The following is a 47231-nucleotide window of genomic DNA, read 5'->3' on the forward strand; positions in this document are numbered from 1 at the left end:
GCGCCTAGACTGTCTGTTGTGCGGATCGCGTGAGCGCTGCACACGGACCCTTCGATTCTACAGGCAACACCCGCTCCCGGCATGGCAGTCCCGCTCTCCCGAACGCCGGGACGGCCCCGACGCCAGGAAGCCGCACGCATGCCCTCCGCCCCGTCCTCCCCCTCCCCGTCCCGCGTCCCCGCGGTCCTGCAGCGCCTCGGCGCGTGGCTTCCCACGCGAGTCGACCGCCGGGTGAAGGTGTTCGCGTGGTTGTCGTTCATCGCCGAGGTGCTCATCATCGGCACCGGCGGGGCCGTGCGTCTGACGGGATCGGGCCTGGGCTGCCCCACGTGGCCGCGCTGCACCCCCGACTCGCTCGTGAACACCCCCGAGATGGGCATCCACGGCATCATCGAGTTCGGCAATCGCACACTCACCGGCCTGGTCGGCATCCTCGCCCTCGCCGTGGTCGTGCTCGTGTGGCGCATGCGTCACGAGCGCCGCGTCCTGTTCGTGCTGTCGCTGATCGTCCTCGGCGGAATCATCGCGCAGGCGGTCGTGGGCGGTATCACGGTGCTCACGGGCCTGAACCCCTTCATCGTCGGCTTCCACTACGTCGCCTCGGTGGTGCTCGTGGCCGTGTGCGCCGCCTTCCTGGTGCGCATGTACCAGCCGGCCGGGCCCCGCACGCTGTCGGCGCCCCGCTGGTTCGCCGGGCTCGTGCACGCGACCACCGGCGTGCTGGCGCTGACCATCGTCTTCGGGGTGCTGACCACCGGTGCGGGTCCCCACTCCGGCGACGAGGCCTCGGTGCGCAACGGCTTCGACGCGCAGGTGCTGGAGCACGTGCACGCCTGGCCCGGATACGCCCTGTTCGCCCTCACGCTCGTCGTCGTCGTCGCCGCCTGGCGCCTCCGTCTGCCCGTCCGACGCTGGGCGACCGCGCTGCTGGCGGTCGAACTCGTGCAGATCGCGGTGGGCCTCTACCAGGCGCGCAACGGCCTCCCCGAGATCGCCGTCGGGACGCACATGGTGCTCGCGGCCCTCGCGGCGGCGACCATGACGGTCGTCGTGCTGCGGCTGAAGACCCCGGTCGTCGCCGCCTCGGCCGAGAGCGGTCGCGCCACCGCCGACGCCCGCGCCTGACGCCCCGCTCCCCCTTATACGCTCATAGGGCATTCATCGGCGACCCCTAGGCCCCGCCAGGACCGGTGAGAGAACCTTGACGTTCCGGGTTCAGCCCGGGCATTCCCGATGCCACCGCGTCGGGGAACGCCAGTCCGGTGCCCCCGCGCCGGAACGACAAGGAGTACTCCCCATGAAGACCCGCCCCCGCCTGGTGACCAGCATCCCGTTCTGGGTGCTCGTCGTCGCCTCCCTGGCCGCCATCGCCGGTGGACTCGCGATCGTCCTGAACGGGATCGATGCGATGGAGCAGGTGCTCAACGACCCGAACGCCACCGTCGTGCAGGTCTACGTCGGTCAGTCGTGGGTCGTCGTCGGCGCCGCCGTACTCGGCGCCGGTGCGATCGGCATCGCCCTCGTGCTGGCCCTGGGCGCCGCCGCCACGCTGACCCGTCGCCCCGACGTCGCGATCGAGACCATCGACTGGAACAGCGACGACGAGACCGCCGCCGAGAGCACCGCTCCCGCCGCCCCCTTCGCGCCGGCCACGACCGCTGCGCCCCTCGCGGTGGAGGATGCCGACGTCGAGACCCCGTCGACCGCCACGGCTCCTCCGGCGGCCGCGGCGGCCGCCCGCCACGACGAGCCCACGCTCGACACCGGAGACGACGCCACGCGTCGCTGACGCTGTCCCGGAAGCGCCCGCTCCCCTCGGGGGCGGGCGCTTCCGCGTCCAGGGGCGCCGACGAGCGTGCCTACGCTGAAGATATGTTCACCCTCAGAACGACGCGGGAAGAAGACTGGCCGCAGCTGCGGACGTTCCGTCTCGAGAACGCCACCGACAACCCGGTCTCCTGGACGGCGACGGTCGACGAGACGCTGCGCATCCCCGAAGACGGATGGCGGATGCGAGCCCGACGCGGCGGTCAGCCCGACACCACCAGCGTCGTGGCGACCGACGATGAGACGGGACGCTGGCTCGGGATGATGTGCGCGCAGATCGGCGACGCCCACGGCCTCGAGCCCGTCCTCACGGGCGTCTACGTGACACCCGACGCGCGAGGGAGGGCCGCCGGCGTCACCGACGCGCTCTTCGAGTCGATCCTGCGCTGGGCGGGCTCGCGCGGAACGGTCCTCCGCCTCTGGGTGGCCGAGCACGCCGTGCCCGCTCGCCTGTACTACGCGCGGAACGGGTTCGTCCCCACGGGGCGCGTCGAGGAGCTGCGGGTCCTCGGGCGGGAGCCGCAGCCCGACGACGGCGGGCTCCTCGAGATGAGCCGCCCGCTGACGGGCGCCACCACCCCGGTGGCCGCCGCTCTCTGACCTCGCGGCGCGCAGGTCGCACGTGGCGGATGACGCCGAGGACCCGGCATCCGCACGAGGAAGCGCGTGCTCAGAACGGGAGGAGCGGGTCGACCGCGATCGCCACGAACAGGAGCGTGAGATAGGTGATCGAGGCGTGGAAGACGCGCATCGGCCGCGGCTCGCCGCCGCGCACCGCACGGGCGTAGAGGCGGTGCGACTCGTAGATGAACCAGCCGCCGAACACGAGGGCCGACACGCTGTACACCAGGCCCATCGAAGCGACGGGGATGAGAAGGAGCGAACAGGCGACGGTCGCCCAGGCGTAGAGGATGACCTGCAGGCCGACCTGCGAACCGCTGCGGGTGGCGCCCAGCATGGGGACGTCGACCTCGTCGTACTGCGCGGCGTACTTCATCGACAGCGGCCAGTAGTGCGGCGGCGTCCACAGGAACACCAGCGCAAACAGGATGAACGGCGCCCAGGAGAGCGAGCCCGTCACCGCCGACCAACCGATGAGCACCGGGAAGCACCCCGCGATGCCGCCCCACACGATGTTCTGCTCGGTGCGGCGCTTGAGGATCATCGTGTAGATCACGACGTAGAAGAAGATCGCGACCGCCGACAGGCCCGCCGCCAGCGGGTTGGTGAACACCAGCAGCCACACGGTGGAGAAGACCGCGAGCGTCCAGGCGAACGTCAGAGCCCCCCGGGGCGAGACCTCGCCGGTGACCAGCGGTCGGTTCACCGTGCGCTGCATGTGCGCGTCGATGTCGCGGTCGAGGTACATGTTGAACGCGGCCGCCGAACCGGCGCTGAGCGAGCCGCCGATCACGGTGGCGAGGATCAGCCAGAGGTTCGGCAGCCCGCCCTGCGCGAGGATCATCACCGGAACGGTGGTCACCAGCAGCAACTCGAGGACGCGGGGCTTCGTCAGAGCGACGTAGGCCCGGAGGGTGCGTCCGACGGAGCGGCGATCGGTCGTCGCAATGACGTGCGACGTCGTCGAGATGTCCATCGTCCCCCGGGGTAGCGCGTATGTAATCACCACGATTCTATGCCATCCCCACCACACGCACGGCCGCCTGTCGACCCCCGTCACGAACGGCAACGGCGTCGGTCGTTCTCGCTATGCTGGCGAAGAACGCGCGCCCCGCGCCGACACCCCACCCCCCTCCCACTCCTACGGTGACGAGCGCGGACGTCGGTTTGTGAATCGGGCGCAGGATCGAGAAAGGCACCGTGTTGTCGGACTTCGAATGGGACGAGATCGATCGGCGCGCGGTGGACACCGCACGCATCCTGGCGGCTGACGCCGTCGAGAAGGTGGGCAACGGCCACCCGGGAACGGCCATGTCGCTGGCCCCCGCCGCCTACCTGCTGTACCAGCGTGTGCTGCGCCACGACCCGGCCGACACGCACTGGCCCGGTCGCGACCGCTTCATCCTCTCCGCCGGGCACTCGTCGCTCACCCAGTACGTGCAGCTCTACCTCGGCGGCTTCGGCCTCGAGCTGAAGGACCTCGAGGCGCTGCGCACCTGGGGCTCGCTGACCCCCGGCCACCCCGAGTACGGACACACCGACGGCGTCGAGATCACCACCGGCCCCCTCGGCCAGGGTCTGGCCTCCTCGGTGGGCTTCGCCTACGCCGCACGCTACGAGCGCGGTCTCTTCGACGCCGAGACCCCCGCCGGTGAGAGCCCCTTCGACCACTTCGTCTACGTGATCGCCGGCGACGGCGACCTCCAGGAGGGCGTGACCAGCGAGGCCTCCTCGCTCGCCGGCCACCAGGAGCTCGGCAACCTCATCGCGATCTACGACTCCAACCAGATCTCGATCGAGGACGACACCAACATCGCCTTCACCGAGGACGTCCAGAAGCGCTACGAGTCGTACGGCTGGCACGTGCAGACCGTGGACTGGAAGAAGACCGGTCAGTACGTCGAGGACGTCGCCGAGCTGCACGCCGCGATCGAGGCCGCCAAGGGCGAGACGAGCAAGCCCTCGCTCATCATCCTCAAGACGATCATCGGTTGGCCCTCGCCCGGCAAGCAGAACTCCGGCAAGATCCACGGCTCCGCCCTCGGCGCCGACGAGCTCAAGGCTACGAAGGAGGTGCTCGGCTTCGACCCCGAGCAGCACTTCGCCGTCGCCGACGACGTCCTCGAGCACACGCGCGAGCTCGTGAAGCGCGGCGAGGCCGAGAAGGCCGCCTGGCAGGACAAGTTCGACGCGTGGGCCGCCGCCCACCCCGAGCGCAAGCAGCTGTGGGACCGCCTGCAGGCCCGCGAGCTCCCGGCCGACATCGCCGAGGAGCTGCCCGCCTTCGAAGCCGGCAAGGACGTGTCCACCCGCGCCGCCTCGGGCACCGTCATCAACGCCCTCGCCGCCTCGCTCCCCGAGCTCTGGGGCGGTTCGGCCGACCTCGCCGAGTCCAACCTGACGACGATCAAGGATGCCAAGTCCTTCATCCCCGCCTCGTGGTCGACGCACGAGTGGTCGGGCGACCCCTACGGCCGCGTGCTGCACTTCGGCATCCGCGAGCACGCCATGGGCGCGATCCTCAACGGCATCGTCCTGCACGGACCCACCCGTCCGTTCGGCGGCACCTTCCTCATCTTCAGCGACTACATGCGCCCGCCGGTGCGTCTGGCCGCGCTGATGAACATCCCGACGATCTTCGTCTGGACGCACGACTCCGTCGCGCTCGGCGAGGACGGCCCCACGCACCAGCCGATCGAGCAGCTCGCGACGCTCCGCGCCATCCCGAACTTCGCCCTCGTGCGTCCCGCGGATGCCAACGAGACCTCCGTCGTGTGGCTCGAGATGCTGCGCCGCACCGCCGGTCCCGCCGGTATCGCCCTGACCCGTCAGAACATCCCGGTCTTCGCCCGCGGCGAGGGCGCGGCATCCGGCGATGAGTTCGCCTCCGCCGAAGGCGCCGTCAAGGGCGCCTACGTGCTGGCCGAGGCGAAGAACGGCGAGCCCGACGTGATCCTCATCGCCACCGGCTCCGAGGTGCAGCTGGCCGTCGAGGCGCGCGAGACGCTCGCCGCCGAGGGCGTGCACGCCCGCGTGGTGTCGGCTCCGTCGCTGGAGTGGTTCGCCGAGCAGGACGAGGCCTACCGCGAGTCGGTGCTGCCGTCGTCGGTGAAGGCGCGCGTCTCGGTCGAGGCGGGCTCCGCGCTCAGCTGGGCGGGCATCGTCGGCGACGCCGGCCGCTCCGTCGCGATCGACCACTTCGGTGCGTCGGCCGACTACAAGACCCTGTTCCAGAAGTTCGGCATCACGACCGAGCACGTCGTCGAGGCCGCACGCGAGTCGCTCGCCGCGGCGAAGAAGTAATCGAGAGGGACCGACACACATGAGCACTCCCACCGCAGACCTCGCCGCTCAGGGCGTCAGCATCTGGCTCGACGACCTGTCGCGTCAGCGCATCCAGTCCGGCAACCTCGCCGAGCTGATCGAGTCGCGCAACGTCTCGGGCGTCACGACCAACCCGACCATCTTCGCCGGAGCCCTCTCGAAGGGCGAGGCGTACGAGGGTCAGGTCAAGGAGCTCGCCGCAGCGGGCGCCGACGTCGACGAGGCGATCTTCTCGATCACCACCGACGACGTGCGCGACGCATGCGACATCTTCCTGCCCGTCTTCGAGGCCACGAACGGCGTCGACGGTCGCGTGTCGATCGAGGTCTCCCCCGACCTCGCCCACGACACCGAGGGCACCGTCGCGCAGGCGAAGGACCTCTCGGCGCGCGTCGACCGCAAGAACGTCCTCATCAAGATCCCCGCGACCAAGGCCGGCCTGCCGGCGATCACCGAGGTCATCGGTGCGGGCATCTCGGTCAACGTCACGCTCATCTTCAGCCTCGAGCGGTACGAAGAGGTCATCGACGCCTACCTCGCCGGAGTCGAGAAGGCGCAGGCCGCCGGCCACGACATCACGACCCTGCAGTCGGTGGCGTCGTTCTTCGTGTCGCGCGTCGACACCGAGATCGACAAGCGTCTCGCCGCGATCGGCACCGATGAGGCCGCCGAGCTGAAGGGCAAGGCCGGTATCGCCAACGCCCGCCTGGCCTACGAGCTGTTCGAGAAGAAGTTCTCCGACGACCGTGCCAAGAAGCTCCTGGATGCCGGTGCGACCGTGCAGCGTCCCCTCTGGGCCTCGACGGGTGTCAAGGACCCCGCCCTGCCCGACACGCTCTACGTGACCGAACTCGTCGCCCCCGGCACCGTGAACACGATGCCCGAGAAGACGCTCGAGGCCACGTTCGACCACGGCGTCATCACCGGAGACACCGTCATCGGTGCCTACGCCGAGGCGCACGAGGTGTTCGACCGCCTCGCCGCGGCGGGCGTCGACGTGGCCGACGCCACGCAGACGCTCGAGGACGAGGGCGTCGAGAAGTTCATCGCGTCGTGGCACGAGCTGCAGGACACGGTCAAGACCGCCCTCGACGCCGGAAGCGCCCAGGCCGCCAAGTGAGCTTCGCCGTCAAGGTCACCGGCCACGTCAAGTCGGTGGTCGACGCCGAGCTTCCCGGTCTGACCGGGTCGCTCATCGCGTCGGGCATCACGGCGGGCGATGCGAGCCTGTGGGGCGCGGCTGCCGAAGACGAGGCCTCTCGTCGGCTCGGGTGGGTGCGGGCGGTCTCCGTCTCGCGCCCGCTCGTGCCCGAGATCACCGCCCTGCGCGACGAGCTCGTCGCGCAGGGCGTGACCCGGGTGGTGCTGGCCGGCATGGGCGGATCGTCCCTCGCGCCCGAGGTCATCGCGCAGTCGTCCGGCGTACCCCTCGTCATCCTCGACTCCACGGCCCCCGGCCAGGTGCTCGCCGCGATCGACGGCGACGCCGAGTCGGGCGGACTCGAGCAGACGGTGCTCGTCGTATCGAGCAAGTCGGGGTCGACGATCGAGACCGACTCCGCCAAGCGCGCCTTCGAGGCCGCCTTCCGCGACGTCGGTATCGACCCCGCGGGGCGCATCGTGGTCGTGACCGACCCCGGCTCCCCGCTCGAGCAGTCGGCCCGCGCCGACGGCTACCGCGTGTTCCTCGCCGACCCCGAGGTCGGCGGACGATACTCCGCGCTCACCGCCTTCGGACTCGTGCCGGCGGGTCTCGCCGGCGTCGACATCGACGATCTGCTCGACGAAGCCGACGCGACCCTCCTCGAGGTCGCCATCGACTCCCCCGAGAACCCGGCCCTCGTGCTCGCGGCGGCCATCGCCGGAGGCGTCGCGCACCGACGCGACAAGCTCGGCCTCGTCACCGACGGCAGCCACATCATCGGCCTGCCCGACTGGATCGAACAGCTCGTCGCCGAGTCCACGGGCAAGGACGGCACCGGCATCCTGCCCGTCGTGCTGCTCCCCGTCTCGCCCGAACTCGAGGCGAAGCCCGACGACCTGCAGGTCGTGCGCTTCGTCGACGACGCCGATGCGTTCCACCTCTTCGAGCGCCACACCGGCGAGGTGCTGGTCAGCGGCTCGCTGGGCGCGCAGTTCGTCGTGTGGGAGTACGCGACGGCGATCGCCGGCCGCCTCCTGGGCATCGATCCGTTCGACCAGCCCGACGTGGAGTCGGCGAAGGAGGCGACGCGGGGCCTGCTCGAGTCGCAGCCCGCCCCCACCGCCGCGGCCTTCGTCGCCGACGGCGTCGAGGTGCGCGTGTCCGACCCGGCCCTCGCCGAGAGCGGCACCGTCGCCGGCGTGCTCGCGGCGCTCTGGGCCCGCGTCCCCGCAGACGGGTACGTCAGCGTGCAGGCGTACGTGAACCGTCTCGACCTCGCTCAGCTGTCGGGGCTCCGCGAGCTGGTGGCGGCCGACACGGGTCGTCCCACCACGTTCGGATGGGGTCCGCGGTTCCTGCACTCCACCGGGCAGTACCACAAGGGCGGACCCGCCAACGGGGTGTTCCTCCAGATCATCGAACGCACCGATGTCGACCTCGAGATCCCGGGGCGGCCGTTCACGTTCGGACAACTCATCCAGGCACAGGCCGCGGGAGACGCGAGCGTACTGGCGGAGGCTCATGGCCGTCCCGTCGTCACGCTGACGCTGACCGACCCGCAGGTCGAGGTGCTCTCACTCTTCGAGGCGGCACAGTAAGCATGGTCGTAGAGATCACACCGGGTCACAATCCTCTGCGCGATCCCGAGGATCGCCGACTCAACCGCATCGCGGGGCCCAGCGCGCTCGTCATCTTCGGCGTGACGGGAGACCTGTCACGCAAGAAGCTCATGCCGGCCGTCTACGACCTCGCGAACCGCGGACTCCTGCCCCCCGGATTCGCGCTCGTCGGCTTCGCCCGCCGCGACTGGGAGGACCAGGACTTCGCGAAGGTCGTCTACGAGTCGGTGAAGAAGTACGCGCGCACGGAGTTCCGCGAGGAGACGTGGAAGGAGCTCCTCGAGGGCATCCGCTTCGTGCAGGGCGAGTTCGACGACCCCGAGGCGTTCGTGCGCCTGCGCGACACCGTCGACAAGCTCGACACCGAGCGCGGGACCATGGGCAATCACGCGTACTACCTGTCGATCCCGCCGAAGGCCTTCCCGCTGGTCACCACCCAGCTGAAGGCGTCGGGTCTCGTGGGCGACAAGGCCGAGGACACCTCGGGCTGGCGCCGCGTGGTCATCGAGAAGCCCTTCGGCCACGACCTCGCCTCGGCCCGCGAGCTGAACGAGGTCGTCGAGAGCGCGTTCCCGGCCGACTCGATCTTCCGGATCGACCACTACCTCGGCAAAGAGACCGTGCAGAACATCCTCGCGCTGCGCTTCGCCAATGAGCTGTACGAGCCCATCTGGAACCGCAACTACGTCGACCACGTGCAGATCACCATGGCCGAGGACATCGGTGTGGGCGGTCGTGCGGGGTATTACGACGGCATCGGCGCGGCGCGCGACGTCATCCAGAACCACCTCCTGCAGCTGCTCGCCCTCACCGCGATGGAGGAGCCGATCAGCTTCAACGCCGCGGACCTGCGCGCCGAGAAGGAGAAGGTGCTCGCCGCCGTCCGCCTGCCGGAGAATCTGGCCGAGGCCACCGCGCGCGGTCAGTACGCCGGCGGATGGCAGGGCGGCGAGAAGGTGCTCGGCTTCCTCCAGGAAGACGGGATGAACCCCGAGTCGGTCACCGAGACGTACGCGGCGATCAAGCTCGAGATCAACACGCGCCGCTGGTCGGGCGTGCCGTTCTACGTGCGCAGCGGAAAGCGCCTGGGACGCCGCGTGACCGAGGTCGCCGTGGTGTTCAAGCGGGCGCCGCAGCAGCTGTTCTCCCGCAGCCAGACGCAGGAGCTCGGACAGAACGCGCTCGTCATCCGCGTCCAGCCCGATGAGGGCGTCACGATCCGGTTCGGATCCAAGGTCCCCGGCGACGGCACCCAGGTGCGCGACGTCACGATGGACTTCGGCTACGGCCACGCCTTCACCGAGGCCAGCCCGGAGGCCTACGAGCGTCTGATCCTCGACGTGCTCCTCGGCGACCCGCCGCTGTTCCCGCGGCACGAAGAGGTCGAGCTCAGCTGGAAGATCCTCGACCCGATCGAGGAGTTCTGGGCCGCCGAGGGCGGTCCCCTCGAACAGTATTCGCCCGGGTCGTGGGGGCCGGCATCCGCCGACGAGCTCCTCGCCCGCGACGGCCGCACCTGGAGGCGCCCGTGATCATCGATCTGCCCGACACCACCGTCAGCGCGATCTCGAAGAGCCTCGTGAGCGTGCGCGAAGAGGGCGGCGCCGTCGCCCTCGGGCGCGTGCTGACGCTCATCATCGTCACCCACCACGGTGCCGAGGAAGAAGTCATCGAGGCCGCGAACGACGCCTCGCGCGAGCACCCGATGCGCGTGATCGCCGTGTTGTTCGGCGACGAGGACGAGGAGCCGCGCCTCGACGCGCAGATCCGCGTCGGCGGCGACGCCGGTGCGAGCGAGGTGGTCGTGCTCCGCGCCCACGGCGCGGCCGGCTCCAACGCCGAGAGCCTCGTGACGGGCCTGCTCCTGCCTGACGCGCCCGTCGTGGCGTGGTGGCCGGCCGAAGCCCCCGAGAACCCCTCGCGCTCGGCCATCGGCCGCATCGCCCAGCGTCGCATCACCGATGCCTCGTCGCAGGCGGATCCCGCTGCCTGGGTCGCGCAGCTCGGCGAGCACTACGCGCCCGGCGACACCGATTTCGCCTGGACGCGGGTCACCCGGTGGCGCGAGCAGCTGGCCGCCGTGCTCGACCAGCCGCCGTTCGAACCGGTCACCGCCGTCGAGGTGCGCGGTGCGGCCGACTCCCCCTCCACCGCCCTGCTGGCGGCGTGGCTGGGCATGAAGCTCGAAGCTCCGGTGGATTACGCCTACCTGCCCGCCGACGAGTGGGCGAGCGGCATCAAGTCGGTGCGCCTCACGCGCCCGAGTGGCGACACGCTCCTCGAGCGTCCCGAGGCGGGCATCGCGGTACTCACGCAGCCCGGGCAGCCCACGCACGACCTCGCCTTCCCCCGCCGCACCCTGCGGGAGTGCCTGGCGGAGGAGCTGCGACGTCTCGACCCCGACCTGCTCTACGGGCGGGTCATCACCGAGGGGCACGACCTGCTGCTCGCGGCGAGCGAGCAGGACGCGTCATGACCGACAACGGCTCGGCCAAGCGCGTCATCATCAAGCGCGACGCCGACACGCTCGCCGAGTACGTCGCGACCCGCTTCATGAACCGGATCGTCAAGCGCGTCGCCGAGGGCAAGCGCATGCACGTCTGTCTGACCGGCGGGACCATGGGCGCAGCGGTGCTGCGCACCGCGGCAAGCGATGCGCGCGTCGCCGACGTCGACTGGTCGCTCGTGCACTTCTGGTTCGGCGACGAGCGCTTCGTTCCGCGCGATTCCGACGACCGCAACGAGAAGCAAGCGCGCGAAGCGTTCCTCGACCACCTCGACATCCCGGCCGAGAACATCCACGTGGTCGCCTCGAGCGACGACGGACTCGACCTGGATGCCGCGGCGATCGCATACGCCGACGAACTGGCGCAGTTCGCCCCCTCCGACCGCAGCGAGACCGGCCCCTGGCCGTCCTTCGACATCTGCTTCCTCGGAGTGGGCCCCGACGCGCACATCGCCTCGCTGTTCCCCGACCGGCCCGAGATCTCGGTCACCGATCGCGCCACCGTGCCGGTGCGCGATTCACCGAAGCCGCCGAGCGACCGCGTCTCGCTGACGCGACCGGTCATCAACTCCTCGAAGCGCGTGTGGATGGTCATCGCCGGCGCCGACAAGGCCGCAGCCCTCGGGCTGGCCCTCGCCGGGGCCAGCTATCAGAGCGTCCCCGCGGCGGGCGCGAAGGGCCGTCGTCGCACGGCCTTCTTCGTCGACGAGGTCGCCGCCGATCAGGTTCCGCCGCAGCTCATCGATCGCGAGTACTGACCTCCGGTACCCCCGCCCGCGCACTCCGACCACGCGAGTTGTCACGCCGCGGCTGCGGCGAGAAGACTTCGTCGGCGGAACCCTGACGGCACGAGGGGCTCGGATGCCCGGCATCCGGGCCCCTTCCGTGCGAACGGGGAGAAATCCTCCGGCTCTTGTCTTCGACGGTGCGGCGGCTTACCCTTCCTGCAGGGGGGGCATCCTGAACCGGCGCGACGATCGTGATCGTCGCCCGCCGGTTCGCGCGAGAGGGAGCGTGGGATGCCATTGTTCGGTCGCGGGCGCGAGCTCGATATCGCACGGACGACCGTCGGACTGCGCACGGGAGCCGCGTGCGTGTTCGTCGGCGAGGCGGGAATGGGCAAATCGGCCCTGGCGGCCGAACTCGCCCGGGAGCACCGGGCGAACCTGGTCGCCGTCAGTCCGAGCGAGCGGATGTGGCCGTACTCGGGCCTGTCGGCCGTCGCCGCCGGACTCGGCGGCGCGCGCGGCGCCGCGATCGACGGCATCCTGGACCGCGGTCGCGATTGGCCGGAGCACCTGATGGCCGAGGAGGTGAGCCGGACACTGCACCTCATCCGCGACGACGCGGGCGTGCTCGTCATCGACGACCTCGATGAGATGGACGGTGCGAGCCTCACGGTGCTGTCGTACGTGTTCGGGCGTCTCCGTGGCACGGGGGTCACGATCCTGGCCACCGTGGGGCCCCCCGGGCACCGCCACGAAGTCGCCGCGCTGCCGCACGTGCGCCTCGAGCCCCTCGCCTTCGAGGCCGCGTCCGACCTCGCACGCGAGATCGTCGGTCCCGCGAGCGCGGCCGCCGTACGCCACCTCGTCGTGATGTTCACCGGCGGCGACCCCGGCGTGCTGTCTCGCGTGCGGCTGACGGCGGCGGAGGCGGCGGGTGAGGACGCGCTGCCCCTCCCGCTGCGCCTGTCGGACGACCGGAGCGGTCGCCCACGGCGCGAGGCATTCTCCCCGCGCGGCGCACGGGCGGACGCGGTGCTCGACCTGCTGTCGATCGGTCCCGTCTACGACTACGCGCGACTGCGCCTCACCGCCCTCGCCGAGGGCGCCGACGTCGACCAGCTCATCGACGACGGCACGGTCCGCGTGCACGACGACCTGGCCCGCATGAGCGATCCCGCGCTCCGTCTGCGGCGACACGCGGCGATGGCGCCGGAGGACCGGCGCCGGCTGCACGCCCAAGCGGCCGACGATCATCGCGACCGCGACCGTGCCACCCAGCTGTGGCACGAGAGCTATCTCGAGCCCGACGGCGACCGCGGTTCGCTCCTCGCCGCGGCGGTGGGCTTCGCGCGCGCCGGGGAGACGGCATCCGCTGTGGAGTTCGCCGAACGCGCCCTGTCGGGTCGACTCGACCCCGAGGGCCGCACCCGAGGACTCGTCGATCTCGGCGGCGCGCTGGTGCTCCAGGGGCTCGACCTGCTCGGACAGCACTATCTGCGGCGCGCGGGACGCAGCGACGATGCCGCCGTCCGTGTGCGCGCGGCGATCGCCCGCCTGCGCGCAGGGGCGAACGTCGACCACGTGATCGACGACGTCCTCGTCCGCGTCGACGCCGAGGGATGGACCGCCGGTGTGGAGCGCCTGCTCTGCGAGAGCGCCCGACTGCATCTGGGGCGCGGGGAGCTCGCCGCGGCGCTCGAGGCTCTGGACGCGATCGCCGCGGCAGGTGCCGCGTCGACCGAGACCGCGATGCTGCGCCTGCTCGTCGCCGAACTGGGCTGCGGCGCCCCGGCGCCGGGTCGCGACGTGCCGCCGCCCCTCGACCCGGCCGTACTTGCGGCGGATGCACCGGTCGAGATCGCCTCGCTCTCGGCGAGCGTGCGCATGCTGCGCGAGGAGTACGCCGCGGCGCGGCGTCAGGCGACCGAGCTGCTGGAGCGCGTTCCCCGGGTGGCCCCGTTGTGGCGCGAGCGCGTCCTGCGCCTGCTCGTGGTCTGCGAGGTGCGGGGCGGCGACGCGTCGGCGGTGCGCGAGGCCGTCGCGGCCTGGCGCCACGAGTGGGCCCCGGGCCGCGCGGAGGACGCCGCGACGACCCTGTTGTGCGCCGAGGCGGCCGCAGCCGACCCTCTCGACGCGCGCGCGGGCGACCTGATCGCACGGGGACGCCACCTGTGCCGGCGTGAGGGGACGACGGCCCTTCTGCCGTTCTTCGCGGCGCTGGAGGGGAGGCTCGCCCTCGCCGAGGGACGGTACGAGGATGCCGTGGACCTGCTCCGCGGGGCCGGCGACGCTGCTGCGACGCATGATCCGTCGCTGCTGCGCATCGACGCCGATCTGATCGAGGCGCTGTGGCTGACCGGGCACGAGGCCGAGGCCCGCCGCGAGCTCGCGCGGTTCGAAGCGGCCGCGGCCCGGCATCCGCGCCGATGGACGACCCTCGCCGTGGCGCGATCCCGCGCCGTCTGCCGCTCCGCGGAGGACGGCGCGCGGGCGTTCCGCGACGCCGACGCCGTCCTGCGCAGCACCGACGCCCCCTCGGAGCATTCGGCCCTGCACGCGACGCGCGAGCGGTGCCTGCCGACGGCGGACCGCTCCCCCGCGGCGCGCACGAGCACGATTCCGGCGCGCGGTCGCGCGCTGTCGCCGCAGGAGCAGGAGGTCGTGGCCCTGGTGGAGCAGGGTCTGCGCAACCGCGAGATCGCGTCGGCGCTGTTCGTCTCGCTGCGCACGGTCGAACTGCGCCTGACGCGCGTCTACCGCAAGCTCGGCGTCACCTCGCGCGTCCACCTCGTCTCGCTGCTGCGCGGAGCGGCGACGCCCTGATCGCGCCGGGCGACGGCGTCGCGGAGGTCCGGCGCCGGAACTCGCGACGAGGGGCCGACACGGATGCCGAGGTCACGGCATCCGCTCCCCCCGCTGCCGGCGCGACAGCGGCCGGCCGGCGGTCCGGGCTGCGCCAGCGCCCGTCGGAGGGACGCCCCCACGCCGACATCAGCGCCCGCAGGCACAGCAGCGCGTCCCACACCCGCAGCAGCGGGAACAGCAGCATCCACACGCGCGGCCGGGTGCGCGAGAGGGCGCAGGCGAAGACCGTCATCAGCGCGTCCACGAGCAGGAAGGCCAGCGCGAGCGGACCGACCGGCAGAGCGGCCGACAGCGCCGCCGCGGTCTGCGCCGCCGGTCCGGTGAGGACGGCCGCTGCCACGGCCGCGAGACCGGCGAACAGCAGCACCGGAAGCGCCGCGGCGAGCACGAGACTGGAGACGACGGTCTCGATCGCGAAGACGCCCACCGAGGTCCAGAACAGCCCGTAGCGCACACCGTGCCGCCGCACCGTCTGCCAGAAGCCCAGGCTCCACCGGCGCACCTGTGCGGTGTAGTCGCGCAGGGTCGCCGGGTCCTGCGTTTCGGCCACCGCACAGCCGGGATGGAAGGCGATGCGCCCCAAGCGCTTCGCGTGCACCTCGAACGTCATGTTGAAGTCCTCGATCGAGAGCCCCGGGGCATCGATGTCGATGCGGTCCAGCACGTCGGTGCGGTAGAGGCTCGCGAAGCCCGGCACGATCGCCACCGCGTCGGCGCCCCGCGCAGCCTGGCCGAACTTGTGCAGGTACTGGGTGCAGACGTAGGTGCGCTCGCGATACGCCGTGAGCACGCGGCCGACGACGGTGCGCGGGGTGTCGGCCGCGGTCGTGGCGCGGCCCGCGACAGCGACCACCCCGTCGTCGGTGAACAAGGGGAGGGCGGTGCGCAGGTAGTCCGGGCGGGGGCGGGAGTCGGCGTCGAGCAGGAGCAGGAGGGGGAAGCGGGCGGCGATGCCGAAGCGCTCGAGCCCGGCCCGGATGGCGCCGGCCTTGCCGCGGTTCGGAACGAGGTCGACGGCCGTCGCTCCGGCGCGTCGCGCCCGCCCGACGGTGTCGTCGCTCGACCCGTCCGAGACCACGAAGACGTTGCCGGGCGGAACGAGGCGTCGCGCGGCGCCGACCGCCTCCGCGATGACCAGCTCCTCGTTGTGCGCCGCGATCAGCACGGCCACCTCGTCGGACCGGTAGAACATCGACGGTGCGCCCCACGGCGACGCGATGCGGGACTCGGCGAGCAGGCGCAGGATGCCGACGGTCCCCCACGCCAGCGTCGACACGCCCACCGTCGCGACGGCGATGACGACGGCGAACGTCACGGTCACGGCATCCGCCCCTCGTCGGCGGCGCGCGAGGGGGACACGGCAGGGGGGCGTGCGAGGTCGTGCGCGGGCAGGGCGGGGCTCACGGGGTCCTCCTCTTCGGGTCGAGGCTGCGCCCGACGGTACGCGCAGAACGGGCCCGCGGCGCCGCAGCCGGCCCGCACTCGTCGATGCGGTTTCCCGCACGGCACGGTGCGGTCGGCGGTATCCCGCACGATCCGCCCGGCGTCCTTGACCATCCCACCGGTCCGCATCAGTGTGGGCCCCGGATCAGCGCCGACCCACCCGATCGGCCGCCTCCCACCCGCACCACCCGAATCGTCCGAGGGGGCCTGGCCCCCCATCGCCCCCTCGGACCCCGCTGTTGGAGGATGACGATGTCCACACTCGATGTGCGCGCCGAAGCGACCCCCGTGTCGCCGCCCCCGGTCGCCGCCGCGCCGCCCCGATTCGACTTCGACGTCGCGATCGTCGGCCTGGGGTACGTGGGGCTGCCGACGGCGCTGGCCTATCACGCCAGCGGCTCTCGCGTCCTGGCGCTCGACGTCTCATCGCGCCGGCTGCGCACGATCGCCGCCCGCGGCGCCGACCTCATTGACACCGATCGAGAACGGTTGGATGCCGCGCTGCGGCGTCCCGGCGCGTTCCGCCTGACCGGTGACGTGACCGAGCTGTCGCGGGCGGCCGCCATCGTGGTGTGCGTCCCCACGCCGGTGGACCACCAGCAGGTCCCCGACCTCGCTCCCCTGCGGGCCGCGTGCGCCACCGTCGTCGCCGCGGCCCGCCCGGGGCAGCTCGTCATGCTGACCTCCACCACCTACGTCGGCTGCACGCACGACCTGGTCGAGCAGCCCTTGCGCGAGCGGGGGTTCGAGATCGGCCACGACGTCTTCGTCGCCTTCAGCGCCGAGCGCATCGACCCCGGCAACGTCGGCTTCGCGCAGGAGGTCGTCCCGCGTGTCGTGGGCGGGGCCACCGCCCGCTGCGAGGAGCAGGGCGCGCAGCTGCTCGCACGCTACGCCGCCCGCGTCCACCGGGTCTCCTCCCTCGCGACCGCCGAGATGACGAAGCTGCTCGAGAACACCTTCCGCGCGGTCAACATCGCGCTCGCGAACGAGTTCGCCGACATCTGCGGCGCGCTCGACGTGCCCGTCACCGAGGTGATCGAGGCGGCGAGCACGAAGCCCTACGGCTTCATGGCGTTCTATCCCGGCCCCGGGGTGGGCGGGCACTGCATCCCGTGCGATCCGCACTACCTGCTCTGGCAGCTGAAGGCGCTGCACGTCGACGCCGGCGTCATCACCGAGGCGATGACGCGCATCGCCGCCCGTCCGCGCCGCGTCGTCGAACGCATCCGCGACGTGCTGGGCCGCGCCGGCAAGGGCACGCTCGGGGCCCGCGTCCTGGTGGTCGGGGTGACGTACAAGCCCGACGTCGCCGATCTGCGCGAGTCGCCCGCCCTCGAGATCATCGACCACCTGATCGATGTGGGTGCCGAGGTGCAGTACGTCGACACCCACGCCCCGCACATCCACCTCGACTCGGGGCGCGAGCGCGATTCCCTCGCCGACCCGGGCGGGTTCCATCCCGACGTCGTGCTCGTGCACACGCGGCATCACGACTGCGACCTGGCGTGGCTCGACGGCGACGCCCTCGTGGTCGACGGCACCTACCGCAGCACCGACATCGCAGGGCGGGTGCTGCTGTGAGCGGCGTCCCGGTCTTCCCCGCGTCGGCGGGCGGACGCACGCGCACGCTGGTCACCGGCGGCGCCGGCTTCGTCGGCAGCCACCTCGTCGAGCACCTCCTCGCGGCCGGCGACGACGTCGTCGTCCTGGACGACCTCTCCACCGGGTCGGCGCGCAACCTGGCCGGTGTCGCCGACAACCCCCGGCTGGAGATGATCCACGGATCCATCCTCAACAGCAGGACCGTCGCCCAGGCGATGCACTCCTGCGATCGGGTGTTCCACCTCGCCGCCGCCGTCGGCGTCAAGCTCATCGTCGAGCAGCCGCTGCGGGGCCTGCGCATCAACATCCACGGAACCGAGAACGTGCTCACCGCGGCGATCGAGCACAAGGCGTCGGTGCTCCTGGTGTCCACGAGCGAGGTCTACGGCAAGAACACCGCCGACCGCCTGCGCGAGGATTCCGACCGCGTGCTGGGCGATCCCCTGCTCTCGCGGTGGACCTACGCCGGCGCCAAGGGGATCGACGAAGCCTTCGCCAAGGCCTATTGCGATCAGGAGGGGCTGGACGTCGCGATCGTCCGCCTGTTCAACACCGTGGGTCCGCGTCAGACCGGCCGCTACGGCATGGTGCTGCCCAACCTCGTCGGCCAGGCGCTGCGCGGGCACCCCCTCACGGTGTTCGGCGACGGCCTGCAGACGCGCTGCTTCTCCGCCGTCGAAGACGTCGTCCCCGCCATGGTGCGCATCGAACGCGATCCCCGTGCCCGCGGACAGGCCTACAACCTCGGCGGGTCGCGGGAGATCTCGATCCTCGACCTGGCGCGCGAGATCATCGCGACCCTCGACAGTCGCAGCGAGATCGAGCTCGTCCCCTACGAGCAGGCCTACGCCGCCGGTTTCGAGGACATGCGTCGCCGCGTCCCCGACAACACCAAGGCGCACGACCTCGTCGGCTACGAGCCCACCACCCCGCTCACCACGACCATCATGCGCGTGGCTGCCGATCTGCTCTCTCGGGAGCGTCTCGGGTCGGATGCCATGCCCCTCGCCGGCGCCGGCTCGTTCCGGGGCGTCGTCTGATGTGCGGGATCACCGCCTACCGCGGCCCCGCCGCCGCGGCATCCCGTGCGCGTTCCGCCCTCGAACGCCTCGAGTACCGCGGCTACGATTCCGCCGGGATCGCCGCGCGACGGCCCGACGGCACCACCCTGCACGCGCGTACTCTCAGCGGCGTGGCGGCCCTCGCCGTGGTCACCGGAGAACAGAGCACGGATGCCACGACCGCGGCCATCGGGCACACCCGGTGGGCCACGCACGGAGAGGTGAGCGAGGCGAACGCCCACCCGCTGGAAGACTGCAGCGGCCGGCTCTACGTGGTGCACAACGGCATCATCGACAACGCCGAGGTCCTCCGGGCGCAACTCGTCGCCGCCGGGCACCGCTTCGCCACGGGCGTCGACAGCGAGGTGATCGTGCACCTCATCGAGCAGGCTCAGCGCCCCGGGGTGGGACTCGGCGACGCGCTCGCCGACGCGGCCGGCCACCTCTCGGGCTCGTGGGCGGTCGTCGCCCTCGACGCGCGCACCGGGACCCTCGCGGCGACGGCGCACGGCTCCCCCCTCATCTCCGCCCAGGACGGCACGGGCACCTACCTCGCGAGCGATGTCGGGGCGGTGGCTCCCGAGGTCACCGAGTTCCGCGTGCTCGAAGACGACGACGTGGTCGAGATCGACGCCGCGGGCATCCGCTGGCACCGCGCCGGGGGCAGCTGCCGACCGCGCGGGCTGTGGCCGGTCCCCCGCACGGCGCTGCTGGCCAGCACCGGTCGCCACCGCGACCACATGGGCAACGAGATCGACGAACAGCCCGTGGTCGCCCGCCGGGTGCTCGAGGCCCTCGGCCCGGGCATCGTCGACGGGTCGCTGTGGCGCGGCCTGGGCCTGCCGTCGCTCGACGACATCGACCGGGTCACGGTGATCGGCTGCGGCACGTCGCTGCACGCCGGTCGCGCCGTCGCGGGGGTCTTCGGGCGTCTCGGCGGTCTGCCCACGCGCACCCTCGTGGCCAGCGAGGCCGCGCACGAGGTGTGGGAGCCGCGCACCCTCGTGATCGCGATGAGCCAGTCCGGCGAGACCGCCGACGTCTTGCGCGCCCTCGACGCCCTGCCGCCCCGGCACGGCACCCTGCTCGCCTTGACCAACAGCTCCTCCTCCACCCTGGCCCGCCGCTCCGACGCGGTCATCGACTGCCTCGCCGGCCCGGAGGTGGGGGTGGCCGCGACCAAGACGTTCGTCGCGCAGGTGCTGACCGGGGTCTGCGTGGCCCTGTCGGGACTGTCCGCCTTCGACCGCGCCGACTCGGCGTGCCTGGGCGCAGACCTCCGCGCCCTGGCCGCGACGCCCGATGCGCTCGCCGCCGCCCTCGACGCCTGGCGGGGACCCAGCGCGCAGCTGGCCGCCGAGTACGCCCGGGCGTCGGGGTTCCTCTTCCTCGGCCGCGGCGCGGGTCTGATCTACGCCGCCGAGGGTGCCCTCAAGCTCAAGGAGCTGTCGTACCGCTGGGCGGAGTCCCACCCCGCCGGCGAGCTCAAGCACGGTCCCCTCGCCCTGGTGGATGCCGGCACCCCCGTGTTCGTGGTCGACAACGGCGATCCGCGGCTCGATGTCGACATCGCCGAAGTCGCCGCACGCGGAGGTCGCGTCATCCGGATCGGCGAACGCGTGCTCACCGTGGGCGGAGTGCCGCTGCATCTGCCGCGCACCGGACCCTCGTGGGGACCGCTCGAGACCGTGGTTCCGCTGCAGATGTTCGCGCGCGAGCTCGCCGTGCGTCTGCATCGCGACGTCGACAAGCCCCGCAACCTCGCCAAGTCGGTGACGGTGTCGTGAACCCTCCGCACCCCCCACGAAAGGCAGAGCCCATGCTCCGACGAGACCTCCGGATCGAACGCCGACGCCCGCCCACGCTCGCGCCCCCGAGATGGCGGCGCGTCCTCGCCGTCGTCTCGGCCTTCGCGGTGGTGGCGGGAGCCTCGGTCGCGCTCGCGCCCCCGCCCGCCGAAGCGGCGACCCGCACCGTGGTCAGCCTCACCTTCGACGACGCCAACGCCGACCAGCTGAACGCGCTGCCCGCCCTGCAGGCCAACGCGGTGAAGGCGACCTTCTACGTCCCGTCCGGCTACATCGGCGCTGCCGGGCACATGACGCGCGCCGACCTCACGAAGCTCAAGAACGCCGGTCACGAGATCGGCGGGCACACCGTCAACCACCCCGACCTCGCCGACGTGAGCGTCGACGAGGCGACCCGGCAGATCTGCCTGGACCGCAAGAACCTCACCTCGTGGGGTTTCACGGTCAAGAGCTTCGCCTACCCCTTCGCCTCGAGCACGCCCGACGTCGAGAAGGCGGTCGCCACATGCGGATACAACAGCGGTCGCCTGCTCGGCGACATCAAGAGCCGCTTCGGCTGCCCCGACTGCGCCTACGCTGAGAAGACGCCTCCGCCCGATCCGTTCGCCCTCGCCGCGCTCGATCAGGTCGATGCCACCTGGACGCTCGCCGACCTGAAGCAGGGCGTGACCAACGCCGAGAAGAACGGCGGCGGGTGGGTGCAGTACACGTTCCACGACGTGTGCGACGACGCCTGCAGCGACCTCGCCGTGACGACGTCGACCTTCAGCCAGTTCCTGTCGTGGCTGAAGACCCGGCAGTCCGCCGGCACGGTCGTGAAGACCATCGGAAGCGTCATCGGCGGGACCACGAAGCCCGTCGTCGACGGTCCCGCCGTGCCGGCGGCCACCGGCTCGACGAACGGCATCGTCAACCCCGGCATGGAGACGGGCGCCCCCGACTGCTGGATGCGAGGGGGCTACGGCACCAACACGCCCTCCTTCAGCACGGGCTCCCCCGCGCACACCGGCAACATCGCCAGCGGCATCTCGATGACGGGGTACGTCGACGGCGACGCCAAGCTCCTGCCGCAGTTCGACCTCGGCCAGTGCTCGCCGACGGTGACCCCCGGACGGACGTACACGCTGCGTGAGTGGTATCAGGCGAGCGGGCCGACGCAGTTCGCCGTCTACCTCCGGTCGGCGAGCGGGTCCTGGTCGTACTGGACATCGAGCCCCTGGTTCGTCGCGGCCGATGCCTGGACCGAAGCCGACTGGACCACGGCTCCCATCCCGTCGGGATACACCGGCATCAGCTTCGCGCTGAACATCTTCGGCAACGGCACGCTGCGCACCGACGACCTCGGCCTCTACGACAGTTCCAGCGCCCCGCCGCTGACCGTCATGAGCGCCACGGCCCCGATCGACACGTCAGCACCGTCGACGCCACAGGGTCCGCTCGAGGTGTTCCGTCCGACGGAGAGCGACGTCACCGGATGACACCCCGCTCGCGCTCGACGGCGGCGATCGCCCTCGCGGTGGTCGCCGTCGTCGGCGCGACCGGCTGCGCGCCCACGCTCGCGCCGCTGCCCGACACCGGCTATCCCTGGCACACCGGGATCGTCTCGACGACCTTCTGGGTCGGCGAGGTCTTCGACCCCCAGGCCTCCGACGGCAGTCAGCGCATCTCGACGTACGATTCCGACTGGCTCACCTCGTACGGCGGGTGCGACGGCGTCGTCGACGGTGACGACTGCCGCACCGAGACCCGCACCGCCGACAACGGTTACTTCCCCACCCGCATGACGCCGCGGCAGAACCCGTTCTACCTCGATCTCCCCTTCGACGACGTCAACGACGACGAGGGGTTCGCGATGCGCGGTCAGGTCATCCCCTGGGCCGACCGATCGCCCTACGCCACGGTCGTCGACGACCGCCGAGCGAGCCTGATGAAGAACCGCTGGGTCGTCCTTCGCAAGGGCGACCGCCTCTGCTACGGGCAGATCCAGGATGCCGGACCCGGCGAATACCGCGACAGCGCCTACGTCTTCGGCTCCGACGACCGCCGACCCGCCAACGAGCGCTACAACGGAGCGGGCCTCGATGTCTCTCCCGCCCTCAACGGCTGTCTCGGCTACGCGGAGCTCGACGGCGACGGCGACCGCGTCGACTGGGCGTTCATCGATGACGCCGACGTCCCGCCCGGCCCGTGGACCACGATCGTCACGGACTCCCCCGTCCGCTGAGCGGACGCCGTGCGGCACGCGTACGCCCCGTGAGGCCTCGCCGAGAAAGGCGACCGGTCCGGGGACGGCGTGCGAAGACGACGTCCGTTCCCGGACGCCGTGAACGCGGAAGGGCCGGATGCCATGGCATCTGGCCCTTCCGTGGAAAGCGAGGCGAAGCGGGCTTACTGTCCGCGACGCTCGCGCAGCTGCTGCAGGGCGTCGTCGAGGAGCGAAGCGGCCTCTTCGTCGCTGCGGCGCTCCTTCACGTAGGCGAGGTGCGTCTTGTAGGGCTCCGCCTTGGCCAGTGCCGGGGGGTTCGCCTTGTCGCGACCCGCGGGGAGGCCCGAGTGAGGCGAGTCGATCGTCTCGGGGATCTCGTCGTCGGGGATGCCCGCCGCGAAGTAGCGAACGGTCTCGTTGCCGAGGGCGTCCCAGTACGACACGGCGACGCGGTCGGCGTGGAAGCCGTGGTCCTGTTCGCCCATGGGGCCCGCGCCGACGCGCGAGCCACGGATGGCATTGCCGCCAGTGGCCATGTCAGATCTCCGCGAATTTGGTCAGCAGACCGAGACCGACGATGGTGATGAACCACACCAGCGCAAGCACGATCGTGAAACGGTTGAGGTTGCGTTCAGCCAGGCCCGACGAACCGAGGGCGGAGCTCATGCCGCCGCCGAACATGTCGGACAGACCGCCGCCGCGACCCTTGTGGAGCAGGATGAGCAGGGTCAGCAGGAGGCTGGTGACGCCCAGGAGCACCTGCAGGACGAACTCGAGAATCTGCACTGTCGAAAGCCTTTCGCGAGCGGACGGGACGACCGCACAAGCGTCAAGTATACGGGGACGCGTCTCAGACGCACGGATGCCCGCGGCGTGCTGCCGCGGGCATCCGGAGGGGCGTCAGACGCCGACGTGCTTCTGGAAGCGGATGATCGCCGCGAACTCGTCGACGACGAGGCTCGCACCGCCCACCAGCGCGCCGTCCACGTCGGGCTCGCGCATGAACCCGGCGATGTTGCCGGACTTGACCGAGCCGCCGTAGAGCACGCGGGTGCGCGCGGCCGCATCGGCACCGAGCTTGTCGGCGACGACGGCACGCAGCTTGGCGCAGACCTCCTGGGCCTGGTCGGGCGTCGCCGCCTGGCCGGAGCCGATGGCCCAGACCGGCTCGTACGCCACGACGATGTCGGCGTCCGCCGACACACCCTCGAGTGCGACCTCGAGCTGCCCGACCGGAACGGCGCTGGCGCCGAACTTCTCGAGGTCCTCCGAGGTCTCGCCCACGCAGATCACGGGCACGAGACCGTGACGGAGTGCCGCCTGGGTCTTGGCCGCGACGACCTCATCGGTCTCGTGGTGGAACTGGCGTCGCTCGGAGTGACCGATGATCACATAGGTCGCGTCGAGCTTCGCCAGGAACTGGCCCGAGATCTCACCGGTGTAGGCACCGGAGTCGTGCGCGGACAAATCCTGACCGCCGAGCGCGAACTCGATCTTGTCGGCATCGAGGAGCGTCTGCACGGTGCGCAGGTCGGTGTACGGCGGGAACACCGCGACCTCGACGCTGCCGTTCTCGTGCTTGGCCTCTTTCAAGGTCCAGTGCAGCTTCTGGACGAACGCGACCGCCTGCAGGTGGTCGAGATTCATCTTCCAGTTGCCCGCGATGAGGGGGGTTCTGTTCACTGTTGCCATCCGAGGACCTCCAGTCCGGGGAGCTTCTTGCCTTCGAGGAACTCCAGGCTGGCGCCTCCGCCGGTGGAGATGTGACCGAATCGGTCGTCGGAGAAACCGAGCTGACGCACGGCCGCCGCGGAGTCGCCGCCGCCGACGACGCTGAGGCCGTCGACCTCGGTGAGCGCCTGGGCGACGGTCTTGGTGCCGGCTTCGAACGCCTTCATCTCGAACACGCCCATCGGGCCGTTCCAGAAGACGGTCCGCGAGCCCCGGATCGCGTCGGCGAAGATCTCCGCCGTGCGCGGCCCGATGTCGAGGCCGAGACCGGAGGCGCCGAAGGCGGTGTCCTCCAGGGCGTCGGCATCGGCGACCACGTGCTCGGCATCCGCCGAGAACGACGCCGCCACGACCGCGTCGACCGGCAGCACGATCTCGACGCCGCGCTCCTTCGCCGTGGCGAGATAGCCCTTCACGGTGTCGATCTGGTCCTGCTCGAGCAGGCTCGATCCGACCTTGTGCCCCTCGGCGACGAGGAACGTGAACATCATGCCGCCGCCGACGAGGAGTTTGTCCACGCGGGGCAGCAGGTGCTCGATGACGCCAAGCTTGTCGCTCACCTTCGATCCGCCGAGCACGACCGTGTACGGACGCTCGGGGTTCTCGGTGAGGCGGTCGAGGACCTCGAGCTCCTTCTGGATGAGCAGGCCCGCGGCCGAGGGCACCAACTGGGCGAGGTCGTAGACGCTCGCCTGCTTGCGGTGCACGACGCCGAAGCCGTCCGACACGAGGGCATCGCCGAGACCGGCGAGCTCGCGAGCGAAGGCCTGACGCTCGGACTCGTCCTTCGAGGTCTCCCCCGCGTTGAAGCGGAGGTTCTCGATGACCGCGACCTCTCCGTCCTCGAGCGAGGCGACGGCATCCTGAGCCGACTCGCCGACCGTGTCGCGCGCGAACGCGACCGGCTGGCCGAGCAGCTCGGACAGGCGCTGCGCGACCGGCTCGAGCGAGTACTTCGGGTCGGGCGCCCCGTCGGGGCGGCCCAGGTGCGAGCACACGACCACGCGCGCGCCGGCGTTGATCAGTGCATTGAGGGTCGGCAGCGACGCGCGCACGCGGCCATCGTCCGTGATGACGCCGTCCTTGAGGGGGACGTTCAGATCACAACGGACGATGACGCGCGTGCCGGCGAGCGACCCCAGCGAATCGAGGGTGCGCAGAGCCATGGAGGGTCAGAGACGCTCGGCGACGTACTCGGTCAGGTCGACGAGACGGTTCGAGTAGCCCCACTCGTTGTCGTACCACGACGACACCTTGACGAGGTTGCCGCTGACGTTGGTCAGCTCCGCGTCGAAGATCGACGAGTGCGGGTTGCCCTGGATGTCGCTCGAGACGATCGGGTCCTCGGTGTACTGCAGGATCCCGTTGAGGCGCCCCTCGGCGGCGGCCTTCTTGTAGACCTCGTTGACCTGGTCGACGGTCAGACCCTCGGTGGGGGTGACGATCGTGAGGTCGACGATGGAGCCGGTGGGAACCGGAACGCGGTACGACGAGCCGCTCAGCTTGCCGTTCAGCTCGGGCAGGACGAGGCCGATGGCCTTCGCGGCGCCGGTGGAGGCGGGGACGATGTTGATCGCCGCACCGCGGGCACGACGCAGGTCGCTGTGCGGGCCGTCCTGCAGGTTCTGGTCGGCCGTGTAGGCGTGAGCCGTCATCATGAAGCCGCGCTCGATGCCGAAGGCGTCGTTGAACACCTTCGCGAGGGGCGCGAGGCAGTTCGTGGTGCACGACGCGTTCGAGATGATGACGTCGGTCTCAGGGTTGTACGTCTCTTCGTTCACGCCCATGACGATGGTGGCGTCGTCACCCGTGGCGGGAGCCGAGATGAGCACCTTCTTGGCGCCACCGGCGACGTGCTTCTTGGCGTCTTCGGCCTTGGTGAAACGGCCGGTCGACTCGATGACGATGTCGACGCCCAGCTCGCCCCAGGGGAGGTTGGCGGGGTCGCGCTCTTCGAAGACCTTGATGGTCTTGTCGCCGACGGTGATGGAGTCTTCGGTGTACGAGACGTCCTCGGACAGCACGCCGCCCACGGAGTCGTACTTGAGGAGGTGCGCGAGGGTCTTGTTGTCGGTGAGGTCGTTCACCGCCACGATTTCGAGGTCGGCACCCTGCGCGAGAGCCGCGCGGAGGTAGTTGCGTCCGATACGGCCGAAGCCGTTGATTCCGATCTTGACGGTCACGGAATATCTCCTGAATCAGTTGTGCGCGATGAGCGCGTGATTGCGGTTTCGCTGGCGGACAACGGCGTCCCGGTGGGTGTCCCACCGGGACGCCGCACCGTTTACGACAGTACCAGCAGACCCGCGGTCTTCTCGCGGGCGGCGGCGAAGCGCTCCTGCGCATCGGCCCAGTTGGCGATGTTCCAGAAGGCCTTCACGTAGTCGGCGCGCACGTTCTTGTAGTCGAGGTAGTACGCGTGCTCCCAGACGTCGAGAAGCAGCAGCGGAACGGTACCGGCGACGATCTGACCCTGCTGGTCGAAGAACTGCTGGATGACGAGGTTCTCCCCGATCGAGTCCCAGAACAGGCCGGCCCAGCCCGAGCCCTGCACGCCGAGGGCGGCGGCGGTGAACTGCGCGCGGAAGGCGTCGAACGAGCCGAACTGGTCGTCGATGGCCGACTCGAGGTCGCCGGTGGGCTTGTCGCCACCGTTGGGCGAGAGGTTCGTCCAGAAGATCGAGTGGTTGGTGTGACCGCCGAGGTTGAACGCGAGGTCCTTCTGCAGGCGGTTGATGTTGGCGAACTCGCCCTTCTCGCGCGCTTCGGCGAGGAGGTCGAGGGTGGTGTTGGCGCCGTTGACGTAGGTCTGGTGGTGCTTGCTGTGGTGCAGCTCCATGATCGTCGCACTGATGTGCGGCTCCAGCGCCGAGTAGTCGTAGGGCAGTTCGGGCAGCGTGTACTTCGCCATGTTCTCTACTTCCGAATCGGGCGCCGCCGAAACCTCTCCGCCAAGACGACGAGCTGAGGGATCGCGCAGCGAGGGTGACGTCTTCATCCTATTGAGGGCCAACGCGCAACCCACAGGGTTGCTTCCCCGCGTGACGAAAGGTAGCGGCCCGGGCGCGTCGTCGGGCGTCGGGGACCCCCGGACCGGTGGCACGTCGGCGCACCCGAGCCGGCGCGGACTCGGTCCGAGCGGGCTCGGCCCGGGCGGGCTCCCCTCGCGCGGGCCGGATCGGGATGCCCGGGGGGTCGGGGCAGCCGGAGAGGCGAGGGGCTCGGCCGCACACCCTGCGCGATCGGATCACGGATGCCGGGAACGCGGCATCCGGAAGAGATCCGTCAGTCGTCGGCGCCGACGGGGACCGCGGCCTCGGTCCCGGGGATGCCCTCGGTCTCGGCCTTCTTGTCGGCCATCGCGAGCAGACGGCGGATACGCCCGGCGACGGCGTCCTTGGTCAGCGGCGGATCGGCGTGATGGCCGAGCTCGTCCAGGCTCGCGTCGCGGTGAGCCAGACGCAGCTCGCCCGCCTGCTGCAGGTGGTCGGGGACCTCGTCGCCGAGGATCTCGAGGGCGCGCTCGACGCGCGCGCACGCGGCGACGGCGGCCTGGGCCGAACGGCGGAGGTTCGCGTCGTCGAAGTTGACGAGACGGTTCACGCCGGCGCGCACCTCGCGGCGCTGGCGCATCTGATCCCACTCCCCCGCGGTGCGGCGGGCACCCATCTCGTAGAGGGCGCCGCGGATGGCCTCCCCGTCGCGCACGACGACACGGGGGACGCCGCGCACCTCACGGGCCTTGGCCGGGATGCCGATGCGGTGACCCGCGCCGACGAGGGCCATCGCCGCCTCGGACGAGGGGCAGGAGATCTCGAGTGCAGCCGACCGGCCGGGATCGCTCAGCGTGCCGCTCGCGAGGAACGCGCCGCGCCAGATGGCGCTGAGGTCGGGGCGCGAGCCGGTCGTGAGCTTGTTGGGCAGACCGCGAACGGGGCGACGTCGCTGGTCGAGCAGCCCCGTCTGACGCGCGAGCGTCTCACCCGCCTCGATCACGCGCACGGCGAAGAGACCGCCGCTGCGACCGCCGGAGCCCTGCACGTGGTGCAGTTCGGGGCGCACGCCGTACAGCTCCATCAGGTCGCGGGCGACGCGACGCGCGAGGATGTCGGAGTCCAACTCGGCCTCGACGGCGACGCGATTGGCGATGGAGTGCAGACCACCGGAGAAGCGCAGGAGGGCCGTGAGCTCGGCGACGCGCGCGGTCGGGCGCGGGTCGCGGACGGTGATGAGCTCGGCCTTCACGTCGGCGGTCAGGGGCACGATTCTCCTCGGGTGGGGGCGGCGGGGACGACGTTACAGCCTACTCGCGACCGAGGTCGCGGTGAGCCACGCGGACGGCCACCCCCGGAACATCGGCCAGACGTGCAGCGAGCTCGCGCGCCATCACCACCGATCTGTGCTTACCCCCCGTGCACCCCACGGCGACCACGGAATGCCGCTTGTTCTCGCGCTGATATCCCTCGAGGACGGGCCGCAGCGCGGCCGAATACGCGTCCAGGAACGCCGAGGCGCCCTCCTGCCCCAGCACGTATTCCCGCACGCGGGGGTCTTCACCGGTCAACGGACGCAGCTCGTCGTTCCAGAACGGGTTCGGCAGGAAGCGCATGTCGGCCACGAGGTCGACGTCGGGCGGCAGCCCGTACTTGAAGCCGAAACTCATCAGGGTGATCGTGTGACGGGCCGCCCCTTCCTCGCCGAACAGCGCGACCGTGCGCAACGACAGCTGGTGGACGTTCAGGCTCGACGTGTCGATGACCACGTCGGCGGCCTCGCGAACCGGAGCCAGGCGCTCGCGCTCCCGGCGGATGCCGTCGAGGATCGTGCCGTCGCCCTGCAGCGGGTGCGGCCGTCGCACCGCCTCGAAGCGGCGCACCAGCACCGCATCGGAGGCGTCGAGGAAGACCACGCGCACCTGGCGTCCGGCCTGCAGCGTCCGCATCGCCTCGGGAAGATCGCCGAACAACGAGCGTCCGCGCACGTCGACCACGACCGCCACGCGGGGGACGGCGCCACCGGCGAGTTCGGTGAGTTCGAGCAGAGGGCGCAGCATGCGCGGCGGCAGATTGTCGACCACGTACCAGTCGAGGTCTTCGAGCGCATTCGCCACCGTGGAGCGGCCGGCGCCCGACATGCCCGTGACGATCAGCACCTCACCTGGCTCGTCGCGTGCCGGTTCCATGGTGATCGCCTCCCGTCCTCGTCCTCAGCCTATCGAGCCAGATGCGTGTGGATCGCCTCTGCCAGGGTCGGCCCGATACCGGGCAGCACCGTCATCTCGTCCGGGCTGGCGTTCTTGAGCGCCGACACCGAGCCGAAGTGGCGCAGCAGAGCCTTGATGCGGGCATCACCGAGACCCGGCACCTCCGACAGCACGCTGGTGATGTCACGCTTCCGACGTTTGCGCTGGTGCACGATGGCGAAACGGTGGGCCTCGTCGCGCAGTCGCTGCAGCAGGTAGAGCGCCTCCGAGGTGCGGGGCAGGATGACGGGGTACTCCTCACCCGGCAGCCACACCTCCTCGAGGCGCTTGGCGATGCCGCAGAGGGCGATCTCCTCGTGACCCGCGTCGGCCAGCGCCCGCGCCGCGGCGGCCACCTGCGGCTGTCCGCCGTCGACCACGAGCAGCTGCGGGCGGTACGCGAAGCGCGGACGCTTGCGGGCGGTGACCACGTCGCCGTCGCTCGTGGCCTCCTCCGACTCGGGGGCGGCGACGATCGCGCCGTTCACCGTCTCGGGTTCGATCTCGTCGGGACGGTCGAGGTAGGCCAGACGACGCGTGAGCACCTGGTACATCGAGTCGGTGTCGTCGGTGGTCTCGGCGACGCCGAAGGAACGGTACTGGTCTTTTCGCGGGAGCCCGTCCTCGAACACGACCATGGATGCCACGACGTTGGTGCCCGCGAGGTGCGAGACGTCGAAGCACTCGATGCGCAGCGGCGCCTCGCTCATCCCGAGCGCCTCCTGCAGGTCGGTGAGGGCCTGCGACCGGGCGACGTAATCGCTCGTGCGGCGGGTCTTGTGCAGCATGAGCGCCTGCTGCGCGTTGAGGGTCGCGGTCTTGAGCAGATCGGCCTTGCGCCCGCGCTGCGCGATCTGCAGCGTCACCGGCCGGCCCCGTCGCTCGCGCAGCCAGTCCTCCAGCTGCTCGGCGTCATCGGGCAGCTCGGGCACGAGCACCTGGCGGGGGATGTCCGACGCATCCGCGTCGCCGTAGGTGCGCTGCAGCACCTGGTCGACGAGCTCCGCTCCGGAGATGTCGATCTCCTTCTCGATCGTCGTCGCGCGCACACCGCGCACGCGGCCTCCGCGCACGACGAAATGCTGCACGGTCGCGGCGAGTTCGTCCTCCGCGATGCCGAAGAGGTCGGCATCCGTGTCGGGAGCCAGAACGAGCGCGCTCTTGCCCAGCACCGCGTCGATCGCCTGCAGACGGTCGCGGTAGTGGGCGGCCGACTCGTAGTCCATCGCCGCCGACGCCTCTTTCATGCGCGCCGTCAGCTCGCGCGTGAAGCGCTGATCGCCGCCCGACATGAAGGAGATGAAGTCGTTCACGACGGCGCGATGCTCCTCGACGGTCACCTTCATCGAGCACGGTCCGCCGCAGCGGCCGATCTGCCCCGGGAAGCAGGGGCGACCCGAGGCCATCGCCTTCTTGTACGACGAGTCGCTGCACGTGCGGATCGGGAAGACCTTGATCATCAGGTCGATCGTGTCGTGCACCGCCCACACCTTCGGGTACGGCCCGAAGTATTTGGCCCCGCGGATCTTGTGATTGCGGGTGACGATGACGCGCGGCGCCTCATCCGCGAGGGTGATGGCCATGAACGGGTAGGACTTGTCGTCGCGGTAGCGCACGTTGAAGGGCGGATCGAACTCCTTGATCCACATGTACTCGAGCTGCAGCGAATCGACGTCGCTGGGCACGACCGTCCACTCCACACTGGCCGCCGTGGTGACCATGCGGCGGGTGCGCTCGTGCAGCGAGTACAGCGGCGCGAAGTAGTTCGACAGTCGCGCGCGGAGGTTCTTCGCCTTACCGACGTACAGCACGCGCCCGTCGGCGTCCCGGAACCGGTAGACCCCGGGATTGGTCGGGATCTCCCCCGCCTTCGGGCGATAGGGCAGCTGCGACATCCGCTCCCGGGATGCAGGTGCAGTGGCCATGACTCAGCCCGCCGCGCTCACGAGCTCCCGCTCGGCGCTGTCCGCATCCGATGCGGTGTTGCGCTGCGCGCCCGTGCGTCCGGTCTCGAGCAGTTCGGCCAGGAAAGCGCCGGTGTGGCTCTCCTCGACCTTCGCGACCTGCTCGGGCGTTCCGGTCGCGACGACCGTGCCGCCGCCGGCGCCGCCCTCGGGCCCGAGGTCGATGACCCAGTCGCTGCTCTTGATGACGTCGAGGTTGTGCTCGATGACGATGACGGTGTTCCCCTTGTCGACCAGGCCGTTCAGCACCTTCAGCAGGAGCGAGACGTCTTCGAAGTGCAGACCCGTGGTGGGCTCGTCGAGCACGTAGATCGAGCGGCCGTTGCTGCGACGCTGGAGCTCGGTGGCGAGCTTGACGCGCTGCGCCTCGCCGCCCGAGAGCGTCGTGGCCGACTGCCCGAGCCGCACGTAGCCGAGGCCCACGTCGACCAGCGTCTTGAGGTAGCGGTGGATGGCCTGGATGGGTTCGAAGAACTCCGCGGCCTCCGAGATCGGCATCTCGAGCACCTCGGCGATGTTCTTCCCCTTGTAGTGCACCGACAGCGTGTCGCGGTTGTACCGCTTGCCGTGGCACACCTCGCAGTCGACGTAGACGTCGGGGAGGAAGTTCATCTCGATCTTCAGCGTTCCGTCGCCGGAGCACGCCTCGCAGCGACCGCCCTTGACGTTGAAGCTGAAGCGCCCCGCCTGGTAACCGCGCACCTTCGCCTCGGGGGTCTCGCTGAAGAGGGTGCGGATCCGGTCGAACACACCCGTGTAGGTCGCGGGATTGGAGCGCGGGGTGCGGCCGATCGGCGCCTGGTCGACGTGCACGACCTTGTCGAGGTTGTCGAGACCGGTGACCCGCGTGTGCTTGCCCGGAACGCGGCGCGCGCCGTTCAGCTTCGAGGCGAGCACTTCGTACAGGATGCCGTTCACCAGCGTCGACTTGCCCGAACCGCTCACGCCGGTGACCGAGGTGAGCACGCCGAGGGGGAAGTCGACGGTGACGTTCTTGAGGTTGTTCTCCCGCGCCCCGACGACGGTGACCTGACGCTTCTTGTCGATCTTGCGACGGGTCTGGGGCGCCTCGATCGCGCGACGGCCCGACAGGTACGCCCCCGTCAGTGAGCGCTCGTCGGTCAGCAGTTCGGCGAGGGGCCCGGAGTGCACGACGTTGCCGCCGTCGACGCCGGCGCGGGGTCCGATGTCGACCACCCAGTCGGCCGCGTGGATGGTCTCCTCGTCGTGCTCGACGACGATGAGCGTGTTGCCGAGGTCGCGCAGGGTCTCGAGCGTCTGGATGAGGCGGCGGTTGTCGCGCTGGTGCAAACCGATCGACGGCTCGTCGAGCACGTACAGCACGCCCGTCAGGCCCGAGCCGATCTGGGTGGCCAGGCGGATGCGCTGCGCCTCGCCGCCGGACAGCGTGCCGGCCGCGCGGCCGAGGCTCAGGTAGTTCAGACCCACCTGGAGCAGGAAGTCGAGGCGTGCGCGGATCTCGCGCAGCACGGCCGCGGCGATGGTCGCCTCGCGATCGGTGAGGGTGAGCTGGGAGAAGAACTCGCGCGCGTCGGCCAGGCTCATGCGCGAGGCTGCGGCGATGGACGTGTCGTCGACGAGGACCGCCAGCACCTCGGGCTTGAGGCGGTCGCCGTCGCACACCGCGCAGGGCACCTCGCGCAGGTACTCCGCCCAGCGCTGCCGCTGGGTGTCGGACTCCGCCTGCAGGTACTGACGCTCGATGTACGGCACGACGCCCTCGAACCCGGACGAGTACCGCATCTCACGCCCGTAGCGGTTCTTCCACTTGACCGTGACCTTGTAGTTCTCGCCTCGCAGCACCGCCTGCTGCACGTCCTTCGACAGGTCTTTCCACGGGGTGTCGAGCGAGAACTTCAGGTCGCGCGCAAGACCTTCGAGCAGCCGCTCGTAGTACTGGAACAGGCCCTTGCCCTGCGTCGTCCAGGGAAGGATGGCGCCGTCGCGGATCGAGAGCTCTTCGTCGCCGAGCATGAGGTCGACGTCGACCGACATGCGGGTGCCCAGGCCCGAGCAGACGGGGCAGGCGCCGAAGGGGGCGTTGAACGAGAACGTCCGCGGCTCGATCTCGGTCAACTGCAGCGGGTGCCCGTTCGGGCACGCGAGCTTCTCGGAGAACGACTGCCAGGCGTCGTCGCCCTCTTCGTCGACGTAGTTGACCTGCATGATGCCGCCGGCCAGCCCCATCGCCGTCTCGACCGAGTCGGTGACGCGGCTGAGGATGTCTCCGGATGCCACGAGACGGTCGACCACGACGGCGATGTCGTGCTTGTAGCTCTTCTTGAGAGTCGGCGGCTCGGACAGCTGCACGAGGTCGCCGTCGACGACCGCGCGGGCGTATCCCTTCGCGCTGAGTTCCTTGAAGAGGTCGACGAACTCGCCCTTCTTCTGGGTCACCACGGGGGCGACGATCTGGTACCGCGTGCGCTCGGGCAGCTCCATGAGCTGGTCGGCGATCTGCTGCACGGTCTGCCGCTGGATGCGCGCGCCGCAGTCCGGGCAGTGGGGCACACCGATACGGGCCCACAGCAGACGCATGTAGTCGTGGATCTCGGTGATCGTGCCGACCGTCGAGCGGGGGTTGCGGTTCGTCGACTTCTGGTCGATCGACACCGCGGGGCTGAGGCCCTCGATGAAGTCGACGTCGGGGCGATCGACCTGCCCGAGGAACTGACGGGCGTAGGCGCTCAGCGACTCGACGTACCGCCGCTGACCCTCCGCGAAGATCGTGTCGAAGGCGAGGCTCGACTTGCCTGAGCCCGAGAGTCCCGTGAAGACGACCAGCGAGTCGCGGGGGATGTCGAGGTCGACGTCCTTGAGGTTGTGGACGCGCGCACCCCGGACGCTGAGCTTGCCGCTGGTGGCGGAATTCGCGGACGACGAGGGCGAAGAGACAGGAACGATCGGCACCTGTTAAGTCTAGGTCGACCCTCCGACATCGGCCCCGGGTTCGCCCCGAGCGCACGGATGTGCGAGGCTCGCGCACCGTCGCCGTGCTCGGAAGGCGAGGTCGCTCAGTCCCGCACGGGAGACGCGAACGGCGCGAGACCGTCGCGCAGGGCGATGAGCGAGCGCTCGTCGGCGCCGACACGCTCCATGATCTTGCCCGGCACCTCGAGCGCCGCAGCGCGGAGCGCCCGCCCCTCGTCGGTGAGGTCGATGTCGAGGACGCGCTCGTCGTCGACACGACGCCGACGCACGACCCGTCCCTGCGCTTCGAGGCGTTTCACCAGGGGTGAAAGGGTCGCCGGCTCCATGGCGAGTTCCGCGGCCAGCGTCCCGAGCGACCGCGGCGCGTTCTCCCACAGGGCGAGCATCACGAGATACTGCGGGTGCGTCAGCCCGAGCGGCTCCAGCACGGGCCGGTAGATCGACACGACGTTCCGTGCGGCCGTGACGAGGGCGAAGCACACCTGGTTTTCCAGCTTCAGCGGATCTTCCACGGCCTCCTCCTTCGAACAGTTAGTACACTAATAATCATGACACGAAAGGATGCCGACCGCCCATCCCTGCGCGCACGCGTACGCGAGGCCGGCGGCTGGTACCAGTACCTCAACACCCGCCTCATCCGCGTAGCGGGGCCGGCGTCGGTCGGCCCCTACGAGACCACGCCCGAGCCCGTGCGAACCGGACGCCCCTGCCCCCTGTGCGGCCACGCGATGGCCGAGCATTCGGTGGACCGGACGGGACCGAAGCCGTTGCTGCACTGCCCCTGACCACGGCGGGTTCCTCGCTCGCCTTCGTCACCCCAGTTGTGGACGGCCCAGGTCGTCCAACGGCCATCCGGGATTGACCGCCACTTCCCAGGGGTGGCCGTCCGGATCGACGAAGACCCCGGAGTAGCCGCCCCAGACGGTGGGGGCTCCGCCGCGCGCGAGCCGCGCCCCGGCCGATCGAGCCGCCTCCAGGATGCCGTCGACCTCGGCCGGGGTGCCGACATTGTGCGCGAGGGTGACGCCACCCCACCCGCCGCCGTCGGTGACCCCGGAGTCCGCGGCGAGGGCATCTCGAGCCCACAGCGCGACGACGAGCCCGCCGGTGTCGTAGAAAGCCACCTCGCCATCGACGGACGTCGGATGGGCCTGCCAACCGAGCGCCCCGTAGAAGGTGATCGCACGGGCGAGATCCTGCACTCCGAGGGTGATCAGGGTGACGCGCTGGTCCATCGGTCGCTCCCCCGGCTCAGGCGTGCCCGGCCCGCTCCATCGCGCGAAGCTCCTTCTTCATGTCCTGCACCTCGTCGCGCAGACGCCCGGCCAACTCGAACTTGAGTTCCGCCGCGGCGGCGAGCATCTGCTGGGTGAGGTCGGCGATGGTCGATTCGAGCTGGTCCGCGCCCTCGGCCGCGATCCCCGTGCGACGCAGCGAGGGCGTGGGCGACTTGCCCTTGCCCGCCTTGTCGTTTCGGGCGAGCAGCTTCTTGGTGTCCGTCGCTTCGCGGTTGAGAACCTCGGTGATGTCGGCGATCTTCTTCCGCAGCGGCTGCGGGTCGATGCCGTGCTCGGTGTTGTACGCGATCTGCTTCTCGCGACGTCGCTCCGTCTCGTCGATGGCGTTGCGCATCGAGTCGGTCACCTTGTCGGCGTACATGTGCACCTCGCCCGAGACGTTTCTCGCGGCACGGCCGATCGTCTGGATGAGGGAGGTGCCGCTGCGCAGGAAGCCCTCCTTGTCGGCGTCGAGGATCGCCACCAGCGAGACCTCGGGCAGGTCGAGACCCTCGCGCAACAGGTTGATGCCGACGAGCACGTCGTAGACGCCGGCGCGCAGCTCCGTGAGCAGTTCGACGCGGCGCAGGGTGTCGACGTCCGAGTGCAGATAGCGCACGCGCACTCCGTGCTCTCCCAGGAAGTCGGTGAGCTCCTCCGCCATCTTCTTGGTGAGGGTGGTGACCAGCACGCGCTCGTCACGCTCGACGCGCACCCGGATCTCCTCGAGCAGGTCGTCGATCTGCCCCTTCGACGGTTTGACGATGATCTCGGGGTCGACGAGTCCGGTCGGGCGGATGATCTGCTCGACGACTCCGTCTGCGATCCCCATCTCGTAGCGCCCCGGGGTGGCCGAGAGATAGACGGTCTGCCCCACGCGCTCCTTGAACTCGTCCCAGCGCAACGGACGGTTGTCCATCGCGCTCGGCAGACGGAAGCCGTGCTCCACCAGGGTGCGCTTGCGCGATGCGTCTCCCTCGTACATCGCGCCGATCTGCGGCACGGTCACGTGCGACTCGTCGATCACCAGCAGGAAGTCGTCGGGGAAGAAGTCGAGCAGCGTGTGGGGCGGATCACCGGCCATGCGGCCGTCCATGTGACGCGAGTAGTTCTCGATACCCGAGCAGAAGCCGAGCTGCTGCAGCATTTCGAGGTCGAAGGTCGTGCGCATGCGGAGACGCTGCGCCTCGAGAAGCTTGTTCTGCGACTCGAGCTCCTTGAGCCGCTCGTCGAGCTCGTGCTCGATGGTGCCGATGGCGCGCTGCACCGTCTCGGTCCCCGCGACGTAGTGCGACGCCGGGAAGATCGGCACGGAGTCCATCTTCTCGATGACGTCGCCCGTGAGCGGATGGAGCGTGTAGAGCGCCTCGATCTCGTCACCGAACATCTCGATGCGGATGGCGTACTCCTCGTAGACCGGGATGATCTCGATCGTGTCGCCCCGCACGCGGAAGTTGCCGCGCGAGAAGTCGACGTCGTTGCGGTTGTACTGCATCGAGATGAATTTGCGGATGAGCGCGTCTCGGTCGTACCGCTCCCCCACCTGCAGGGCGACCATGGCGCGCAGGTACTCCTCGGGCGCACCGAGGCCGTAGATGCACGAGACCGTCGAGACCACCACGACGTCGCGGCGAGACAGCAGCGAGTTCGTTGTCGAGTGACGCAGCCGTTCGACCTCGGCGTTGATCGAGCTGTCTTTCTCGATGAACGTATCGGTCTGCGGCACGTAGGCCTCGGGCTGGTAGTAGTCGTAGTACGACACGAAGTATTCGACGGCGTTGTTCGGCATGAGCGCGCGGAACTCGTTCGCAAGCTGCGCCGCGAGGGTCTTGTTGTGCGCGAGCACCAGGGTCGGACGCTGCACCTGCTCGACGAGCCAGGCGGTGGTCGCCGACTTGCCGGTTCCGGTGGCGCCGAGCAGCACCACGTCTGTCTCGCCCGCGTTGATGCGGCCCGCGAGATCGGCGATGGCCTGCGGCTGATCGCCGGACGGGGAGTATTCGCTGATGACCTCGAAGGGACGCACGGAGCGAGTGGGCTGCATGATTCCAGCGTAGGCGGGGCCTCCGACATCGGGGTCGGGTTGCGTTCGCCGTGGGCGAGCGCGAATGCTCTCGGCCGCTCGTCGGCCCGTCGACGGCGGGATGCGACCGCGGCGACGACGTGCCCCGTGACCGCGGTCAGTCCGCCGGGGAGATCCGCGCCCAGAGGTCGTCGACCTGGCTCCGCGTGGCATCCATCGTCGTCGAGGTGTCGATCACCACGTCGGCCAGCGCCAGGCGGTCCTCGTCGGACGCCTGCGAGCCCACGCGCGCACGGGCGTCCGCCTCGGAGAGTCCTCGGCCCTCGATGAGCCGCCGCACGCGCGTCTCGGCCGGCGCATGAGCGACGATCACGAGATCCCACGCGTCCCCGGCGCGCGCCTCGGCGAGCAACGGGACGTCGTAGACCACGACGGCCGCGGGGTCGCGGGCGAAGGCTTCGTCGAAGCGCCGCTGCGACTCCTCCCTGACTGCGGGGTGCACGAGGGCGTTGAGAACGGCCAATCGGTCGGGGTGACCGAACACCCGCGCTCCGAGAGCGGGCCGATCGAGTGCTCCCTCGGCCGTGAGCACGTCGTCTCCGAACTCGCGGGCGATCGCCGACAGAACCGGCGATCCGGGCGCCTGCACCTCGCGCACGATGGCGTCGGCGTCGACGACCACGGCGCCGCGTCCGGCCAGGAGGGCGGCGATGGTGGACTTCCCGGAGGCGATCCCACCCGTCAGCGCGAGAAGAGGCACCCGAAGAGGATGCCACAACACGACGTCCCGGGCACCCCCGAGCGTCACGGCGCTGCGTCGTCTACGATTCCCCCAGGTGGGATCGCTCCCGGACCCGCCCGACGAAAGCTCCGCCATGCCCGATGCCCGCACCACGGTGGTGATCGAGGACGACCTCGACATCCGCACGCTCGTGTCGACCGTGCTCGAGAGCGCGGGCTTCACGGTGCACGCCGCGAGCACCGGACTCGACGGCATCGAACTGGTCCGACTCCACGCGCCGGTGGTCACGACGCTCGACGTGAGCATGCCGGGAATCGACGGTTTCGAGACCGCACGGCGCATCAGGGCCTTCAGCGACACGCGCATCCTCATGGTGAGCGCCCGCGCCGACGAGGCGGAGCAGCGCACGGGGCGCGAGGCCGGAGCCGACGACTACCTGACGAAACCGTTCCGACCCCGCGAGCTGCGCCAGCGGGTGGAAGACCTGGCCGCGGCCGCCGGGGCCTGACGGCCGCTCTCAGCCGATCCGGAAGGACTGCTCGCCCGTGACGGCGGCCCGCGCGGCCGCTTCATCGGCCCGCAGCGTGAGCGCGCGGGAATCGTGACCGTGGTCCGCCGTGACAGCGACGCCGACCCCCACCACGGGCACCACCGCGGTACCGAGGCGCGAGAGATCGCTCACGACGCTGTCGTGCAGTGCGCGTGCGACGCGCCCGATGTCGGTGGTCGGACCGGTCGTGAAGGCGACCGCGAGGCCTGTTGCATCGGCCTCCCCCACCAGCGCCATCGTGGGCGAGTACCGACGCACCGCTCCGCGCAGCTCGCGGGCGAGCTGCTCGGCATCCTCCGGGCCGAAGGCGACCGAGACGCGCTTCAGGTCGTCGATCCGGATGCCGATCACGCACACGCCCTCACCGGCGAGTTCCGCCCGTGCGCAGACGATGGCGAGCGTCGCCTCGAACGACTCGCGGAACAGCACGCCGTTGGCATCCACCGAGAGTCGGCGGACGTCGGGCGAGCCGCGCAGCGTCGACTCGTTCGCCCGGAGGACGGAGGTCACCGTCACCGCGGCGATCACGAGGGTGATGGTCAGCAGAGCGGAGACGCGGGTGTCGAACACCGTCCGGAAGAGGTCGCTCTCGGGGCCGCTGACGATGAACACCGCCGTGCGGCTGACGAACCACACCGCCTCGATCGCGAGGATGATGGTGAGCCCCACGGCGCTCCACCGCCTCCCGATGGCGCCGCGGCGCGTCTCGACGGCCCCGAGAACGGCGAACAGCGCGTTGCCCAGGAAGAACGGGATGGCACCTGCCCAGTCGCCACCGGCCGGACCGGCTGCCAGGGCGGACACCACCACGAGAAGGATGACCGCGCCGACGACGATCGAGGGCACGCGAAGGGGGCGGCCGTTGAAGGCCACGCACCCCAGCCAGATGAACGCCGTCGCACCGACGAACGCCCCGTTGCCCACGGCGACCGCCACGAACACGTCGGGCAGCAGCAGCCACGCGAGGTAGCAGACGGCGGAGAAGGTGCCGGACAGGTAGGCGCTCGCCCACAGCCGCCCCGGGAGGCCGTCCTTGAGCATGATCGTGTCGAGCAGGTACATGACCGCGGAGACGACGATCACGAGGGCTGCCGAGGCCTGCAGCGTCAGAACGTCGAAGATCACTCGCCCTCCCGGGGGTTTCGAGGCAGCCGCACGGTGAAGACGGCGCCCTCGCCGGGGGCGGTCCGCACGGTGATCTCGCCGCCGTGGGCCCGGGCGAGGTCGCGACTGATCGCCAGACCGAGGCCGCTGCCGTGCGCCGAGGAATTGCGCACGGCGTCGCCGCGGAAGAAGCGCTCGAACAGGCGGCCCTGCTCGGTGAGGGAGATCCCGGGGCCATCGTCGGCCACGACGATCGAGACCGAGTGCAGGTCCTGCTGCACGGCCACGCTCACCGCCGCGTCGCGGGGGATGTACTTGATCGCGTTCGACAGGAGGTTGTCGACGATCTGACGCACGCGGCGCGCGTCGATCACCGCTCGCGCCTCGACGACGCCCGAGGCGTCGATGTGCACGCCGTGGTCCACGGCGCGTGGGGCGATCGACTCGATCGCCGCCCGCACCACCGCCGCGACATCGGCGGATCGGAGTTCGAGCTCCACCCCCACTCCTTCGCGCGAGGTGGCCGACAGAGCCAGGATGTCGGCGACCAACTCCAGCAGACGCGACGCGTTGCGTTCGGCCACGGTCAGCCGGTCGCGGGTGCCGGGGGCGATGGAGGGGTCGTCGAGCGCGAGTTCGAGGTAGCCGATGATCGAGGTGAGCGGCGTACGCAGCTCGTGCGACACGCTCGCCACGAGGTCCTCCCGCGCGCGACGCGCCTGCTCCTCGACAGTGACGTCGCGCGAGACGATGACCGCGCTGATCTCGCCGGTCTCGGCCGCCGGCAGGCGGCGTGCGGTCACGCTCAGCGCGCGTCGGTCCTCCCCCGGCCCGCCGTACCAGACCATCTCGCCCTCGAACACCTCGCCGGCTCGCGCACGGGCGAGAGGCGTGGCATCCGCGGCGATCAGCGTCGAGCCGTCCGCGGCGAAGACCTCGATCTCCCGCCCCAGCACGTCGGTGGTGTTCAGCAGTCGCGCGTGAGCGGCGTTCGTGACGGCGAACTCTCCGGCCGCCGTGACGCGGGTGACGCCGAAATCGACGGCATCCAGAACCTCCGTGACGAGATCCTCCTGCCGACGCGCGCGCTCCACGGCGCGGCGCAGCTCCGCGGACTGCTTCTCGAGGAGCTCGCGCTGCGCCTGCGAGCGACGCGCGGTGAAGTGGGCGATGGTCGACAGCGCGGCGACGACGAACGGCAGCAGCAGCGTGGAGGCGGTGAAGCGCTGCAGGTCGATGACGACGGCTTGGTGGACCATCACGATCGTCACCGAGACCGAGATCGCGACGATGCCCCACACCCCGAACACCGTGCCGATCCAGAGCGCCGGGAAGGCCCAGAGCAGTCCGAGACCCGCGAGCGGCGCGCTCTCGCGCATCAGGGCGACGGCCACGACGTCGACGATCGGCAGCAAGGCGGCCCACAGCTGGGACACGCGGTCCCAGGGCAGCAGGACCGCGGCGATCGCCCCGGCGAAGAGCAGGGACGCACCCGCGAGGAACAGGGTGGGGTCGACCACGTGCCCGACCGCGATCGACACCAGGATGCCGATGAGCGCGGCCGCCGAAAGGAGCATCTGGTTCGCCACGATGCTGCGCCGCAGACCGAGGCGCACACGGGAGATGCGGGGCGCCATGGCCTCGACGATATCGTCTCACCGAGCCTCGGACGCGCCCTCGGACCGCGGCACGCCGACGTTCGCCGCCGGCGCGGGTCTCACGGATCAGAACCCGAAGTCTCCGCCGCCGAAGTCACCTCCCCCGAAATCGCCTCCGCCGAGATCTCCCCCACCGAAGCCGCCGGCATCGCCGCCGCCCATATCCGCCGCAGCATCGCCTCCGGAACCATCGGTTCCCACGTCCGCGGCGACGCCGTCCGCGTAGCCGGCGTCGTATCCGGGGTCGAACATCGCGCCCACGAGGGCGGAGCCCACCACGTACCCGCCGATCGTGCCGAGCATCGACGCGCCGAGCATCGACCCGAACCCGGGCCCCGCCCCTCCGCCGCTGAAGGAGCGACCGCCGAACGTCCGCTCCATGAAGCCCGGCTGCGAGTACTCCGCACGCGTGGCCGCGCGGGCGAGGGCCCGAGGGTCATCGCTCGCCGGCCGCTCCGACGCCGCCAACCCCGACGACATCTCGTCGAGCACCTGGCGGCGCTGCGCCGGCGTGAGGCGTTCGAAGGCCTCGGCGTGCACCTGCTCCACCGTCTCGGGCGGCGCCGTACGCAGCAGATAGCGGTAGCGCTCGATCGCCCGCTGGTCGTCCGGGGAACCGGATGCCGTCGAGTCGGCCTGGGCGGGCGGCGGCGGCGCGTATCGTCCCCCCGCATCGCGCATCCCGCTCGCCCCGCCACGGGGTGCGGGGGGCGGGGTGCGGTCTGACGCGTCGTCCCCTGATCCGAACAACCGGTCGAAAAGTCCCATGTCTCGGCCTTCCTCGTCGTCGCTTCACGCTACGACGCGGATCGGAGGAGGAGGGAGGGGTTGTCACCGCGCTCACCGCGTCGTACTCCCCCGACGCCGTCATCCGCACCGATGTCAGCCGCCACGGTGTCCGCCGCGACGGTGTCAGCCGCGACGTGCGATCGCCTCGCTCGTCCACCGCGCGTACAGCGCCCACGGGTCGTCGACCCCGGCGGACAACCCGGAGACATGCGCGTCCAGCGCCGCGCTGCGCCGGAACCACTCCGTGCGGCCGAACCTCGCGTCGGCGAACTGGGCGTGACGACGTCTCTCGACGAGGCGGTCCCCCGGCTCGAATGCGAGCAGCTCGTCGTGCCACACGGCGGCGAGACGCTGTCGCGGCTGCGCGCTCGTTCCGATCTTGATGCGGTCCTCGAATCTCAGGTAGTAGACGATATCGACCCGGGGCGGGGGGAGCTCCCCGTCGACGGGTTCACCGTGACGCCATTCGCACACGGCGCACAACCACCCGCTCGGCCAGCGCACGCCCAGCCGCGACCCGCAGAGCCGGCACGGCGTGGGCAACAGGTCGGTGACGCCGTCGGTCGCCGCTGCCCAGTCCGCCCCGACGGCGAGGTGCCAGGTGCAGACGCGCACGGGCGCGTCGGCATCGACGTCTCGTCGACAGCCGGGCACGAGGCAGGCGGAGGTGGGCACGCGAACACGCTACGCCGAGCCCCCGACATCGTCGCGCCCGCCGAACGGGGCGGGGAGAGCGGCCGGTCGGGCCACCGCTCCCCGCCGCGACTCAGTCGTCGGTCTCGGGCGCCTCCAGCACCAGGAAGAGCCCCGCGTACGGGCCGAGCTCGAGCGAGAAGCTCTGCAGCTCGTCCACGCGACCGACGACGTCTCCGGTGGCGGCGTCGACGGCCGTGCTCTGCGGCACGAGGAACTCCGAACGCACGGTGCCCTCGATGGTCTCGCCCGAGAAGTTGAGCACCGTGATCTGCAGCGGGGCGTCCTCGGCGCGGCGATCCCCGCCGTCCAGGCGATGCACCATCACGAGCATGCTGGGGTGCCCCACCTGCGGGATGTCGACCTGCGTGGCGATGGCGATGCCGTGGTCCCCGCGGATGCGGAGCACGTCGCGCAGCCCGGAGAGGAACGACTCCGGGTTCGCCTGCTGATCGCCCAGCGATCCGTACAGCGAGCGGGCCCGCGGCATCCCCGAGACCGAGGAGACGGCCTCCGGAGCGACGTCGAGCAGGTCGTGGCCGCCTCGCTCGATCCACCGGGTGTCGCCCGACGCGATGAGATGGCGCACGTCGTCAGCGGGCAGCGTGAGCGAACCCGTGAGGTCCCATCCCGAGAGCGCGAACACCCCCGGCTGCCACGAGTTGTACTTGGCCAGCAGCAGGTGCGCGTCGCGGATCGCGGGGATGTCCGCATCCGTGATGTCGTCGAGCGTCGCTTTCCCCTGCGTCGCGGCGATCAGCGATGCCGTGGTGCAGGCGATGCCGTTCTGCGTGAAGACGAGGTTGTAGTCCGCGTCGACCGTCAGCTTCTGCGTCAGGTCGGCCCGCACCATCTCGGCGATCTCGCCACCGGTGTGCTCCTCGTGGCGGAACGGGTAGACGGTGTCGCGGTGCGTCGTCGCCCAGTGCACGAGCTCGTAGGTGAGCTCGTCGTGGTTCTGCATCCCGTGCACGAGCTGCACGGGTTCGACACCGGTCTCGAGGGCGGTGTTCAGAGCGAGGCGGAGGAATTCCGTGTTCGCCGTCGCGAGCGCGTGGTGGTACCCGGGCCGGGTGACGAAGTCGTACGACAGATCGGCTCCGACGGCACCCGTATCGCGGATGTCCTCCATCGTGAGGTTGAGCTCTTGGAACGTGAACCCGCCGACCTTGCGCACCATCCCGGCGATGATGTGGTTCGCCGCGTGCGACAGGGGGTGGCCCTCCGACCACGCCGGCAGACCCTCCGCGCTCTTCTCGACGCCGAGGAAGCCGTTGGCATCCAGTCGCAGCGCGCTCGTTCCCAGGTCACCGAGCGAGTGCAGGGCGTCGCCGATCACCAAACGCATCCCCGCGAACGTGGGGTCGAGCCAGTTAATCGAGGGCTGGCCCTCCTTGAAGTAGTGCAGATACACCCAGCGGCGCTCGAGCCCGTCGGTTCCCACCACGGGCGCCGTGGCGCTCCAGTTGGTCTCCTTCACGCCGGGCGTGTAGAAGATCACGCGCTGCAGCTCGCCGATGATGTAGCCCCGGGCGCTCAGCTCGCGCTCGGTCTCCGCGTCGAGGTTGACGGAGTCGCGCCCGGCCGGGACCTCCGGCAGCAGGGCCCAGTCCTCGCGCGGGATCTCGACCATGTGGTAGATCCCGGGGTAGTCCTTGTACGCCATCTCGGCGAGGCGGAAGTCCGCCCCCTTGCCCGTGTGCCCGGGCACGATGTCGTCGATCACGCTGCCGCCGTGCGACTCGGCGACGTCCGCGACGCGGCGGAACGCGTTCTCGTCACCGAACTCGGGATCGATCTGCGTGCTGATGCGGTCGAAGTGCCCGTCGACGCTGGGCGTCTCCTGCCAGCCCGTGATGCCGCCCGCCCGCTTCACGGGACCCGTGTGGATGCCGTTGATCCCGACCCACTCGAACGCCTCCCACAGCGCCTCGTCACCGAGCGCGTCGAGGAACGACTCCCCCGGCCGAGTGATCAGCGAGATGGGGTACGCGGTGAACCAGACGTCGGTCGACTCGATCGCCCGTCGGGCGTCCGGACGCGCGTAGGGGTTCCGCCACATCGACGGCTGGCCCGACAACTGCCGACTGAGCACGTCGGCGTCCTTGAGCATCGACTGACGAACCAGCCACTCCACGTACGACGGATTGCCGCCGTTGGCGTTGCGCGGGTCGGTGAGGAAGCGTCGCAGCGTCCCGCCCCGGAACTGATCCCGCGGACGCAGTCGTCGCGGGCGTGCGGGATACCGCTGCTCGTCGTAACTGATCTCGGTGACGGTCTCGCCCGCCTCGTCGATGTCGTCCGCGGCGGCGTGCTGCTGCGCGTCGACCAGCTCGTCATCCGTCATGGTGCGCTCTTCGGCGTCGTCCACTCCCGACCTCCCTCACGTCACCTTCGACGCTAGTCGGTTCCCTCCGTGTCGGACGTGGGCATTGACCTCCGGATGCCGCGTGTCGATGAATCGGCACGAATGCTCAGGCGGATGCGACCGGCCGGCCTCCGCCGCGCAGCACCAGCAGAGCCAGGATGAGGGCCGTCGCGCACATCGTCAGCACCGCACCCAGGAACCAACCCCACCCCGCGGCGCCGAACACGATGCCCAGCGCCCACCCGAACAGGCTCGAGCCGGCGTAGTAGCCGAGGTAGTACAACGACGAAGCCTGCGCCCGCGCCTCCGGTACCGCCGCGACCGGCGTCCATCCGGATGCCACCGCGTGCGCCGCGAAGAATCCGGCGGTGAAGGCGATCAGGCCCGCCAGCACGGCGACGACCGCGGGCACGAGCATCAGTGCGGCCCCGGCTGCCATCACCGCGGTCCCCGCGACGAGAACGGGAAGGCGACCGTGTCTCACCGCCAGCGCTCCCGCCTGAGGAGACGAGACCGTCCCGGCCAGGTAAGCGAGGAACAGCAGGGTGATGACCGCCGGGGCGAGCAAGAACGGTGGCGCGCTCAGGTGGAAGCCGAGGTAGTTGTAGACCGCGACGAAAGCCCCCATCAGCAGGAAGCCCTGCGCGTACAGGGCCAGCTGCATCGATGAACGCAGATTCACCGCCAGGCGGCGACGGATCGACGGCCCCCGCACCGCGCGATGACGGCCCGGGACGAAGCCCCGGGCTGCCGGGACCAGCGTGAGGAACACCACCGCCGCGATCACGCAGAGAAGAACGACGGATGCCACCCCCCATCGCCAGCCGGCCGCCTCTCCCACCCAGCCCGACAGCACGCGCCCGCTCAGGCCGCCGACGGTGGTCCCCGCGATGTAGGAGCCCGCCGCTGCGGCGACGTGGCGGGCGTCGACCTCCTCGCTCAGGTAAGCCAGGGCGACGGCCGGGACGGCGCCGAGGGCGGCCCCCTCGAGCAGGCGCAGCACGAGGAGGACGACGATGTCGTGCGCCACGGGAGTGAGCGCCCCGAGCACCGTCGCAGCGATGAGCCCGATGGCCATGGCAGGCACGCGTCCGATGCGATCGGCGACGATCGACCACGGGATCACCGCCGCAGCCAGACCCATCGTGGATGCCGACACGGTCAGCGCGGCACCGGCGGGAGGCGTCCCCACGTCCGCCGAGATCGCCGGCAGAAGCGCCTGCGTCGAATACAGCTGCGCGAAGGTGGCCACTCCGCCGAAGAAGAGCCCGATGAGAAGCCGCCGATAGTCGCGGCTGCCGGGAAGGTGCCCCGCGAATTCGCTCACTCCGTCGACCTTAGCCGTCCGGGTACGGCGAAGCGCCGGTACACGTCCCCCCTC

At 70.5% G+C, this 47231-nt stretch carries 39 protein-coding genes; 17 read left to right on the forward strand and 22 right to left on the reverse strand.

The features are described from left to right. The first annotated feature begins 138 nt into the window (after positions 1-138). From RWH45_RS16035 to RWH45_RS16045, 3 genes are all read left to right on the forward strand, one after another. Complete coding sequence (locus tag RWH45_RS16035) at positions 139-1125, forward strand: COX15/CtaA family protein (RefSeq protein WP_315995853.1); 987 nt, start codon at positions 139-141, stop codon at positions 1123-1125. 172 nt (positions 1126-1297) lie between these two features. Beyond that, the gene (locus tag RWH45_RS16040) at positions 1298-1789 is read left to right on the forward strand and encodes a dinucleotide-utilizing enzyme (protein WP_315995854.1); all 492 of its coding nucleotides are present in this window, start codon (positions 1298-1300) and stop codon (positions 1787-1789) included. Positions 1790-1872: 83 nt separating this feature from the next. Beyond that, entirely contained in the window at positions 1873-2427 is a 555-nt protein-coding gene (locus RWH45_RS16045) for a GNAT family N-acetyltransferase (RefSeq protein WP_315995855.1), read from the forward strand. A 70-nt stretch (positions 2428-2497) separates the two neighbouring features. Here RWH45_RS16045 and RWH45_RS16050 read toward each other — a convergent pair whose 3' ends face one another. Next, a complete protein-coding gene (locus RWH45_RS16050) occupies positions 2498-3424 on the reverse strand; it encodes a heme o synthase (protein WP_315995856.1) in 927 nt (308 codons plus the stop codon). Between the two features lie 227 nt (positions 3425-3651). Here RWH45_RS16050 and tkt point away from each other — a divergent pair, with 227 nt between their 5' ends. The 7 genes from tkt (at position 3652) to RWH45_RS16085 (ending at position 14592) form a co-directional block, all read left to right on the forward strand. Further along, positions 3652-5751, forward strand: a complete 2100-nt coding sequence (tkt, locus tag RWH45_RS16055; RefSeq protein WP_315995907.1) for a transketolase — start codon at positions 3652-3654, stop codon at positions 5749-5751. Positions 5752-5770: 19 nt separating this feature from the next. Next, on the forward strand, positions 5771-6892 hold the full coding sequence (gene tal, locus RWH45_RS16060; protein WP_315995857.1) for a transaldolase: 1122 nt from the start codon (positions 5771-5773) through the stop codon (positions 6890-6892). Continuing rightward, complete coding sequence (locus RWH45_RS16065; RefSeq protein ID WP_315995858.1) at positions 6889-8514, forward strand: phosphoglucose isomerase-related protein; 1626 nt, start codon at positions 6889-6891, stop codon at positions 8512-8514. Before tal ends, RWH45_RS16065 begins: the two co-directional genes overlap by 4 nt. Positions 8515-8516: 2 nt before the next feature. After that, positions 8517-10067 carry a glucose-6-phosphate dehydrogenase gene (gene zwf, locus RWH45_RS16070; RefSeq protein WP_315995859.1) on the forward strand — a complete coding sequence of 517 codons (1551 nt, stop codon included), beginning with the start codon at positions 8517-8519 and terminating at the stop codon, positions 10065-10067. After that, positions 10064-11011, forward strand: a complete 948-nt coding sequence (locus RWH45_RS16075; RefSeq protein WP_315995860.1) for a glucose-6-phosphate dehydrogenase assembly protein OpcA — start codon at positions 10064-10066, stop codon at positions 11009-11011. Before zwf ends, RWH45_RS16075 begins: the two co-directional genes overlap by 4 nt. Then, the gene (pgl, locus tag RWH45_RS16080) at positions 11008-11799 is read left to right on the forward strand and encodes a 6-phosphogluconolactonase (RefSeq protein WP_315995861.1); all 792 of its coding nucleotides are present in this window, start codon (positions 11008-11010) and stop codon (positions 11797-11799) included. The genes RWH45_RS16075 and pgl overlap by 4 nt, the downstream gene beginning before the upstream one ends. A 261-nt stretch (positions 11800-12060) precedes the next feature. Continuing rightward, positions 12061-14592, forward strand: coding sequence for a helix-turn-helix transcriptional regulator (locus tag RWH45_RS16085; RefSeq protein ID WP_315995862.1), 2532 nt, complete (start codon positions 12061-12063; stop codon positions 14590-14592). Here the strand turns inward: RWH45_RS16085 and RWH45_RS16090 are convergent. Beyond that, entirely contained in the window at positions 14540-15955 is a 1416-nt protein-coding gene (locus RWH45_RS16090; RefSeq protein ID WP_315995863.1) for a glycosyltransferase family 2 protein, read from the reverse strand. The genes RWH45_RS16085 and RWH45_RS16090 overlap by 53 nt on opposite strands. A 374-nt stretch (positions 15956-16329) precedes the next feature. On the opposite strand from RWH45_RS16090, the gene RWH45_RS16095 reads away from it, so the two are divergent. The 5 genes from RWH45_RS16095 to RWH45_RS16115 are packed head-to-tail and all read left to right on the forward strand — an operon-like array spanning position 16330 to position 22775. Next, positions 16330-17661 (forward strand): nucleotide sugar dehydrogenase, encoded by a 1332-nt coding sequence (locus RWH45_RS16095; RefSeq protein WP_315995864.1) that lies wholly within the window; start codon positions 16330-16332, stop codon positions 17659-17661. Further along, positions 17658-18722 carry an NAD-dependent epimerase/dehydratase family protein gene (locus tag RWH45_RS16100; protein ID WP_315995865.1) on the forward strand — a complete coding sequence of 355 codons (1065 nt, stop codon included), beginning with the start codon at positions 17658-17660 and terminating at the stop codon, positions 18720-18722. Before RWH45_RS16095 ends, RWH45_RS16100 begins: the two co-directional genes overlap by 4 nt. Beyond that, positions 18722-20530, forward strand: coding sequence for a glutamine--fructose-6-phosphate transaminase (isomerizing) (gene glmS / locus RWH45_RS16105; RefSeq protein ID WP_315995866.1), 1809 nt, complete (start codon positions 18722-18724; stop codon positions 20528-20530). Before RWH45_RS16100 ends, glmS begins: the two co-directional genes overlap by 1 nt. Before the next feature lie 32 nt (positions 20531-20562). Next, positions 20563-22029: a polysaccharide deacetylase family protein gene (locus RWH45_RS16110; RefSeq protein WP_315995867.1), complete on the forward strand. Its 1467-nt coding sequence runs from the start codon at positions 20563-20565 to the stop codon at positions 22027-22029. Beyond that, complete coding sequence (locus RWH45_RS16115) at positions 22026-22775, forward strand: hypothetical protein (protein ID WP_315995868.1); 750 nt, start codon at positions 22026-22028, stop codon at positions 22773-22775. The genes RWH45_RS16110 and RWH45_RS16115 overlap by 4 nt, the downstream gene beginning before the upstream one ends. Positions 22776-22939: 164 nt before the next feature. Here RWH45_RS16115 and RWH45_RS16120 read toward each other — a convergent pair whose 3' ends face one another. From RWH45_RS16120 to RWH45_RS16170, 11 genes are all read right to left on the reverse strand, one after another. Further along, positions 22940-23293, reverse strand: a complete 354-nt coding sequence (locus tag RWH45_RS16120; RefSeq protein WP_055955187.1) for an RNA polymerase-binding protein RbpA — start codon at positions 23291-23293, stop codon at positions 22940-22942. Between the two features lies 1 nt (position 23294). After that, positions 23295-23543 (reverse strand): preprotein translocase subunit SecG, encoded by a 249-nt coding sequence (gene secG, locus RWH45_RS16125; protein ID WP_315995869.1) that lies wholly within the window; start codon positions 23541-23543, stop codon positions 23295-23297. Between the two features lie 114 nt (positions 23544-23657). After that, a complete protein-coding gene (gene tpiA, locus RWH45_RS16130; protein WP_315995870.1) occupies positions 23658-24449 on the reverse strand; it encodes a triose-phosphate isomerase in 792 nt (263 codons plus the stop codon). Continuing rightward, positions 24437-25654, reverse strand: a complete 1218-nt coding sequence (locus RWH45_RS16135) for a phosphoglycerate kinase (RefSeq protein ID WP_315995871.1) — start codon at positions 25652-25654, stop codon at positions 24437-24439. The genes tpiA and RWH45_RS16135 overlap by 13 nt, the downstream gene beginning before the upstream one ends. Before the next feature lie 6 nt (positions 25655-25660). After that, a complete protein-coding gene (gap, locus tag RWH45_RS16140; RefSeq protein WP_076675342.1) occupies positions 25661-26671 on the reverse strand; it encodes a type I glyceraldehyde-3-phosphate dehydrogenase in 1011 nt (336 codons plus the stop codon). Between the two features lie 101 nt (positions 26672-26772). Next, positions 26773-27399, reverse strand: coding sequence for a superoxide dismutase (locus RWH45_RS16145; RefSeq protein WP_315995872.1), 627 nt, complete (start codon positions 27397-27399; stop codon positions 26773-26775). Positions 27400-27773: 374 nt separating this feature from the next. Further along, entirely contained in the window at positions 27774-28751 is a 978-nt protein-coding gene (whiA, locus tag RWH45_RS16150) for a DNA-binding protein WhiA (protein WP_315995873.1), read from the reverse strand. 40 nt (positions 28752-28791) lie between these two features. Continuing rightward, positions 28792-29670, reverse strand: coding sequence for an RNase adapter RapZ (rapZ, locus tag RWH45_RS16155; RefSeq protein WP_136585809.1), 879 nt, complete (start codon positions 29668-29670; stop codon positions 28792-28794). A gap of 29 nt (positions 29671-29699) precedes the next feature. Next, the gene (gene uvrC / locus RWH45_RS16160; RefSeq protein ID WP_315995874.1) at positions 29700-31655 is read right to left on the reverse strand and encodes an excinuclease ABC subunit UvrC; all 1956 of its coding nucleotides are present in this window, start codon (positions 31653-31655) and stop codon (positions 29700-29702) included. Positions 31656-31658: 3 nt separating this feature from the next. Next, the gene (gene uvrA, locus RWH45_RS16165; protein WP_315995875.1) at positions 31659-34625 is read right to left on the reverse strand and encodes an excinuclease ABC subunit UvrA; all 2967 of its coding nucleotides are present in this window, start codon (positions 34623-34625) and stop codon (positions 31659-31661) included. A 104-nt stretch (positions 34626-34729) separates the two neighbouring features. Continuing rightward, entirely contained in the window at positions 34730-35158 is a 429-nt protein-coding gene (locus RWH45_RS16170; RefSeq protein WP_315995876.1) for a MarR family winged helix-turn-helix transcriptional regulator, read from the reverse strand. Positions 35159-35194: 36 nt separating this feature from the next. Here RWH45_RS16170 and RWH45_RS16175 point away from each other — a divergent pair, with 36 nt between their 5' ends. After that, positions 35195-35431 (forward strand): hypothetical protein, encoded by a 237-nt coding sequence (locus RWH45_RS16175; protein ID WP_315995877.1) that lies wholly within the window; start codon positions 35195-35197, stop codon positions 35429-35431. 27 nt (positions 35432-35458) lie between these two features. Here RWH45_RS16175 and RWH45_RS16180 read toward each other — a convergent pair whose 3' ends face one another. The 3 genes from RWH45_RS16180 to coaE all read right to left on the reverse strand — a co-directional run bounded on the left by RWH45_RS16180 (position 35459) and on the right by coaE (position 38706). Then, complete coding sequence (locus RWH45_RS16180) at positions 35459-35881, reverse strand: VOC family protein (RefSeq protein WP_315995878.1); 423 nt, start codon at positions 35879-35881, stop codon at positions 35459-35461. Positions 35882-35897: 16 nt separating this feature from the next. Beyond that, the gene (gene uvrB / locus RWH45_RS16185; RefSeq protein ID WP_315995879.1) at positions 35898-37967 is read right to left on the reverse strand and encodes an excinuclease ABC subunit UvrB; all 2070 of its coding nucleotides are present in this window, start codon (positions 37965-37967) and stop codon (positions 35898-35900) included. Between the two features lie 136 nt (positions 37968-38103). Then, a complete protein-coding gene (gene coaE / locus RWH45_RS16190; RefSeq protein ID WP_315995880.1) occupies positions 38104-38706 on the reverse strand; it encodes a dephospho-CoA kinase in 603 nt (200 codons plus the stop codon). A gap of 115 nt (positions 38707-38821) precedes the next feature. Here coaE and RWH45_RS16195 point away from each other — a divergent pair, with 115 nt between their 5' ends. Further along, the gene (locus RWH45_RS16195) at positions 38822-39196 is read left to right on the forward strand and encodes a response regulator transcription factor (RefSeq protein WP_315995881.1); all 375 of its coding nucleotides are present in this window, start codon (positions 38822-38824) and stop codon (positions 39194-39196) included. A 9-nt stretch (positions 39197-39205) separates the two neighbouring features. Here the strand turns inward: RWH45_RS16195 and RWH45_RS16200 are convergent, their stop codons facing one another. The 6 genes from RWH45_RS16200 to RWH45_RS16225 all read right to left on the reverse strand — a co-directional run bounded on the left by RWH45_RS16200 (position 39206) and on the right by RWH45_RS16225 (position 47177). Then, on the reverse strand, positions 39206-40363 hold the full coding sequence (locus RWH45_RS16200) for a hypothetical protein (protein WP_315995882.1): 1158 nt from the start codon (positions 40361-40363) through the stop codon (positions 39206-39208). After that, entirely contained in the window at positions 40360-41979 is a 1620-nt protein-coding gene (locus tag RWH45_RS16205; protein ID WP_315995883.1) for an ATP-binding protein, read from the reverse strand. The genes RWH45_RS16200 and RWH45_RS16205 overlap by 4 nt, the downstream gene beginning before the upstream one ends. Before the next feature lie 87 nt (positions 41980-42066). After that, the gene (locus tag RWH45_RS16210) at positions 42067-42681 is read right to left on the reverse strand and encodes a hypothetical protein (RefSeq protein WP_315995884.1); all 615 of its coding nucleotides are present in this window, start codon (positions 42679-42681) and stop codon (positions 42067-42069) included. A gap of 231 nt (positions 42682-42912) precedes the next feature. After that, on the reverse strand, positions 42913-43464 hold the full coding sequence (locus RWH45_RS16215) for a GIY-YIG nuclease family protein (RefSeq protein WP_315995885.1): 552 nt from the start codon (positions 43462-43464) through the stop codon (positions 42913-42915). Between the two features lie 91 nt (positions 43465-43555). Continuing rightward, positions 43556-45829 carry a maltose alpha-D-glucosyltransferase gene (gene treS / locus RWH45_RS16220; protein ID WP_437127356.1) on the reverse strand — a complete coding sequence of 758 codons (2274 nt, stop codon included), beginning with the start codon at positions 45827-45829 and terminating at the stop codon, positions 43556-43558. A 127-nt stretch (positions 45830-45956) separates the two neighbouring features. Further along, positions 45957-47177, reverse strand: a complete 1221-nt coding sequence (locus RWH45_RS16225) for an MFS transporter (protein ID WP_315995887.1) — start codon at positions 47175-47177, stop codon at positions 45957-45959. Positions 47178-47231: the final 54 nt, after the last annotated feature.

The organism is Microbacterium galbum (assembly GCF_032464915.1).
GTDB classification, from domain to species: domain Bacteria; phylum Actinomycetota; class Actinomycetes; order Actinomycetales; family Microbacteriaceae; genus Microbacterium; species Microbacterium galbum.

Bases quoted from the DNA above. Each gene is read 5' to 3' on its own strand.
- RWH45_RS16180 (WP_315995878.1), bottom strand. From the start codon at position 35,881: ATGGACCAGCGCGTCACCCTGATCACCCTCGGAGTGCAGGATCTCGCC.
- glmS (WP_315995866.1), top strand. From the start codon at position 18,722: ATGTGCGGGATCACCGCCTACCGCGGCCCCGCCGCCGCGGCATCCCGT.
- zwf (WP_315995859.1), top strand. From the start codon at position 8,517: ATGGTCGTAGAGATCACACCGGGTCACAATCCTCTGCGCGATCCCGAG.
- RWH45_RS16050 (WP_315995856.1), bottom strand. From the start codon at position 3,424: ATGGACATCTCGACGACGTCGCACGTCATTGCGACGACCGATCGCCGC.
- RWH45_RS16095 (WP_315995864.1), top strand. From the start codon at position 16,330: ATGTCCACACTCGATGTGCGCGCCGAAGCGACCCCCGTGTCGCCGCCC.
- uvrC (WP_315995874.1), bottom strand. From the start codon at position 31,655: ATGGCCACTGCACCTGCATCCCGGGAGCGGATGTCGCAGCTGCCCTAT.
- RWH45_RS16085 (WP_315995862.1), top strand. From the start codon at position 12,061: ATGCCATTGTTCGGTCGCGGGCGCGAGCTCGATATCGCACGGACGACC.
- tpiA (WP_315995870.1), bottom strand. From the start codon at position 24,449: ATGGCAACAGTGAACAGAACCCCCCTCATCGCGGGCAACTGGAAGATG.
- tal (WP_315995857.1), top strand. From the start codon at position 5,771: ATGAGCACTCCCACCGCAGACCTCGCCGCTCAGGGCGTCAGCATCTGG.
- uvrB (WP_315995879.1), bottom strand. From the start codon at position 37,967: ATGCAGCCCACTCGCTCCGTGCGTCCCTTCGAGGTCATCAGCGAATAC.
- RWH45_RS16110 (WP_315995867.1), top strand. From the start codon at position 20,563: ATGCTCCGACGAGACCTCCGGATCGAACGCCGACGCCCGCCCACGCTC.
- RWH45_RS16035 (WP_315995853.1), top strand. From the start codon at position 139: ATGCCCTCCGCCCCGTCCTCCCCCTCCCCGTCCCGCGTCCCCGCGGTC.
- RWH45_RS16045 (WP_315995855.1), top strand. From the start codon at position 1,873: ATGTTCACCCTCAGAACGACGCGGGAAGAAGACTGGCCGCAGCTGCGG.
- pgl (WP_315995861.1), top strand. From the start codon at position 11,008: ATGACCGACAACGGCTCGGCCAAGCGCGTCATCATCAAGCGCGACGCC.
- RWH45_RS16175 (WP_315995877.1), top strand. From the start codon at position 35,195: ATGACACGAAAGGATGCCGACCGCCCATCCCTGCGCGCACGCGTACGC.
- RWH45_RS16135 (WP_315995871.1), bottom strand. From the start codon at position 25,654: ATGGCTCTGCGCACCCTCGATTCGCTGGGGTCGCTCGCCGGCACGCGC.
- RWH45_RS16040 (WP_315995854.1), top strand. From the start codon at position 1,298: ATGAAGACCCGCCCCCGCCTGGTGACCAGCATCCCGTTCTGGGTGCTC.
- RWH45_RS16120 (WP_055955187.1), bottom strand. From the start codon at position 23,293: ATGGCCACTGGCGGCAATGCCATCCGTGGCTCGCGCGTCGGCGCGGGC.
- rapZ (WP_136585809.1), bottom strand. From the start codon at position 29,670: ATGGAACCGGCACGCGACGAGCCAGGTGAGGTGCTGATCGTCACGGGC.
- RWH45_RS16195 (WP_315995881.1), top strand. From the start codon at position 38,822: ATGCCCGATGCCCGCACCACGGTGGTGATCGAGGACGACCTCGACATC.
- treS (WP_437127356.1), bottom strand. From the start codon at position 45,829: ATGACGGATGACGAGCTGGTCGACGCGCAGCAGCACGCCGCCGCGGAC.
- RWH45_RS16115 (WP_315995868.1), top strand. From the start codon at position 22,026: ATGACACCCCGCTCGCGCTCGACGGCGGCGATCGCCCTCGCGGTGGTC.
- RWH45_RS16205 (WP_315995883.1), bottom strand. From the start codon at position 41,979: ATGGCGCCCCGCATCTCCCGTGTGCGCCTCGGTCTGCGGCGCAGCATC.
- RWH45_RS16210 (WP_315995884.1), bottom strand. From the start codon at position 42,681: ATGCGCGATGCGGGGGGACGATACGCGCCGCCGCCGCCCGCCCAGGCC.
- RWH45_RS16145 (WP_315995872.1), bottom strand. From the start codon at position 27,399: ATGGCGAAGTACACGCTGCCCGAACTGCCCTACGACTACTCGGCGCTG.